This window comes from Agrobacterium sp. (genome assembly GCF_032092815.1).
GTDB lineage: Bacteria > Pseudomonadota > Alphaproteobacteria > Rhizobiales > Rhizobiaceae > Agrobacterium.
On sequence record NZ_DAMDBP010000003.1, the window covers coordinates 1 to 56,122 of the forward strand.

General features: G+C 55.9%; 60 protein-coding genes and 3 tRNA genes (1 of these 63 cut by a window edge). 33 read left to right on the forward strand and 30 right to left on the reverse strand.

The features are described 5' to 3' along the window. Positions 1-395 precede the first annotated feature (395 nt). The 4 genes from RT613_RS01865 to RT613_RS01880 all read left to right on the forward strand — a co-directional run bounded on the left by RT613_RS01865 (position 396) and on the right by RT613_RS01880 (position 2,534). Entirely contained in the window at positions 396-1,028 is a 633-nt protein-coding gene (locus RT613_RS01865) for a TerC family protein (protein ID WP_313612538.1), read from the forward strand. A 630-nt stretch (positions 1,029-1,658) separates the two neighbouring features. After that, entirely contained in the window at positions 1,659-1,862 is a 204-nt protein-coding gene (locus tag RT613_RS01870) for a hypothetical protein (protein ID WP_313612539.1), read from the forward strand. 105 nt (positions 1,863-1,967) lie between these two features. Then, entirely contained in the window at positions 1,968-2,273 is a 306-nt protein-coding gene (locus tag RT613_RS01875; RefSeq protein WP_313612540.1) for a hypothetical protein, read from the forward strand. Between the two features lie 21 nt (positions 2,274-2,294). Next, entirely contained in the window at positions 2,295-2,534 is a 240-nt protein-coding gene (locus tag RT613_RS01880; RefSeq protein ID WP_313612775.1) for a hypothetical protein, read from the forward strand. Between the two features lie 239 nt (positions 2,535-2,773). Here RT613_RS01880 and RT613_RS01885 read toward each other — a convergent pair. Both RT613_RS01885 and RT613_RS01890 read right to left on the reverse strand, forming a co-directional pair. Next, positions 2,774-2,847 (reverse strand) — tRNA-Gly (locus tag RT613_RS01885). Positions 2,848-2,871: 24 nt separating this feature from the next. Next, a tRNA-Tyr gene (locus tag RT613_RS01890) sits at positions 2,872-2,956 on the reverse strand. 214 nt (positions 2,957-3,170) lie between these two features. Here RT613_RS01890 and rlmB point away from each other — a divergent pair. The 3 genes from rlmB (at position 3,171) to RT613_RS01905 (ending at position 5,458) form a co-directional block, all read left to right on the forward strand. After that, complete coding sequence (gene rlmB, locus RT613_RS01895; protein WP_313612541.1) at positions 3,171-4,064, forward strand: 23S rRNA (guanosine(2251)-2'-O)-methyltransferase RlmB; 894 nt, start codon at positions 3,171-3,173, stop codon at positions 4,062-4,064. Between the two features lie 76 nt (positions 4,065-4,140). Then, positions 4,141-5,001: an AraC family transcriptional regulator gene (locus RT613_RS01900; protein ID WP_313612542.1), complete on the forward strand. Its 861-nt coding sequence runs from the start codon at positions 4,141-4,143 to the stop codon at positions 4,999-5,001. 85 nt (positions 5,002-5,086) lie between these two features. Continuing rightward, a complete protein-coding gene (locus tag RT613_RS01905) occupies positions 5,087-5,458 on the forward strand; it encodes a cupin domain-containing protein (RefSeq protein ID WP_313612543.1) in 372 nt (123 codons plus the stop codon). 90 nt (positions 5,459-5,548) lie between these two features. Here the strand turns inward: RT613_RS01905 and RT613_RS01910 are convergent, their stop codons facing one another. Next, positions 5,549-5,761, reverse strand: coding sequence for an alkylphosphonate utilization protein (locus RT613_RS01910; protein ID WP_312945993.1), 213 nt, complete (start codon positions 5,759-5,761; stop codon positions 5,549-5,551). Positions 5,762-5,924: 163 nt separating this feature from the next. Between RT613_RS01910 and RT613_RS01915 the strand changes: the two genes are divergently transcribed. Continuing rightward, on the forward strand, positions 5,925-6,314 hold the full coding sequence (locus RT613_RS01915; protein WP_250981789.1) for an acyl-CoA thioesterase: 390 nt from the start codon (positions 5,925-5,927) through the stop codon (positions 6,312-6,314). Positions 6,315-6,407: 93 nt separating this feature from the next. Here the strand turns inward: RT613_RS01915 and RT613_RS01920 are convergent, their stop codons facing one another. From RT613_RS01920 to RT613_RS01935, 4 genes are all read right to left on the reverse strand, one after another. After that, positions 6,408-7,082, reverse strand: coding sequence for a hypothetical protein (locus tag RT613_RS01920; RefSeq protein WP_313612545.1), 675 nt, complete (start codon positions 7,080-7,082; stop codon positions 6,408-6,410). Between the two features lie 12 nt (positions 7,083-7,094). Continuing rightward, positions 7,095-7,229, reverse strand: coding sequence for a hypothetical protein (locus tag RT613_RS01925; protein WP_313612547.1), 135 nt, complete (start codon positions 7,227-7,229; stop codon positions 7,095-7,097). 210 nt (positions 7,230-7,439) lie between these two features. After that, complete coding sequence (locus RT613_RS01930; protein WP_313612549.1) at positions 7,440-8,621, reverse strand: DUF1501 domain-containing protein; 1,182 nt, start codon at positions 8,619-8,621, stop codon at positions 7,440-7,442. A 3-nt stretch (positions 8,622-8,624) separates the two neighbouring features. Then, entirely contained in the window at positions 8,625-10,220 is a 1,596-nt protein-coding gene (locus tag RT613_RS01935) for a DUF1800 domain-containing protein (protein WP_313612551.1), read from the reverse strand. Positions 10,221-10,512: 292 nt separating this feature from the next. Here RT613_RS01935 and RT613_RS01940 point away from each other — a divergent pair, with 292 nt between their 5' ends. The 3 genes from RT613_RS01940 to RT613_RS01950 all read left to right on the forward strand — a co-directional run bounded on the left by RT613_RS01940 (position 10,513) and on the right by RT613_RS01950 (position 12,983). Then, positions 10,513-10,962 (forward strand): GNAT family N-acetyltransferase, encoded by a 450-nt coding sequence (locus tag RT613_RS01940; RefSeq protein WP_313612552.1) that lies wholly within the window; start codon positions 10,513-10,515, stop codon positions 10,960-10,962. Positions 10,963-11,029: 67 nt separating this feature from the next. Then, a complete protein-coding gene (locus RT613_RS01945; RefSeq protein WP_313612554.1) occupies positions 11,030-11,479 on the forward strand; it encodes a DUF2946 family protein in 450 nt (149 codons plus the stop codon). Between the two features lie 52 nt (positions 11,480-11,531). Continuing rightward, positions 11,532-12,983 (forward strand): PepSY domain-containing protein, encoded by a 1,452-nt coding sequence (locus tag RT613_RS01950; RefSeq protein ID WP_313612555.1) that lies wholly within the window; start codon positions 11,532-11,534, stop codon positions 12,981-12,983. Between the two features lie 51 nt (positions 12,984-13,034). Here RT613_RS01950 and RT613_RS01955 read toward each other — a convergent pair whose 3' ends face one another. After that, on the reverse strand, positions 13,035-13,493 hold the full coding sequence (locus RT613_RS01955; protein WP_313612556.1) for a GNAT family N-acetyltransferase: 459 nt from the start codon (positions 13,491-13,493) through the stop codon (positions 13,035-13,037). A 217-nt stretch (positions 13,494-13,710) separates the two neighbouring features. Here RT613_RS01955 and RT613_RS01960 point away from each other — a divergent pair, with 217 nt between their 5' ends. Beyond that, a complete protein-coding gene (locus RT613_RS01960; RefSeq protein ID WP_313612557.1) occupies positions 13,711-14,160 on the forward strand; it encodes a hypothetical protein in 450 nt (149 codons plus the stop codon). A gap of 91 nt (positions 14,161-14,251) precedes the next feature. On the opposite strand, the gene RT613_RS01965 is transcribed toward RT613_RS01960, so the two are convergent. Beyond that, complete coding sequence (locus RT613_RS01965; RefSeq protein ID WP_313612558.1) at positions 14,252-14,605, reverse strand: DMT family protein; 354 nt, start codon at positions 14,603-14,605, stop codon at positions 14,252-14,254. Between the two features lie 293 nt (positions 14,606-14,898). Here RT613_RS01965 and uvrB point away from each other — a divergent pair, with 293 nt between their 5' ends. Together uvrB and RT613_RS01975 are read left to right on the forward strand one after the other, a co-directional pair. Further along, entirely contained in the window at positions 14,899-17,814 is a 2,916-nt protein-coding gene (gene uvrB, locus RT613_RS01970) for an excinuclease ABC subunit UvrB (protein ID WP_313612559.1), read from the forward strand. Between the two features lie 309 nt (positions 17,815-18,123). After that, on the forward strand, positions 18,124-18,330 hold the full coding sequence (locus RT613_RS01975; protein WP_313612560.1) for a hypothetical protein: 207 nt from the start codon (positions 18,124-18,126) through the stop codon (positions 18,328-18,330). Positions 18,331-18,345: 15 nt separating this feature from the next. Here the strand turns inward: RT613_RS01975 and RT613_RS01980 are convergent, their stop codons facing one another. Then, the gene (locus RT613_RS01980) at positions 18,346-18,786 is read right to left on the reverse strand and encodes a DUF1801 domain-containing protein (RefSeq protein WP_409558743.1); all 441 of its coding nucleotides are present in this window, start codon (positions 18,784-18,786) and stop codon (positions 18,346-18,348) included. A gap of 164 nt (positions 18,787-18,950) precedes the next feature. Here RT613_RS01980 and RT613_RS01985 point away from each other — a divergent pair, with 164 nt between their 5' ends. The 3 genes from RT613_RS01985 (at position 18,951) to RT613_RS01995 (ending at position 20,710) form a co-directional block, all read left to right on the forward strand. Continuing rightward, positions 18,951-19,430 carry a PRC-barrel domain-containing protein gene (locus RT613_RS01985; protein WP_313612561.1) on the forward strand — a complete coding sequence of 160 codons (480 nt, stop codon included), beginning with the start codon at positions 18,951-18,953 and terminating at the stop codon, positions 19,428-19,430. Positions 19,431-19,595: 165 nt separating this feature from the next. Then, positions 19,596-20,030: an ACT domain-containing protein gene (locus RT613_RS01990; RefSeq protein ID WP_313612563.1), complete on the forward strand. Its 435-nt coding sequence runs from the start codon at positions 19,596-19,598 to the stop codon at positions 20,028-20,030. An 83-nt stretch (positions 20,031-20,113) separates the two neighbouring features. Then, the gene (locus RT613_RS01995; protein ID WP_313612779.1) at positions 20,114-20,710 is read left to right on the forward strand and encodes a DUF922 domain-containing protein; all 597 of its coding nucleotides are present in this window, start codon (positions 20,114-20,116) and stop codon (positions 20,708-20,710) included. A 68-nt stretch (positions 20,711-20,778) separates the two neighbouring features. On the opposite strand, the gene RT613_RS02000 is transcribed toward RT613_RS01995, so the two are convergent. Beyond that, on the reverse strand, positions 20,779-21,336 hold the full coding sequence (locus RT613_RS02000; RefSeq protein WP_313612565.1) for a J domain-containing protein: 558 nt from the start codon (positions 21,334-21,336) through the stop codon (positions 20,779-20,781). Between the two features lie 366 nt (positions 21,337-21,702). On the opposite strand from RT613_RS02000, the gene RT613_RS02005 reads away from it, so the two are divergent. The 3 genes from RT613_RS02005 (at position 21,703) to RT613_RS02015 (ending at position 22,815) form a co-directional block, all read left to right on the forward strand. Further along, positions 21,703-22,062, forward strand: a complete 360-nt coding sequence (locus RT613_RS02005; protein WP_313612567.1) for a nuclear transport factor 2 family protein — start codon at positions 21,703-21,705, stop codon at positions 22,060-22,062. Between the two features lie 126 nt (positions 22,063-22,188). Continuing rightward, a tRNA-Thr gene (locus tag RT613_RS02010) sits at positions 22,189-22,264 on the forward strand. 227 nt (positions 22,265-22,491) lie between these two features. Then, on the forward strand, positions 22,492-22,815 hold the full coding sequence (locus RT613_RS02015; RefSeq protein ID WP_313612569.1) for a hypothetical protein: 324 nt from the start codon (positions 22,492-22,494) through the stop codon (positions 22,813-22,815). 37 nt (positions 22,816-22,852) lie between these two features. Here RT613_RS02015 and RT613_RS02020 read toward each other — a convergent pair whose 3' ends face one another. Further along, positions 22,853-23,962 (reverse strand): endonuclease/exonuclease/phosphatase family protein, encoded by a 1,110-nt coding sequence (locus RT613_RS02020; protein WP_313612570.1) that lies wholly within the window; start codon positions 23,960-23,962, stop codon positions 22,853-22,855. 306 nt (positions 23,963-24,268) lie between these two features. On the opposite strand from RT613_RS02020, the gene RT613_RS02025 reads away from it, so the two are divergent. Continuing rightward, positions 24,269-24,937, forward strand: a complete 669-nt coding sequence (locus tag RT613_RS02025) for a GGDEF domain-containing protein (protein WP_313612571.1) — start codon at positions 24,269-24,271, stop codon at positions 24,935-24,937. A gap of 64 nt (positions 24,938-25,001) precedes the next feature. Here RT613_RS02025 and RT613_RS02030 read toward each other — a convergent pair whose 3' ends face one another. From RT613_RS02030 to RT613_RS02050, 5 genes are all read right to left on the reverse strand, one after another. Beyond that, complete coding sequence (locus RT613_RS02030; protein ID WP_313612573.1) at positions 25,002-26,030, reverse strand: ABC transporter ATP-binding protein; 1,029 nt, start codon at positions 26,028-26,030, stop codon at positions 25,002-25,004. Then, entirely contained in the window at positions 26,018-27,712 is a 1,695-nt protein-coding gene (locus tag RT613_RS02035) for an iron ABC transporter permease (RefSeq protein WP_313612575.1), read from the reverse strand. Before RT613_RS02035 ends, RT613_RS02030 begins: the two co-directional genes overlap by 13 nt. Positions 27,713-27,720: 8 nt before the next feature. Next, positions 27,721-28,704, reverse strand: a complete 984-nt coding sequence (locus tag RT613_RS02040; protein WP_313612576.1) for an ABC transporter substrate-binding protein — start codon at positions 28,702-28,704, stop codon at positions 27,721-27,723. A 90-nt stretch (positions 28,705-28,794) separates the two neighbouring features. After that, the gene (locus RT613_RS02045; protein ID WP_313612577.1) at positions 28,795-29,628 is read right to left on the reverse strand and encodes a PhzF family phenazine biosynthesis protein; all 834 of its coding nucleotides are present in this window, start codon (positions 29,626-29,628) and stop codon (positions 28,795-28,797) included. Between the two features lie 204 nt (positions 29,629-29,832). Continuing rightward, positions 29,833-31,077 carry a PLP-dependent aminotransferase family protein gene (locus RT613_RS02050; protein ID WP_313612578.1) on the reverse strand — a complete coding sequence of 415 codons (1,245 nt, stop codon included), beginning with the start codon at positions 31,075-31,077 and terminating at the stop codon, positions 29,833-29,835. A 311-nt stretch (positions 31,078-31,388) separates the two neighbouring features. Here RT613_RS02050 and RT613_RS02055 point away from each other — a divergent pair, with 311 nt between their 5' ends. After that, positions 31,389-31,841, forward strand: a complete 453-nt coding sequence (locus RT613_RS02055) for an RbsD/FucU family protein (RefSeq protein ID WP_250981810.1) — start codon at positions 31,389-31,391, stop codon at positions 31,839-31,841. A gap of 61 nt (positions 31,842-31,902) precedes the next feature. Here RT613_RS02055 and RT613_RS02060 read toward each other — a convergent pair whose 3' ends face one another. The 4 genes from RT613_RS02060 to RT613_RS02075 form a co-directional block, all read right to left on the reverse strand. Further along, the gene (locus tag RT613_RS02060; RefSeq protein WP_313612579.1) at positions 31,903-32,292 is read right to left on the reverse strand and encodes a DUF4440 domain-containing protein; all 390 of its coding nucleotides are present in this window, start codon (positions 32,290-32,292) and stop codon (positions 31,903-31,905) included. Between the two features lie 295 nt (positions 32,293-32,587). Further along, positions 32,588-33,607, reverse strand: a complete 1,020-nt coding sequence (ilvC, locus tag RT613_RS02065; RefSeq protein ID WP_313612580.1) for a ketol-acid reductoisomerase — start codon at positions 33,605-33,607, stop codon at positions 32,588-32,590. A 70-nt stretch (positions 33,608-33,677) separates the two neighbouring features. After that, positions 33,678-34,301, reverse strand: a complete 624-nt coding sequence (locus RT613_RS02070) for a TetR/AcrR family transcriptional regulator (protein WP_313612581.1) — start codon at positions 34,299-34,301, stop codon at positions 33,678-33,680. A 159-nt stretch (positions 34,302-34,460) separates the two neighbouring features. Next, positions 34,461-34,871: a helix-turn-helix domain-containing protein gene (locus RT613_RS02075; protein ID WP_313612583.1), complete on the reverse strand. Its 411-nt coding sequence runs from the start codon at positions 34,869-34,871 to the stop codon at positions 34,461-34,463. Positions 34,872-35,031: 160 nt separating this feature from the next. Between RT613_RS02075 and RT613_RS02080 the strand changes: the two genes are divergently transcribed. Beyond that, entirely contained in the window at positions 35,032-35,916 is an 885-nt protein-coding gene (locus RT613_RS02080) for an SDR family oxidoreductase (protein ID WP_313612585.1), read from the forward strand. Positions 35,917-36,071: 155 nt separating this feature from the next. Here the strand turns inward: RT613_RS02080 and RT613_RS02085 are convergent, their stop codons facing one another. Continuing rightward, on the reverse strand, positions 36,072-36,980 hold the full coding sequence (locus tag RT613_RS02085; RefSeq protein WP_313612587.1) for an AraC family transcriptional regulator: 909 nt from the start codon (positions 36,978-36,980) through the stop codon (positions 36,072-36,074). A gap of 189 nt (positions 36,981-37,169) precedes the next feature. Here RT613_RS02085 and RT613_RS02090 point away from each other — a divergent pair, with 189 nt between their 5' ends. Then, complete coding sequence (locus RT613_RS02090; protein ID WP_313612589.1) at positions 37,170-38,216, forward strand: NAD(P)-dependent alcohol dehydrogenase; 1,047 nt, start codon at positions 37,170-37,172, stop codon at positions 38,214-38,216. A 63-nt stretch (positions 38,217-38,279) separates the two neighbouring features. On the opposite strand, the gene RT613_RS02095 is transcribed toward RT613_RS02090, so the two are convergent. Together RT613_RS02095 and RT613_RS02100 are read right to left on the reverse strand one after the other, a co-directional pair. After that, entirely contained in the window at positions 38,280-39,545 is a 1,266-nt protein-coding gene (locus RT613_RS02095; RefSeq protein ID WP_313612591.1) for an NAD(P)/FAD-dependent oxidoreductase, read from the reverse strand. Between the two features lie 81 nt (positions 39,546-39,626). Then, on the reverse strand, positions 39,627-40,382 hold the full coding sequence (locus RT613_RS02100; RefSeq protein ID WP_313612592.1) for a pyridoxine 5'-phosphate synthase: 756 nt from the start codon (positions 40,380-40,382) through the stop codon (positions 39,627-39,629). A gap of 411 nt (positions 40,383-40,793) precedes the next feature. Here RT613_RS02100 and RT613_RS02105 point away from each other — a divergent pair, with 411 nt between their 5' ends. Beyond that, entirely contained in the window at positions 40,794-41,465 is a 672-nt protein-coding gene (locus RT613_RS02105; RefSeq protein ID WP_409558751.1) for a MerR family transcriptional regulator, read from the forward strand. An 18-nt stretch (positions 41,466-41,483) separates the two neighbouring features. On the opposite strand, the gene RT613_RS02110 is transcribed toward RT613_RS02105, so the two are convergent. After that, complete coding sequence (locus RT613_RS02110; protein ID WP_313612593.1) at positions 41,484-42,611, reverse strand: ATP-dependent RecD-like DNA helicase; 1,128 nt, start codon at positions 42,609-42,611, stop codon at positions 41,484-41,486. A 104-nt stretch (positions 42,612-42,715) separates the two neighbouring features. Between RT613_RS02110 and RT613_RS02115 the strand changes: the two genes are divergently transcribed. The 5 genes from RT613_RS02115 (at position 42,716) to RT613_RS02135 (ending at position 46,310) form a co-directional block, all read left to right on the forward strand. Beyond that, entirely contained in the window at positions 42,716-44,008 is a 1,293-nt protein-coding gene (locus RT613_RS02115) for an SDR family oxidoreductase (protein WP_313612594.1), read from the forward strand. A 4-nt stretch (positions 44,009-44,012) separates the two neighbouring features. Next, a complete protein-coding gene (locus RT613_RS02120; protein ID WP_313612596.1) occupies positions 44,013-44,492 on the forward strand; it encodes a DUF2269 domain-containing protein in 480 nt (159 codons plus the stop codon). Between the two features lie 117 nt (positions 44,493-44,609). Then, positions 44,610-44,984, forward strand: coding sequence for a hypothetical protein (locus RT613_RS02125; protein ID WP_313612598.1), 375 nt, complete (start codon positions 44,610-44,612; stop codon positions 44,982-44,984). Beyond that, positions 44,968-45,528 (forward strand): RNA polymerase sigma factor, encoded by a 561-nt coding sequence (locus RT613_RS02130; RefSeq protein WP_313612599.1) that lies wholly within the window; start codon positions 44,968-44,970, stop codon positions 45,526-45,528. Before RT613_RS02125 ends, RT613_RS02130 begins: the two co-directional genes overlap by 17 nt. Then, the gene (locus RT613_RS02135) at positions 45,525-46,310 is read left to right on the forward strand and encodes an anti-sigma factor (RefSeq protein ID WP_313612601.1); all 786 of its coding nucleotides are present in this window, start codon (positions 45,525-45,527) and stop codon (positions 46,308-46,310) included. Before RT613_RS02130 ends, RT613_RS02135 begins: the two co-directional genes overlap by 4 nt. Before the next feature lie 6 nt (positions 46,311-46,316). On the opposite strand, the gene RT613_RS02140 is transcribed toward RT613_RS02135, so the two are convergent. Next, positions 46,317-46,910, reverse strand: coding sequence for a LysE family translocator (locus RT613_RS02140; protein WP_313612603.1), 594 nt, complete (start codon positions 46,908-46,910; stop codon positions 46,317-46,319). 192 nt (positions 46,911-47,102) lie between these two features. Here RT613_RS02140 and RT613_RS02145 point away from each other — a divergent pair, with 192 nt between their 5' ends. Then, positions 47,103-47,948: an aldo/keto reductase gene (locus RT613_RS02145; protein WP_313612604.1), complete on the forward strand. Its 846-nt coding sequence runs from the start codon at positions 47,103-47,105 to the stop codon at positions 47,946-47,948. Positions 47,949-48,337: 389 nt separating this feature from the next. Continuing rightward, positions 48,338-50,218, forward strand: coding sequence for a HAMP domain-containing methyl-accepting chemotaxis protein (locus RT613_RS02150; protein ID WP_313612605.1), 1,881 nt, complete (start codon positions 48,338-48,340; stop codon positions 50,216-50,218). 122 nt (positions 50,219-50,340) lie between these two features. On the opposite strand, the gene RT613_RS02155 is transcribed toward RT613_RS02150, so the two are convergent. The 4 genes from RT613_RS02155 to RT613_RS02170 all read right to left on the reverse strand — a co-directional run bounded on the left by RT613_RS02155 (position 50,341) and on the right by RT613_RS02170 (position 55,488). After that, positions 50,341-51,957, reverse strand: coding sequence for a cisplatin damage response ATP-dependent DNA ligase (locus RT613_RS02155; protein ID WP_313612606.1), 1,617 nt, complete (start codon positions 51,955-51,957; stop codon positions 50,341-50,343). A 6-nt stretch (positions 51,958-51,963) separates the two neighbouring features. Then, complete coding sequence (locus RT613_RS02160) at positions 51,964-52,974, reverse strand: ligase-associated DNA damage response exonuclease (protein ID WP_313612783.1); 1,011 nt, start codon at positions 52,972-52,974, stop codon at positions 51,964-51,966. 127 nt (positions 52,975-53,101) lie between these two features. Then, positions 53,102-53,674, reverse strand: a complete 573-nt coding sequence (ilvN, locus tag RT613_RS02165; RefSeq protein WP_313612608.1) for an acetolactate synthase small subunit — start codon at positions 53,672-53,674, stop codon at positions 53,102-53,104. Positions 53,675-53,694: 20 nt separating this feature from the next. Further along, positions 53,695-55,488, reverse strand: coding sequence for an acetolactate synthase 3 large subunit (locus RT613_RS02170; protein ID WP_313612610.1), 1,794 nt, complete (start codon positions 55,486-55,488; stop codon positions 53,695-53,697). A gap of 365 nt (positions 55,489-55,853) precedes the next feature. Here RT613_RS02170 and RT613_RS02175 point away from each other — a divergent pair, with 365 nt between their 5' ends. Then, on the forward strand, positions 55,854-56,122 hold the 5' end (the start) of the coding sequence (locus RT613_RS02175) for an ATP-binding protein (protein ID WP_313612611.1). Its footprint extends 1,705 nt past the window's final position; only the first 269 of its 1,974 coding nucleotides appear in the window; its start codon is at positions 55,854-55,856; its stop codon lies off the right edge, out of view.

A 56,122-nucleotide genomic window follows, 5' to 3' on the forward strand; every position in this document is an offset into this window, starting at 1 on the left:
CCGGTTTGGTGTCGCCGTTTAAGGCTTTGTAAGCGAATGCGCAAGACTTAATTGTCAAACAGAAATGCCGTTTGCCATTCCTTATGCGCTATTCCAGGACTTACTTGCCATTAAGGCCCTTATGTAGGCACCTCTGCGCGAGGCGCAAGCGCATGGATTCGCACCATCGTCAATCACTAGCCGCAGATATGATTCCCCCGCTGTCAAAATGACTTTATTGTGATTTGTGGCGTCGCTTATGGTTTACGGGAAGTTTCCGATGACATATGACGCCATGTAATCGCCTTTGGGAGGAAGGTGACGCGGGCCAAAGACGCCCCGATCAGTATTTCCTGCTTTCATTACCGATAGACGCACTCCCCGCGCCGCCACCTCATCCGTCTCAGGATATATCCATGGAAATTTTTACCGCCGCCGGCTTCACGGCATTCCTGCAGGTTATAGCAATCGACCTTGTGCTCGCTGGCGATAACGCTGTTGTCATCGGCCTAGCTGCTGCTGGCCTTCCCGCCCATCTGCGCCGCAAGGCAATTTTGATCGGCATCATCGCCGCAACGGTTCTGCGCATCGGTTTTGCCGCTGTCACCGTCCAGCTGCTGGAAATGGTTGGCCTTCGCCTTTTCGGCGGCCTGCTTTTGGGCTGGGTGTGCTGGAAGATGTGGGTTGAACTGCGCGAGCAGAACGGCTCCATGGATGATGAAGTCACCGATGAAGAAGCCGACCTGACCAAGGGTCACAAGACCTTCTTCCAGGCGGCCATGCAAATCGTCATCGCTGACGTGTCGATGTCACTGGATAACGTGCTGGCTGTGGCCGGTGCTGCCCAGGAACATCTAACCGTCCTGGTCATCGGGCTGATCGTGTCCATCGGCCTGATGGGGCTTGCCGCAAACTTCGTTGCCAAGTTGCTGCACCGCTACCGCTGGATTTCCTATCTCGGCCTAATGGTCATCATCTATGTTACACTGAACATGCTCTATCACGGCAGCATTGAAGTCTTGCCTTATATCCAGGCCTATCTCGGCTGACAAACCGCTCAGACAGAGCAATTTTCCGGCAAATCATGTAGTAAACAAATGGTTTGCCGGAACACACCCCTGAACATGCGCATCCAAATCCTGTCGAAACAATTCGGGACACTTATTGCGTTTTGATCATTTCTGCGCGGCATTTTAACGATAAAAGAATAAATCGTTAACCGCCTTCATTCAGTAAGCCTCAACATCTCAAAGACAATATGCCCTTAGACCACCTCATGATGAGGTGTCTTACATGGGATGTACCATATGTTTATCGACGCTATCGTTACCCTTACCTTGATTATTGCGCCTCTTTATCTCTTCTTCCGCTGGGTTCAGGCGGACTCGGAGAGACAGGACAAGCCCTCATCAAATGGCTCAGCCTCCTTTCGCTGAACGCAACGATACTGACAGCACACGGCGATAAACCATAACGCCATTCCCGGCTTACAGCTTTTCTCTTTCATGGCTTGTGAAAACATCCGATCCTTCGCCGTCCAGTGACAGGATTAAGCGGAAACTCACCCAAATGGGGCATGACACCGTCCCAGGGTGAATTAACGTCTCGTTCATCATAAGCCTTGTGTTACCGCGCCGGCCTATTGGCTGACGCGACAACAGAAACCCGTGAAAGAGACGATGCATACGCCCGTTCTGGTCGCCGCCTACCTCTCCGTATCCGTTCTTTTCGTCGCTTATACCTGCGTCGAAATCCAGCGTGACAATACGAGGCTGCGTTTTACCCACTGGCTTGGCATTGCTTTTTGTACTGTCTGGCCAGCACTGGTTGCCATGGCGCTCGTTTCAGCCTTAGCAGGCCGGTTGCGTCTCAAGCAGAGTTGAGCGACGCAATCATTCGCCCTCAAAGGCCCCTGCCATCAGCCACAGCTTCATTTCAACAAGACGACTGGCAAATGCACGCTTGCCAGCCGTTAGGACCCCATTGTCATGAATGCGGTGCTGACCAAGCAAGGGTCACGCGCAGGTTTCGGACGCCTGTGCGTTGAAACCCATCCCCTCAAATTTCCGCACGACCTCACCACGCAACACATCAGCCTTCTCGTTGCTCTTGAAGAAGGTAAATCCAATCGCGCCAAACGGATGGCAACGTTTGTCATCTTTATATTGGCATACTCAATTGCATTCCGGGTCAGCCTCATAAGCTCGACGGCGACGTACCGCTCAATGCCGACCAATTATGCTTCGCTTGATAGAAACGGCAGATTGACTCTTGCGCAAAACAAGAACATTTAGAGAACAAATATGAGGGACATTATGGCGCAGGCTGAAAAAATCATTGTAATGACGTTCAAGAAAAACCGCGGCGGCATTGTGCCCGGCGAAATGCGAACCGCATCCAACCCGGTTGCAGCCGAAAAGATTGCAGCTGCAATGGCACCCCGTCACGTTGGCGTAGCGGCCTACAAGGTGATGGTTGACGATGAAAGCGGCGACATGGCGTCACCGATCCTCATCGTCTCTCACGGTGAAATTGCCGATCTCGACGGCGACTGATTTTCGACGTGAAAAGCGGAAAATATCAGCCCCTTACCGTCACGTGCCGTCGTCAACAAAACGTACAGTTTCTCCTGTCGAGAGAATGCCTGCACCGTACTGATTTTTTACGGACTACGAATCGCGTCGCATCTGATGCGTGAAAGAATCACGAAAGAAACCGACCAACGGTTCAACAGCGCAAACTGACACACAGTGACACGATCAAAACAATACAAGATGTAAGTGGTTGAATTTATTGGAGCGGGTAGCGGGAATCGAACCCGCGTATTCAGCTTGGAAGGCTGCTGCTCTACCATTGAGCTATACCCGCGGTGGTGATTCGATCCGTGCAGAATGGTGGAGGAAGTTGGATTTGAACCAACGTAGGCTGAGCCAACGGATTTACAGTCCGTCCCCTTTAACCACTCGGGCATTCCTCCAGTATTCTGCGAGGATCAAGCGACCAAGCTTTAGTCCAGATTTCCGTGTCCGGCGCGTCGCCGTTCGTCGTCTGTGGCCGGGTATATGACTGCCCGATCTTCATCTGTCAACACGCCCTGTCACGAATTTTTCGAAAAAAATTCAATTAGCTTACACAGCCTGTGGATAGCAGCGGGGGCTGGTGTGACGAGATCGCCGGAGATATAAGGCGCTATGAGCAAAGATGATCCCAACGACAAATCCACCCGCGATACGCACTACGCCAACCTGCGCCGTGCCGTGCGCGATGCAAAACGCGAGCGGGGCGAGATTCCGACCCCGGCCTTCCAGAAACGCAAGCGCCAGGGCGCTGATGAATGGAAGCCGCCGCAGCTCGGCGCCGACCAGGTCTATCTCTATGGCCTGCACACCGTGCGCGCTGCCCTTTCCAATCCGGAACGACAGATCATCAAGCTGTCGGTGACGCAGAACGCGCTGGCACGTCTGGAAATCGGCACCGCCGAAGAACAGAAGTTCCCGGTGGAAATGGTGTCGCCACAGGATATCGACAAGGTGCTCGGCCCCGAGGCCATTCATCAGGGCGTGATGCTGGAAACCCGGCCATTGCCGGTGCGCAAGCTCTCCGCCCTCAAGGACAGCCCGCTTATTCTGGTGCTCGATCAGGTCACAGACCCGCACAATGTCGGCGCGATCATGCGTTCGGCCGTGGCCTTCAAGGCTGGCGCCATCATCACCACCATGCGTCACAGCCCCACCGAATCGGGTGTCATGGCAAAATCGGCCTCCGGCGCGCTAGAAATGATCCCCTATATCCAGATCACCAATCTGGCCGATGCGCTGGGCGAATTGCATAAGCTGGGCTTTTTCTCCGTTGGTCTTGATTCGGAAGGCCCGGCCCCGATCGAGCAGACATTCAGCGGCGAAAAGATTGCGCTTGTTCTGGGTGCTGAAGGCAAGGGCCTTCGCCAGAAGACCCGCGAAACCGTCAGCGCGCTGGCACGGCTCGATATGCCGGGCGAAATCAAGTCGCTCAACGTCTCCAACGCAGCCGCGATCGCGCTTTACGCCACCCAGCAGTTCCTGGCTGGCGCAACGGCGCGGAAATAAGCGACGTTTCTAAAGCTGCCCAGATGACGACGACCTTTCCCGACCATCCGAAAACACAATCGGGAAAGGCCCTGCCATGAAAGATGTCGGCCACGGTTCTTTGCTGACGCAGGGATCGACCCGGAAAAACGGCTGGATCAACCATGCCAACGATCCGGTCGGCATGGAGCGCATCGAAGCCTTTTTCGCCGCACGCGCCTATGAAATGCACCGCCACGACACCTACGCCATAGGGCGAACGCTGTCGGGCGTGCAAAGCTTCAATTACCGCGGCGCCTTGCGCAACAATCAGCCCGGCGGCACCATGGTGCTGCATCCCGATGAAAAACACGATGGGCAGGCCGGGGCCGAAGGCGGTTTTCATTATCGCATCGCCTATATTGAACCCGCCGCCATTCAGGCGGTGCTGCGCGGCCGCGCCCTGCCCTATGTCAACGGCGGCATTTCCGACGATCCACGGCTGTTTGCTGCAACCGGCCGCATCCTGCGCAGCGTCGAGGACCGCATCGATACTTTCGAATATCAGGATGCCTTGTTTGAGCTGGCACATGCCCTTGAAGCGGCATCCGGTTCGGCACCGGTAAAGGCAAAAAAGCTGATCGATTATTCCTCTGTCGAAATGGCCAGACAATATCTGCAGGAACTGCCACACACGGTTACGCTGGATGATCTTGAAAAGCTGTGCGGGCGCGATCGCTGGAGCCTGTCGCGCGACTTTCGCACCCTGTTTGGTACAAGCCCCTATCGTTACCTGACCATGCGCCGCCTTGATGCGGTCAAAACTGCGCTGCGTAGCGGGCAAAGCCTTGCCGAGACCGCCTTTTCAGCCGGTTTTGCTGACCAGAGCCACATGACGCGGCAGTTCACCAAAGCCTTTGGTATCAGCCCTGCCCGTTGGCTTGGCCTTCTCAATCACCGACAGGTGACATCGGGATAATCAGCTTAAAAAACTGCACGATCGTTCAAGACGCATGTGGTACGCGCGATCTATTGCCAGAGGCTTTCCAACAGGATGCCTTCCCATGCAGAAAACCTACACGTCAGTCCGCTTTGCCGAAAAATTTCCGCTGCTTCCAGACCACTGGCAGCCTCGCGTCGTTGCTGAAATGAACGACTACCAGTTCAAGCTGGTGCGGATCCTTGGTGATTTCATCTGGCACGAACATGCCACCACCGATGAGAGCTTCATCGTGATGGAGGGGGAGTTACGCATCGATTTTCGTGACGGCGCAGTCACCGTGAAAGCCGGCGAGATGTTTGTGGTGCCGAAAGGTGTTGAGCACAAACCTTTTGCCGAAAAGGAAGTGAAGCTGATGCTGATTGAACCGCGCGGCGTTCTGAACACCGGTGAAAGTGGCGGAGAACGCACCGCGACCAACGACATCTGGATCTGACGCCTACCCTGTCACAACTTCGTCCATAAAAAAGTCGCGCAGCGGGTTTCGATGCGCGACGATAAATCCGGTTGGTGACCACCAGATTGATCAGGCCTTTTTCAGAAACTCGGCGCGCAGCACCAGGCCCTTGATCTTGGCGTGGCGGCAATTCACCTCGTCCGGATTGTCGGTCAGCTGGATACCCTTGATCATTGTGCCACGCTTCAGCGTCTCGGAGGTACCCTTGACCTTCAGGTCCTTGATCAGCGTAACATTGTCGCCGTCCTGCAGGATCGCGCCGTTCGAATCTCTCACATCCATCATCATTCCAATCGCGTAAATTGCTTTGTCCAGATGGACGCCTTAACGGTTGCAAATACGGATTGTCCAGTGCGGCATTGATTGCAGGTCGCCAACATATCCCATAAACTTTACAGACTTGCGGAATCGCAAAAATAACCAGCCGAATGGAGACAGCACAGCAATGACCGACACCCCCAAGCCAACCGGAGAGTTGACACTTCGCACTCTCGCCATGCCTGCGGATGCCAATCCGGCAGGAGATATTTTCGGTGGCTGGGTCATGTCCCAGATGGACTTGGCAAGCGGCATTCGCGCAGCCGAGCGTGCACGCTGTCGCGTGGTCACCGCATCGGTCAAGGAAATGGCCTTCGAATTGCCGGTCAAGATCGGTGATACGCTGAGTATCTACACCGATATCGTTCGGGTTGGCCGCACATCCATTACCCTCAGCATCGAGGCCTGGGCGCACCGTTCGCGCTACAACAAGCTGGAAAAGGTCACTGCAGCAACCTTCATCATGGTTGCACTGGATGATGACGGCCAGCCAACACCGGTGCCGGCAGAAGCATAACAGACCGCCTCAAAGGCCTTACGAAACGAAAAACCCCTCCGGTCCTGCATGAGACCGGAGGGGTTTTCTTTTTGAGTGCGACAGAGAAATCTCTCAGAGCAGTCGCATTGCTTCGCCCGACATGGCCTTGCCAAAAGGCGCAACCTTGTCAAAGGGCTCCCACAGGAACTCGCGCCACAGGCGTGCACAGCCGGAGCCATGGTCCAACCCGAAACTCTGCGGGAAGTTCAGCACGTAATTGGCGGTGAAGATGTCGCCGCTGAAAACCTTTTCAATCGGGTTGAGCGCATCATGCATCACGACAGCCGCCAGATTGCGGGGACGGTGCAGCGCCAGCAACTGGGAAATATCGATCTTGCGATGCGAATAGGCATCGTAATAGGCCTGCGGCAGCAGGATCGGGTCGGTGCCATAGGAATTCGGATTCCAGTTGTGCGTCGCGATCGACTGCTTGACCTTGTTCAGCAACTCTGGCCGGAAGCCGGTCTGCGGATTTACCGCAAACGAAACCAGCATGGCATTGTTACCAATCATGGCCAGGCGTTTGTCCAGTAAAATGCCGTAACGCAGTGATGCATAGGCACCGGCACCGCAACCAACGAACTTGACGTGGGTAATGCCGTTTTCGACAATATATTTGATCAGCCGTTCCACAATCTCGTCTTCGTGTTCGAGATACCAGGAGGTCTTTTCTTCCACGAACCAGATGAGATGCGCATGATACTGCGGAATGACCGCATAGCCGTCGAGATTGGTATCAAACGGCACGCCAGGATTGGACTAGGCCTTGTTGCCGTAATCGTTGAAACAGACAATCAGGTTGGTGGACCGCGACGGACGCACAACAGACAGAAGACGGCCCTTGGCCGGTGCGACCGGAATAGTCGCCAGGCGATCATGCACCTGTATATTCATGCCTATCAACGCTCCATCTGAATCGCTGCAACTGCAACTGCATTACGCAATCAAACTTGCGTCAGAGTGAATGACGGCATGTTCCCCGACAAGCGTTTCCCTCCTTGTGAAGACCAACAGCCACAAGACATAAGCGTGAAACAGGTTGCGGAACCGGGAAGAAACGCAACCTGCTTGAGGCACGTCTGATTTCTGGAAAACATCGGAGGCCTACATTTTCAGGTATGGAGACGCACGGTCGAAGGACAGGCCCGGGAAAATGCCAAGGGTAAGATCATTTGCATTGACACCGAACTGCCGCTGCAACATCGCAGCCGCCACCTCGCGCACATCACCGGTCGGCATAAGGTCGCGATCATCAAGTAAATCCCCGTCACCAAGTCCCGGCCATTTGCCCAGCACCTGCCCCCCGGCAATATCGCCACCCGCCACCAGCGCCACGCTGCCGGTGCCATGGTCGGTACCACCGGTGCCATTTTCACGCGCTGTGCGGCCAAATTCGGTCACGGCAAGGACAACAGTCTTTTTCCAGACGTCGTCACCCAACTCCTCTTTCAGTGTGGTGATGGCAATCATCAGATCCTTCACCGTTCGGGCAAACTGTCCTTTCTGCCCGGCATGGGTGTCCCAGCCATCGATAGAGAAGCTGGCAATGCGATAATCCTCGCGCAGCAGACCCGCCGTCAGATTGGCAACGTCGCGAATGCCCTGCCCGCGTTTTTCGTCCTCAAACAACATGTCTGCCGACATGTCGGTTTTTAGCGCTTCGCCGAGCACCCGAGAAAAATCGGGATCATTGGCATAAAGCCGTTTCAGGAAACCGATCTCATCTTCCGGCATGGTAATGTCGGATACCGAGGACCAGACATCCACCTCATTGGGACCGGACAGAATAAGCTCCATCGATGTGTTGATATCAATCGCTTTGCGGTCCGCAGAGCGCGGAATGGTGGCAAGCGCCCGGTTCAGCCAGCCGGTGCGCTCGTCATGTACAGCCTGGCCACCGCTTTCCAGCATGTCCTGCCCGTCAAAATGGCTGCGCGCATCCCGGTAAGGCGTCGATACCGCATGCACAAAGGCCAGTTCCTTGCCCTGCCACAAGGGCATCAGCGCTTCGGCGGCCGGGTTCAGACCAAAAAATCCATCAAGATCGATCAACCCGCTGTCGGGTGTCAGGGCAAGGGTCGGGCGCAGGGCCGCAAATAACGGATCACCAAAGGGCTGCACCATATCCAGCCCATCCATGGCGCCACGCAAAACGATGGTCACAAAACGATTGTCGCCGGGCATCGCTGCAAAACTGACCGGCGAAAAAGCCGGCACGGCAGCGGCACAGCAGGCCGTCGCCAAAAAACTGCGACGGCTCATGAGCATGTCTTCAGAGAAAGTCATAATCTATCTCCTGTTGAATTCTGGTGATGAAAGAACAAGCGTTATGCCACTGGCCCGGTTGGGGGCCTGCTGCACAACTTTAATCGTGTCGTCACGCGCCATATCCGCCAGCGCGTTTTGCAGAAGTGCTTTTGGCTCGATATTGCGGCCAAGACTGTTGGCAGCTTTTCGCGCCCATAAAATGCGTTCGCTGATCTGGCTGGGGGAAAGCCAGGTCATTACCCCTTCTTCAAATCCGGCCGGACTTGGCGGCTGCCACACCGGCTGGCCCATGCGTTTCAAGGCAGCAATTGTCATGCTGCGGGCAAGTCCGGGTTTGCGGACATTGCCATTATTCGCCGGCAACGCTTCGCCCTTTGCCAAGGCCTGCGGTTGCGGCTCAGGCTGTGCCATGTCGCCGTCCATATCCTTGCCGGGACCGGCACGAGAGCCGGAAACGGCGCCAGACATCATGGAACCGCCAGCACCTTCGCTAGAGCCTGATGGTCCAGCGTTACCTTTATCCGTCATATCGGAAGCGTCACCGTAGGGAGACATTATATCACGCCAGCTTTTTCGGTCTACGCCAAGCGCCCGCAAACCGGACACCACATAGTCGAATGGCAACTTCATCTTGCGACCGGGATCACTCCAGGCGCGCGGCTGAGACAGCATCACCTCATAGACCTTGGCCAGATTGCCGTCGCTCGCCCGCCATGCATCGACCATGACCTTGATCATGTCGGTGGGTGGCTCGTCGGCAATAAAATGCGTCACCAGCTTGCGGCAGATATGTTCAGCCGTCTCATGCCGCGCGGCCAGATCATCCAGCATCGACAGGCAGTCATCGACCGACCGTTTGCGTCCACCATAGGAAATCCCGAGAACATCGATCTGCCCCGGCTCTGCCAGACGCGGCCGAAACAGCATCTCATACTGGTCATTCACCGTCATGCCGGTCAATACAAGCGCGGCAGAGCGCACATCGGTCTGTGTGTAACCGCTTCCAGCACCCATCGTGTGCAGTTCCAGAAGTTCTCGACCGAGATTTTCATTGAGCCCGCGTCTGCGGTTCTGCGCCGCAACCGAATCCGGCCCGGCTGAGCGATCCTGATCGAGATAGATCAACATCGCCGGGTGGAGGATTGCCGCCTGCAACAGATCACGAAACGAACCGGCCAGATGCGGACGAATGGCTTCACTTTCATAAAGCGGCGTCAGCAACCGCATCGGCAGGGTTTTATAGGCATTGACGGAAAAATGATCGAACCAGAAGCCGGACAGGCGCTCATAAAATCCGTAGGGCGAAAACACCGCCTGCGTCACCCGTGCCACGGCATCGCGCTGAAAGGCCTGATTGGCCTTTTGCTGCAAGAGCTTTCGCCCTTCGCGATCCCGCTCACCACCATTGTTGATGGCACGGATTTCCCTTAGCCCTTCGGCAAGGTCGTCGGCACGTTGCCGCGCCTCATCGATACCACCTCTGGGAAACATCGGCTCAGACCGGCTGCCATCGGCCAACTGGCCAAGCAGATCATCCAGTCGCTCACCCTGCTTTTCGTGGGGAGACAGCCCGTAACCAAAACGGATCGCAGCCATCGTCGGAGAGTAGGAAACCATATCTGCCACTCCTGCCAACATGAAACACCAACATTCGGGAAGTGACAGGCTCTCAAGCAATTCTGGCCGCAATCGAGCGAAACTGCGGCCATTTTCCGACATGGATAATTTGTAATCCAACATTGCTGAGTGGTGGATGCGCTTGCCATCGACAGGTTGGCGCGGTAGTTTTGTGGCAATCTGTAGAAGGAGTTTTATGCGCAGACGCTAGATGAGCACCGCATTGGGCGGTTTCACGGCTGGTTCACATCTGGGCCGGCGTCTTTTTGCGTATTTTCACTACGGAACAATCATGTCCAACACAGACATTACCATCCGGGCCTATCGGCCTTCGGATCTGCACGTGCTTTCATCCCTCTGGTTCAACGCCTCACTGGCAGCCCATGCATTTCTGGGGGAACAGCGGCTGCGGCAGCAACAGCAGTTGGTCGAAACCATCTACTTGCCAAAAGCCGAAACATGGGTCGCCTGCATGGGTGAACACCCCGTGGGCTTTATCGGGCTTATCGATCACTTTATCGGCGGCCTGTTTGTCTCACCGTCCCAACAGGGCAAAGGCATAGGCAGGGCATTGCTGTCACATGCCCTGGCCTTAAAGGGCGAGCTTTCGCTGGATGTTTACGCCGACAATCACGGTGCACATCTGTTTTATCTGCGCGAAGGTTTCAGGGAAATCTCCCGCAATTCGGTCGATGATGAAGGACTGCCCTTCCCGACAATCAGGATGATCCGGAGCGCCTAAACAGAAGATAGCGGCGCGCAAAGTGCGCCGCTATCCGTCTTTCAGACCAGCATGGAAATTGCGGTCAATGCGTCACAGTGACAGCGCAGAAAAACTGTGTCAGTCAGGTGCCATGAAGCTCATTCGCAAAATCATGCAGGATCGCAGTTCGGCGGGCGCTGTCGCCATGCTGGCGCTCCTGCTGTTTTTGCTGCAAGGGCTGGCCAATGGCGTTGCCCATGGCAACATGGCCACCATGGCACTGGCCGCAGATGAGATTATCTGCTCCAGCCATTCCCCCGCTGGCGCGACTGAAAAACAGGATCCGGCCGGCAAAACCGCCAACAATTGCTGTGGCACGCTCTGTCGCCTGGCATCGGTGTCTGCCTCCGCCCTTCTGGTTACCCCAAACGAACTGACCACAACACTTCTGCCAAAGGTGGATATCGCCTTTGTGCGGCCGCAGGCCGACCAGCCAGCCACGCCACTAAACCGGGAATCGCAGCCACGCGGACCACCCGTCTTCACGCACATCTGAAAGACCAACACACCGGCCTGACCGGTAGACCTTTCATCTTGCGGAGACATCCATGTCCGTTACCACCTCTTTCGAGGGGCCGCGCGCGCCTGCGCAATCCTCATCGATCCATCTTTATCGCGCCGTCTGGCGCTGGCATTTTTATGCCGGTCTATTCATCCTGCCCTTCATGATCACGCTTGCCATCACCGGCGCGCTTTATCTGTTCAAAGACGAGATCGACAATGTCATTCATTCCGATCTCAAACGCATCGCCATGACTGAGAATGCGCATAAAACCACTCCGTCCGACATTGTCGCGGCAGCCCTGGCTGCAGTTCCCGGTACCGCGGTCAAATACACGACGCCTAACAATCCCGCTGCATCGACTGAGATCACCGTCAGCACGTCAGAGGGAAAACGTGCCGTTTACGTCAACACCTATACAGGCGAGGTGTTGGGTTCGCTGCCTGATCGCGGCACCGTCATGTGGACCGTGCGGTATCTGCACAGCCTGAAATATTTCGGCACCTACGCCCGTTATTTCATCGAGATCGCCGCTGGCTGGTCCATCCTGCTGGTCGCCACCGGCATCTATCTGTGGTGGCCACGCAACCAGACCGGTGGTGTGCTGACCATACGCGGCACGCCGAAAAAACGGGTATTCTGGCGTGACACCCATGCCGTCACCGGAATTTTCGTTGGCTTTTTCATTGTCTTTCTGGCCGCCACCGGCATGCCATGGTCGGGCGTCTGGGGCGGCAAGGTCAATGAATGGGCCAATGGCAGCAATTTCGGCTATCCATCCGGTGTGCGTGTTGATGTGCCGATGTCGATGCAGAAGCTTGATGACGTCTCAAAAACCTCGTGGTCACTGGAGCAGGCACAGATACCACTGTCGCAAGGTCAGGATCAGGGTCATGACCACGGTCAGGGTGACAGCGGCCATGAAGGTCATGGTGGCCACGCCACCATGCCTGCCACGCAACAGACGCCAACAATGAGCGATACGATTGGCATAAACAGCGCCATTGCCCGTTTCGAGCAGCTTGGCATGACACCGGGTTATGCTGTCACCCTGCCGACCAATCCATCCGGTGTCTATAGCGGCTCGATCTATCCCGACGACCTCTCCAAGCAGCGGGTCATTCACCTCGACCAATATAGCGGCGACGCGCTGATCGACATGAGCTATGCGGATTACGGTCCGATGGGCAAGGCTCTCGAATGGAGCATCAACACCCATATGGGCCAGCAATTTGGTCTGGCAAACCAGATCGTGCTGACCCTGGCCTGCCTCGCCATCGTGCTGCTGGCAGTCTCCGGTGGTGTCATGTGGTGGAAACGTCGCCCCAAGGGTTCGCTTGGCATTCCGCCGATGCCGCAGGAAAAACGGGTCATGCGTGGTCTCATCGCGATGCTGGCGATTGGCGGCATCTTTTACCCGCTGGTCGGATTAAGCCTGCTGGTCATGCTGGTGCTGGATTTTGCAGTTCAGAAAATCGGCAAAACCAAAGCTGCCTGAACAGAAGCGTAGGAAAACAGCGGCCGGGAGCAATCCCGGCCTCTTCCGCGCCTAGAGATGATATGCCTTGTAGACCAGACCAGCCGGCGTGCGATAGGTCTGAAAACCCATCGCCTCGTAATAGGCCTGCCCCAAAAAATTATCCGCGCCAATGCTGGCATCGATGCTGCGCAGGCCAAATTCTTGAGCGGCACGCAGCGTATCCCTGAACAAGTCGGAGCCTACCCCTCTGCGCGCGGCAAGTGGGCTGACATGTGTGCCGATGATGCCCCAACCTTCCGCCACGTCCCACGGGTTACCAGTCCTTGCAAGACGCAGCGATTGAAAGCCGAGAATACGCCCACCATCATCTTCCGCCACCACACACTGGATGCGATCCTCGTGGTTGATATAGGCAGCCACAATGGCAGCAACATCTGTCGGCGTCTTGCGCAAACCGGCCGCAAAAATCTCGTTTTGCAGGGCTGCCATGCCTTCGGCATCATCTGAAATTGCAGGTCTGGTTTTCATCATACCGCCTTCATAACTGGATGCCAGGATATGAGCAGCTATCGAACGGAAAGACCAGACACATTGCCTTACCGAGACAAATTACCTCTTTCTATCAAGGTGATATTTGGTTCAGCGGAATCAATATATCAATAACGGTTAGAGTGTCGGTGGATCGATTCTCGCAAGGAACAGACACTGCTGCAATGACTGACGCCGCCTGACCAGAGGAGTAAAAATGTCCGAAACAATTTTACGCTACGTGCCGCTTGATCCAAACTGGCAGCCATCGGAGGAACAGTCAGGGCAAGCCGTTTCACTGCTCAAATCCATGTCGCCGCTCGCCGACGATGTAACGGGCCACTTCGAGGATGATGTGCGCTTTTATGATCCTGGCGAGAACTGGTCGGGTGTAAAATGCCCCAACTGCAAGGCAGATGTCGAGGACTGGTGGGGCGAAGCCATGGAGACGGCCTTTGCCAGCGAGTTCAAAAATCTTTCCGCCAAAATTTCATGCTGTGGCACGACCGTATCGCTGAATACGCTGACCTATGTCTGGCCCGCCGCCTTTGGGCGTTTTGCGCTCGAAGCCCTCAATCCCAATATGGATGACACGACGTACGAGCAGGATCAGCAGCTTGCCGAAAGCCTCGGCGCGCCGCTTCGAAAAATCTGGGCCAGATATTAAATCGACCCAGATCCGTAAATGTACGGTGCGGCATCGCGGAACTCATGTCCCGCGATGCTGTGCTGATGAAAATCAGCGGAATGCCTGATTATCAGGACCGGAAGATAAACGATGCACCCAGCGCAATCAGCGCGAAACCGATGACGTGGTTGATCGTCAGGCTTTCCTTCAGCCAGAAGATTGAGAAACCGGCAAAAACGATCAGCGTGATCACTTCCTGCATCGTCTTCAACTGCGCGGTGGTGTAGACAGCCGAGCCGATACGGTTGGCTGGAACCGCCAGACAATATTCAAAAAACGCGATGCCCCAACTGGCCATGATCGCCAGAAACAGGGCGCTGCCCTTGTGCTTGAGATGCCCGTACCATGCAAAGGTCATGAAAACATTCGAGGCGACGAGCATCAGAACAGGCCAGATGTGGGCAGGGCTGAATGAAAAAGGCATGATTGACCTTTGGAAATTGTGATGAAACGGGAACCGAAGCAGAGAACCATTTTCGGCTTTTGGCCATTTGCTTACAGCATCTGGCCAAAAAGTGTACTGGGCTTATTGGCGAAGCAGATGCCCTGATATGAAAGGCATCTACTCCATCCTTCCGCCTGCCGCACAGCAACGAAAACGGAGGAGAAAACACGCCAGCTTTCATTCGGTTCCATGCGCGGCAACGTTTCCTTTTTGTACTCATTTTTTCATTGCCGCCCCTTCCTTTTTGACTGGACTCTCTCCATATTCCCGGCATGGCCAAATCTCCGAAAAAACCCACCGACCAGACCTTGCGCTCCGATGGCTTTGCCGAAATGCCACAGGCACCTTTTGAAGGTGCGCCGCTTTCCGGCAGCGTGGCCGATTGGGTAAAGCAGCTGGAGGCCGAGGCCGAGGCATCTTCGATTGAAACCCAGCGGGAGATTGCCTCCAAGGCCGGCAAGCACCGCAAGAAGATTGAGATTGAGGCCCGCAAGGCTGCCATGGATGAAGCAGCCAAGGCTGCCAAAGGCAATAAGAAGGCCACGGCGCAGAAAACATCGCGCGGCGTGTCGATTGGTGCCTCCAACGACCCCAAGACCCGTGCGGCTGCCGGCCTCAACCCGGTTGCTGGTCTGGATGTCAGCCTTGAGGAAGCAGAAAGCCTTGCCACTGGCGCGGTCACGGCCACGGTTGATGCGCTTTCCAAGCTGATTGAAAGCGGTAATCCGCTGTTCAAGAACGGCGAAATCTGGACACCACACCGCCCTGCCCGCCCGGAAAAATCCGAAGGCGGCATCAAGCTGGAAATGGTCACGGATTACAAACCCTCTGGCGACCAGCCAACCGCCATTGCCGATCTGGTCGAAGGCATCAGCTCCGGTGAGCGGTCGCAGGTTCTTCTCGGTGTCACCGGCTCCGGTAAAACCTTCACCATGGCCAAGGTCATCGAGGCAACCCAGCGTCCCGCCGTCATTCTGGCGCCCAACAAGACGCTGGCGGCCCAGCTCTATTCCGAGTTCAAGAACTTCTTCCCCAACAATGCCGTGGAATATTTCGTATCCTATTACGATTATTACCAGCCGGAAGCCTATGTACCGCGCTCGGATACCTTCATCGAGAAGGAATCCTCGATCAACGAGCAGATCGACCGTATGCGCCACGCCGCCACCCGCGCCATTCTGGAGCGTGATGACTGTATCATCGTCGCCTCCGTCTCCTGCATTTACGGTATCGGTTCGGTGGAAACCTACACCGCCATGACCTTCCAGATGCAGGTGGGCGACAAGCTGGACCAGCGCCAGCTGCTGGCCGACCTCGTGGCCCAGCAATATAAACGGCAGGACATCAACTTCGTGCGCGGTTCCTTCCGTGTACGTGGTGACACGATTGAAATCTTCCCGGCCCACTTGGAGGATGCCGCATGGCGTATCTCGATGTGGGGTGATGAAATCGAAACCATCACCGAATTCGACCCACTGACGGGCCAGAAGACCGGCGATCTGCAATCGGTAAAAATCTACGCCAACTCGCACTATGTCACGCCGCGCCCGACGCTGAACGGTGCCATCAAGTCGATCAAGGAAGAGCTGAAAGGCCGCCTTGCCGAACTGGAAAAGGCTGGCCGTCTGCTCGAAGCGCAGCGTCTGGAACAGCGCACGCGTTACGATATCGAAATGCTGGAAGCCACCGGCTCCTGCGCCGGTATCGAAAACTATTCCCGTTACCTCACCGGCCGCAATCCCGGTGAGCCACCACCGACCCTATTTGAATATATCCCCGACAACGCCCTGCTGTTCATCGACGAAAGCCACGTCTCGGTCAGCCAGATCGGCGGCATGTATCGCGGCGACTTCCGTCGTAAGGCAACGCTGGCCGAATACGGCTTCCGCCTGCCCTCCTGCATGGACAACCGTCCACTGCGCTTCGAGGAATGGGACGCCATGCGTCCGCCAACCATTGCCGTGTCGGCCACGCCCGGCTCCTGGGAAATGGAGGAATCCGGCGGTGTGTTTGCCGAACAGGTCATTCGCCCTACCGGCCTTATCGATCCGCCGGTCGAGGTGCGTTCTGCCCGGTCGCAGGTTGACGATGTCTTGGGTGAAATCCGCGAGACCGCACAGGCCGGTTACCGCACGCTGGTCACTGTTCTGACCAAACGTATGGCGGAAGACCTCACCGAATATCTGCATGAGCAAGGCGTACGCGTGCGTTACATGCACTCGGACATCGACACGCTGGAGCGTATTGAAATCATCCGTGACCTGCGCCTCGGCGCCTTTGACGTGCTGGTTGGCATCAACCTGCTGCGTGAAGGTCTCGATATTCCCGAATGCGGTTTCGTCGCCATTCTCGATGCCGACAAGGAAGGTTTCCTGCGTTCGGAAACCTCACTCATCCAGACGATCGGCCGTGCTGCCCGTAACGTCGATGGCAAGGTTATCCTCTATGCGGACAACGTCACCGGCTCGATGAAACGTGCGATGGAAGAAACCAGCCGTCGCCGTGAAAAGCAGATGGCCTACAATGCCGAACACGGCATTACGCCGGAATCGGTCAAGGCGCGCATCTCCGATATTCTTGATTCAGTTTATGAAAAAGATCACGTAAGGGCTGATATTTCTGGCGTTTCTGGCAAGGGCTTTGCCGATGGCGGTCATCTGGTCGGTGCCAATCTGCAGGCCCACCTCAACGCGCTCGAAAAACAGATGCGCGATGCCGCAGCCGATCTCGACTTCGAAAAGGCCGCCCGTCTGCGCGACGAGATCAAACGCCTCAAGGCGGTCGAACTCGCCGCCATGGACGACCCGATTGCCAAGGAGGAATCCAAGGCACAGGAAGGCATCAGACGCGCCGCCCAGGCCACACGCGAATCCCTGTTTCAGAAACCATCGCTGGATGACATGGGCCCAGGCACCGATGCCACCAAGCCGCTGTTCCGCAAGAACACGCTGGATGAAATGACCGTGGGTCGTACCGAAAAACCCGTGCGTGGTGACGTTCCGGAAAAACCGGCCACGGAACCGGGCAAACGGTTCTCACCGCTTCTCGAAGGCCAGCCGGAAAAACGCACTGACGATCCTCGTCCGATCATTCGTGCCAAACCCGGCGTCGGTTCCTATGAAGACGCCGTCGATGAAAAACAGCGCAAGGGTCGCACCAAAGGCAAAACAGGCAAACCGGGTCGATAACCACAAACGAAACGCGCAAGACCTCAACATCCCCATAAACGTTGACTTCGTTTATGGGTGATCCGAAGGGCAGTTACGTTTTTTGGTGGTAAGGCATTCGTTGCCGATCTTGCGCTCACCACGAGTCGACCAGATCACTTGCCGCCAGAAAACGGTTGGCCAGTCTTTTATCTGTTGCGCGGCCATGACGGCTTGGCAGGAATTGCACCGCCAAAAAAACCTGATGGTTGTATTTTACGATTATGCGTTAAACCTGCATCAACCCCTTGCTGGCATATCTCCACCCAAAGAAAAGGAGACATGCCTCATATGATGATCGGTTTTAAAAACACCCACAATCAAACCGTCTACGTCAATCCGGCACAGGTGCTGTACGTTGGCGCATTTGAGGAAGATGTTTCGATTATCGCCATGGCACTGGCAGTCTCCGGCGGCAAACCTCTGATGCTCCATGTGCGCGGCAGTGTTGATCTGGTGCAGCAGAAACTCTCCGGCACTTTCCCGCCGCGTTCCTAAGCTTTTTTATACACTTTAAGATGATCCCGCTTTTTTCGCAGAGCGGGATGATGTCGATTTATGAGAGATATTTCTCTCCGCCGCCGCGCGGATGAGTGCCTTGAAAGCACCCTCATCAATCTCATCACCTTCATGAATATCGATGGCGCGGCGCGTATTGCCCTCAAGACTGGCATTAAAAAGTCCGGCCGGGTCCGCAAGTGACGCACCATGGGCAAAGGTCAACTTAACCACGCTTTTATAGGTCTCGCCGGTGCAGATGATGCCGGCATGTTCCCAAACCGGCACACCACGCCATTTCCATTCTTCGACCACCTCAGGCAGCGCCTGTTTGATCAATCCTCTGACATGGCCAAGCACCGGCCCGCGCCAGTCCTCAAGCTGCGCTATTCTTTCATCGATCCGGGTCGAGGCAGAAACCTCATCCGCGGCATTTTTATCCTGTGTCTCTGGCATTCGCATCACTCACCTCACCTCGGTCGGCCTGATGGTCGTGACAGGATTATAGCCGATTTCAGATCGGACCGATGATTTATTCTGCATTTTGTGCCGGAACCAAAATCACCGCCGTCCGTTTCCTCTCCGAACATAGCGTTCGATACTGAAAGGGAAGAAACATCATGAAAAACAAGGTTTTCGCACTGGCTGCCGTTGCAGCCCTGGCCTCTTCTGTTGCCTTCGCACAGACAGCAGCAACACCTGCTGCGCCTGCAACAGAAGCCCCTCCAGCCGCCGGTGCTGACGCAACTATGGCTGGCCCTGGCATCACCATGGGCATGCAGCCAAACGGCCCCCTGAAGTTCGTCAACGTGCAGAAGACAGACCTGACCGCTTCCCAGCTTGAAGGCCTGGATATCTACAATGCCGCTGGTGATGACATCGGTGAAATCGAAGATGTCGTGATCGGCGATGGCAAATCCGTCATCGGCCTGGTTGCCAGCGTCGGCGGTTTCCTCGGCATCGACAAGAGCTATGTCGTTCTTGACCCGGCATCCGTGGCTGTTCACAACGACAATGGCACATGGAAGGCCTATGTCGACACCACAAAGGAAGCGCTCGAAGCCGCTCCGAAGCTTGATTACGACAAGCTGGACGACTGATCTCTCCCCTGATCATTCGCATATTCCAGTGAAAGCCTCTGCCAAACGGCAGGGGCTTTTTTGTGCCTCATGCTCATCCCTATCTGACGCTGCACAGATGTTCCTTGAAAATCAACGCCAGACAAGCCATCGTCCGATCATCTTGATGTGCTGGAGATCAAACATTTGCCGCCGGATATTTCGACAGTCCAGGTCGTTCAGGATCGCGCCGGAATGATTGCGGGTATGACCCCGACACTGGATACAGAGACCTATATTTTCTGCTCCCTGCCGCTATCCGGCGCAGATCAACAGATTATCGTCGACGCCCTTGCCACATTCCGCGAAGCCGAAGGCATCAGCCTGATTCTGCCGCTTGAAAGGGCAACATCGCTCTGCTTGCCAATGACCCAGCCACCCATGTCGCGCATTACCCTTGAGGTCTATTCGTCACTTGAAGGTGTCGGTTTGACCGCAGCCGTATCGAGCGCTTTGGCGGATAAAGGCATTGCCTGCAACATGGTGGCCGCTCTACATCATGACCATGTGTTCGTGCCGCACGACAGGGCCAATGAGGCCATGGATATTCTGCGCGCCTTGCAAACATCGGCCCTACGATAGGCCAGAGATCAATTTTTACGATAAAACCCGTGGTCGCTGAGCGGGTTGTTGATATGGAACCCCTAGTGATCAAGACCCGCGACATGAAAAAAGCCGCCATCCCTGCCCTCCTTGCCTTGCTGGTCTTGCCGGCTGCCGCTGACGCCAATAACTGGCGTCCAGCTGAGCAGATCAAACCCTATACCGTGCGCGGCTCCACCGGCATGGAACTCTACCAGTCAATCGGCGCACGCGGCCCGGAGGCTGGCGCAGGTCAGGCGATTGCCTACACCACCTTCAAGCTGACGTGGCGCCGGGATTATCGCCCGCTGCCCGATGGCGCCTGTGTGCTGGCCTCCGCCAGGCCAAACCTCACCATCATCTACAGCTGGCCAAAACCCGCCTCAAAGCTCTCAGGGGCATTGGCTGAGAGCTGGCAGATCTTTATCCGGGGCGTTGAGACCCATGAGCGAGTGCATGGCGAGCATATTCTCGACATGGTCAAACAGATCGAAGCTTACAGCGTCGGTCTGCGCGCCGAAAACGACCCGAAATGCCAGAGGGTCCGCGAGGTCCTGCAAAAACGCCTGGGGGAGCTTTCCAACGAACAGCGCAGGCGCAGCAGTGATTTCGACCGCGAGGAAATGTCCCCCGGTGGCCGGGTACATCAACTTATTCTGGCACTGGTCAACGGCCCGTAAGCAGAACGTGAGGAATCGATAGGCGGACTATTCCGCCGCCTCTGCCTTCAATACGACGGCGCGTTCCATCATCTCGATATCGTATAGGCCTGTTCGATGGCCTCGATCTGCGCTTCGGCATTGCGAATGGCCTCGGCAATGGACTGGCTGCGGGCGCGCAGCATCGAGCCCAGCACATCGGTCTCCGGCTTTTTACCCAACCGGTCCATATGTTTGCGCACGCGAGTCCGGTGACGCTCCAGCTCCAGAATATGGAAACGGCTCTTGAGAATGTCATCGGTCAGCTTGCGACGCATCGCCGCCACCGGATCGAAACTGCCGGGTTCGCGCTCATCCAGAATGAATTCATTGACCAGCGTTTCCAGCATCAGCAAACCCTTGAGATCCTTCGGATCTGCCAGCTGTGGATCATAACCGGTATCGTCAAACACCTTGCGACGTACCGGGTCTTTCAGGAGGTCATAGGCCTTTTGCAGGTTGGAGAATTGCTCCGCATCGCCACCGCTATCCGGGTGCGCGTTTTTGACAAGCTTGCGATAGGCAGCCTTGACCGCCGCCTCATCCGCATCACGCGCCACACCAAGCAAGACATAGGGATCGATCAACACAGCACCTGTTTTACGCATTCACACCAAGGGCGAAGATCCACCCGCTTGAAGCGGATCATACGCAATTTTCACGCCTGACGGCAGTCCTTGATCTCAGTTTTCACGACAATCCTGCCATGCCTGTGGCGATAATCACACCGTAGGGCATGGCAATTCAAAACGGAAAACACGCTTTAACCGCAATTTTGTCAGCGCCATGTCCATATTGCCAACAATGCCGACAAAACTGTGGAAAGCGCACAGCGATAGGCACGCCGTTCGCGAAAAGCCTTGGAATCAGCGGGTTATGGCGAAACCGCCGTTTCGGGTGTATGGTGCACAACAGGTCATAGGGATTGGCCAAGACACATAAATGGAAGAACACGCAATAGCGAGGCCAGAACGATGCCCGGTTCCATTTCTGAAACTATCGTTGAATACGTACATGCGATGACTTTTGCGGATGAAGAAAAGCTGCGAGAGCTTTTCGATCCACGCGCTGCGATCGTCGGCAACTATCAAGGCGGCATCGAGTGGTTGTCGCTCAGTGACTTCATCGACCAGATCCAATCAGCAGAACTCCCCGCGCCTTCCTCTGACCATGAGCTGGATTACGAAATTCTGGGAATCGACACGTCAGGCGAAGCAGCATCCGTAAAGGTACGGGACAGTTTTGCAGGTGCCAATTTCACCAACTACCTCTCATTGTTGCTCATCGAGGGTAACTGGCTGATTGTTCACAAGCTTTATTACCTGCACGATTAGCTCGGATTTACGGCTTCAAAACTCATCCGACGTGTCTGCGCACAAAAAAATGCGCTCTGAGCATGCTTATTTTCAATTTTCGCTTTACACAGAAAAAGAATCTGGTAATTCCACACGCACTGGATTGCCCTTGTAGCTCAGTTGGTAGAGCACCTGATTTGTAATCAGGGGGTCACGAGTTCGAACCTTGTCGGGGGCACCAGTTTTTCCTTTTACAATTCAATAGATTGCAACGCGCCTCAAGCGCGTTTTCGTCGTTTGGCGCATCTTTGATCGCGTGAACGGCTGAGCTTTTATGCGGCTATAACCACGCATTCTGCTCCCTCATTTGGGTGACGCCGTCGGCAGTGTCCGGTGTTACGCCAGTGGCGCCAGCGGCCAAGAACAAGCGGCTGGTTTGATCAACCACTCCACACCGTGAGGCATTCGATGATATCTCGCCGTATTCTTGTGACCGCCCTTCTCTCCGCCCTTGTTGCCCTGCCGGTTTCTGCTGCCGAAAACAGCTGGGACGGCACCTGGTCTGGCAAATGGGGCGGCAAATCCTCCGGCACCGTGCGCATCAAGAACAACAAGGTTGTCGGTTATTATTTTCAGGGCAACGCGCAACGTACCGGCAGCACGACCATCTCCGGCAACAAGCTCAGCTTTGGCTCCGGATACAACATCACCATGATCATGAACGGCAAGAACTCGGCGCAGGCCAATTACAAGGGCAATGGCACAGCGTCTGCAACACTGGTGCGCAAATAAGCCGGTTTGACAGTCCCCTCGTCTGGCGTGACACGCCTTACGCCAGATCCAGGCTCATCACCACGGGGCAATGATCCGACGCCTTTGGCCGGTCCCAACCGGTGCGAGGATATCGCTCGACCTCCTGCCCCGGCGGAAATATGGTGCGGAAGGGCTGGCCATTGCGGATAATGTCCGGAACCTGGTGTGCATTGAAGCTGGCAAGGCGTGGTGACAGCCAGATGTAATCGAGCTGGCACAGATGCTGTTCCTGCGGGCCGCGAGAATGATACAGGGTCCAGCGGTCCATCACATCCCGTCGCAGCATCGGATTGACGGCAAAACCATCATCGCTGAACACATTGAGTGCGCTCTCCTCTTCCGTGACTGGCGTGAATGTGTAGCCGTTGCGACGGTCACCACCAATCAGCACCTTTTCCTGATAGTCATTCATGTCGCCGCAAATGGCAAAATTCATGTCCCTTGCTTTGCTTGCGCCGAAACGGCGTTCAATAATGTGGCGCACCGCTTTCGCCTCGGCCTGGCGAATGGCCATGGTGCCAAGCCGCGCATCGGTTGACTCGCGAGCATTGCTCATCGATTTCAGGTGCACGACATAGAGTGTGAACGGCTTGCCACCGATTCGCAGATCCAGTTCCAGGCAATCACGCTTGAAGATCTTGTCATCCGGCTGGTTGGTCACGGCAATATCCGCATTGAACAGATGCAGGTCACGATAGGTCAGCGCGGCATGGCTTTTGATATCGACCAGTTCGATGGGCTGACCGTGACGGGTTTCCTCCCGCATGATGACAGCAACGTCGATACCGCGGCTGTCATTGCCTTCCACCAGATACTTCTGGCGATAACCGTTGCCGACCATGCGAAACAGATAGCCATATTCGAAGGCCTGCAAGGCGGCCATGTTATCCACCTCCTGCAGGCATAGAATATCGGCATCCGCATCAGCAATGGCCAAAGCCGAAAGCTGGCGGGTATCGTCGGTGGAAGACACCATACGCGCGCTTTCCAGAGCCTGATAGGTCGCCTCATCCCTGATGTCGAAAAGCTGCATGGCCCGGTCGCGGCGGGTCTGATTGCGAAATCCGGTAAAGTCGAAACGCGTAAGCAGGTTCTCGATATTGAAGGTAGCAAGCCTGAGCGACATGAATCATTCCCGTGTATGCAACATCACCAGCTTAGTGCCTTTGTCGTTTGGCGGGCAAGTGCAGGTCACGCTTTGGCAGGTGCGGAATCCCACCCATAATCACGACCATTCACACCAGCGTGGATAATGCGCCAAATAAATACGGGAAGTTCGAATTTTATCGTTTCCGTTCAGACAATTTAAAATCGCCGCGTGGTTATTCGCACATCGAATGGACCAATAAGATCAATGATTGATTTTCGGATTATCGCTTTTAAGGCTCTGGCCACGGGAATATTCGCATTAGGCGTGACCCTGCTGATATCCATGACATTCGTTCCCATGATGGGAGGCAAGCTTGCGGGCGCGGGATTGATCATGACGATCGTCTGCCCGCTTGCAAGCGCAATTCCCATGTCGGCCCTGCATTACTGGAACAATGCCAGATTGCGCCTCGCCCGTGCCGAAGCGACCGATGCCCGCGACAAACTTGCCTTTGCCTATGAACAGTTGCGCATGTCATCACGGCTTGATGCCCTGACCGGCATTCTCAACCGCGCCACCTTCATGGACGAGTTGGACAAGGCAAGCCTTGAAAACCAGAGCGGCGGCCTGGTGTTTTTCGATCTCGACCATTTCAAGACCCTCAATGACACCTATGGTCATGCCACCGGCGATGCAGCGCTACGCCGGGTCGGCCAGCTCATCTCACGCATCACCAGAGATGGTGACATAGCAGGGCGTATTGGCGGTGAGGAGTTTGCGATTTTCCTGCCGTCTGCCACACGACAGGATCTCGCCGAAGGCGCTGAAAAAATTCGCCTCGCCATATCAGACCTGACGGTCACGACAACAGATGGCGACAAGGTGGGCCTCAGCGCCAGCCTAGGTGTGGCCTATTGCGATACGGGCTTTGATCCCTCGCACATGCTGCAGATTGCCGATGGCAACATGTACAGCGCCAAACGTCAGGGTCGCAATCTCGCCGTCATTTGAAAGCCTGACACAATACGCGCTCCCGTCGTTGTGCCAGGTTTGTCCTGTTCTCAAATGCACGCAGTCAAAGTCGCCATGCGGCGCGGATGGACACGGGAATGAAATCCCCGACATTTGCCGCGTCTCGGCTATAGGCTCGCAGGCTCTGGCCATCAGGCAGTTTCAGGCGCAGTGCATAACGTTCGCCTTCATAGAGAGACGAGGTGACGCGGCAACGAATACCGTCTGCATCCTGCACCACATCCTGCGGTCGAACCAGAATGTCACCATTTGGAGACACGCTTTTCGGCTTGGCAAATGCGGGCGCAAGCACCGTCCAGTCCAGCTCTCTGGAATCATGGTCTGGCAGCGCCAGAGAGACGATCGCGCCCTGCCCCACCAGTGAGCCAACGAGACGACCTTCCGGACGGGCATAAAGCTCGGCAGGCGGTGCCATCTGCAACAGCTTGCCCTGCGACATCACGGCAACGTCGGTTGCCAGTGCCATCGCTTCGGACTGGTCATGGGTCACATAGATCATGGTTGCGCCGGAGCTGACGTGAAACTCGCGGAAGGTCTCTTCCATCTCCTGGCGCAAATGCCGGTCAAGATTGGCCAGCGGCTCATCCAGCAGCACCACGTCAGGTTCGGTTACCAGGCACCGTGCCAGCGCTACACGCTGGCGCTGACCACCGGACAGTTCCGAGGGGCGACGGTTGGCATAGTTTTCCAGTCGCACCGCTGCCAGGGCGGCAGCCACCTTGCTGCGATACCGCTCACCTGAAATGCCGCGCACCTTCAGGGGATAACCGGCATTGTCTGCCACCGTCATATGTGGCCACAGCGCGTAGGACTGAAACACCATCGCCATGTTGCGGCGTTCCGGCGGCACCATGCTGCCAGCATCGGCCAGCACACGTTCACCCAGAAGAATGGAACCATCGCTTGGCTGCTCAAAACCGGCAATCATGCGCAGCACCGTTGTCTTGCCGCAGCCGGAAGGTCCCAGCAGCGCCAGAAATCCACCGTCACGAATGGTGAGCGAGACGTCGTCTACCGCGGGTTTGCCCGTGCCAAAATCCTTGGACAGGCGGTTGAGGATCAGTTTTGCCACGGTACAACTCCCTTCGGCAACTTGCGCCCAAGCAGTTCCAAGAGCAGCATGAGAATGATCACCATGGCCACCACCAGAACGGACAGTGCAGAGGCCAGATCAAAACTGCCGCTATCATCAAGATTGTAGATAACCACCCCAAGTGTCTGGGTGCCGGCTGACCATAGCAGCGCCGATACCGTCAACTCGTTGCAGGCAATCAGAAAGACAAGAATAATCGAGGCACCCGCTGCCGGTGCAACCAGCGGCAAGATGATATCCTTCAACCGCCGCCAAAACCCTGCGCCAGCCAGCCGTGCCGCCTCTTCAAGAGCCGGATCGAATTGCGAGAAGGCACCCACCATCGGCTTGAGGCTGACAGCAAAGAAGGATGAGAAATAGGCGAGCAGAATAATCCAGATCGTGCCGTAAAGCGTCACCCCGACAAAGGGCAGCGGCGCGGCCAGAAGCAGGATGAAGGCCACAGCAATGACGATGCCCGGCAAGGCATAGGGAATGTCCACCAGCGCCGACAGGATGAACAGAAACCGACTTTTTGCGCGAACCAGAAAGTAAGCTGTCAGCAATGTCACCACGAGGAGACCCGCAGCCGTAACACTCGCCAGGAACATCGAATTCAGGAAGGCCGTGCGGGTCGAGGCCTGCCGGAAAAGGATTTCCTCATAGGCATGCAAGGTTGCGGTCTTGAGGCTGAGCGGCACGCCGTAAGCCGGTGCGAGCGAACTGGCCACGAGGGCGGCAAGCGGCGCCACCAGCATGAAGAAGATCGAAAGCCACAGCACAAATTCCAGCGAGAAACGCCATCCAAGCAGTCGGAATGTCGCGACCTTGCCGGAAAGGCCGATGATGCGGTAATCGCGGCCTTTCATGGCTCGCTCTTGCACGGCAAGACCGGCCACGGAAATGATCGCAATCATACCAGACAACATGGCGATGTCGCCAAATGTGCTGGTGCCGAAGCTGGCAAAGCGGCTGTAGATCAGTGTTGGCAGCGTAAAGATCGAGGCCGGAATGCCAAGGATCGCCGGAATGCCAAAATTGCCGACACCGGAGACAAAGGCAATCGCCGCACCGGCAATCAAGCCTGGTGTCGACAAGGGAAGGATAACATCTTTCAGCACCCGCCATGAGGTGGCACCGGAAAGGCGGGCCGCCTCGATACCATCCTGCGGCAGCGCCAGCAGACCGGCGCGCAAGGACAGGTACACAAGCGGGGCATGCTGCACACCAAGCAGCAAGGCAATGCCGCCAATCGAATAAAGTGGCTGTGGCGACCCCAAAGCCGGCGCGAGGCCAATGGCCTTCAGCAGCGTGCTCGATGGGCCGGTCATGCCAATCCAAGACAGCGCCGTGACCTGTGGCGGGATCATCATGGGCAACATGAACAGGAAGCTCATCGCCGCCTTGCCGCGCACATTGCACAGCGTCAGCGCCAGCGCAAAACCGCCTCCGATCACCACTGATATGACCATGCCGAGAAATGAGGTGACCAGACTGTTCCAAACCGCCTTCCACAAGGCGGGATCAGTCAACAACGGCCACAAGTCACCATTCAGTGACGAGACTATTCCGGTATAGGCGAGACGCCCCAGCGGCAAGGCGCTGAGGACAAAAACCACCAACACCACAAAGGGAAACAGCCAGCGCGGCTGGCTGTTTCCTGATGCATTCAAAACGGACATAATGTGAATTAGCCGTTCGAACCGAAGATGTCAGAGAAGGTCTTGAGGTCTTTCTCGGAACTCTTGAGAGCTTCCGGCGCATTGATCGGCAGAACCTTGATCTTGTCACGGGCCGGGAAACCTTCTGGCAGGTCAACGTCGTTGCGAGCCGGAATGTAACCAAGTTTCAGGAAGCCTTCCTGCCCGTCCTTGGACAGAACGTAATCAACGAACTTCTTGGCAGCGTCAGCATGTTTGGTGGTGGACAGAATGCCAACCGGCTCGGTCACGGCAGAAACGCCTTCTTCCGGGAACACGAACTCAACCGGTGCACCCTTGGCCTTTTCACGGATCGGCATGTAATCGACAACAACGCCGTACGCCTTTTCGCCCGAAGCAACAGACTTCAGCACGCCACCGTTACCGCCAGCGGCAACTGCACCATTTTCCTTGAGCGCCTTGTAATAGTCCCAGCCAAGGCTATCGACGCCAGCCAGCGTCTGCGCGTGAATGAGTGCCGCACCCGAAGTCAATGGGCTTGGCATGGTCACCATGCCCATGGCTTCCGGCTTTTGCAGATCCTTCCAGCTGGTTGGTTTCATGGCAGCGGCTGTGTTGTACATGATGCCGGTGGTGATCAGCTTGGTGGAGTAGTAATAACCGTCAGCGTCATACAGCGATGCATCGAGGTTTGCTGCTTCCGGCGACTTGTAGGCCAGCAACTGGCCAGCCTGCTTCATGCGCTCCAGCGTCACCGTATCGGCAATCAGCAGCACGTCGGCAACCGGATTGCCGGCTTCGATTTCCGCCATCAGCTTGGCCATGATCTTTGGCGTTCCGTCACGAACCCATTCAACGTCGAGGCCAGGATTGGCAGCCTTGAAGCCATCGACGGTAGCCTGCGCATCTTCATTTGGCTGGCTGGTGTAGAGCACCAGATCAGCGGCATTGGCGCTGCCCATCAGCACGCCGAAGGAAACCAGAGCGGTGAAAGCGGAAAGAAGGGTTTTCATGGGTCCATTCCTGTTGTGAGGTGGCCCCGCTAAAACACATATCTATAACATGTATGTGACAGCCCATTTTTGAGGACTGTCAATATCCACTCAGATGATGACGTTGCCTTCAATGAAGGTCGTCACTTCGCCGCCAATCCAGATATCATCACCAAGCTTTTCCACATGCACACGCCCTGCCCGACCCATTGCCGTGCCCTGGCTTGCCACATAGCGTTCCGGTGCCATGCCCTTGCCCATCAACCACTGGGCAACACCGGCATTGAGGCTGCCAGTCACCGGGTCTTCGCAATTATCGCCAAAAGCCCGCAGCTCGAAATCGGTGTCAACACCGTCCTCCGGCGTACATGGTGCCACGACACCAACCTGAAAACGTCCAAGTGCAGCATAATCCGGCCGAATATTCAAAACATCCGCTCTGGCTTTCAACAGCAATGACAACCAGCCGGGACCATTATCGGTCCAGTTCGCGTCGACAATGCCGCTCGATGCCACGCCAAGGGCCGCCGCCACAGTGGTTAGTGTCTCGGTATCGACAGAGCCTGATTTTCGCAAAGGTGGCGCGGCAAAGGCCAGCGTTCCATCACTCACACGAACGCGAACCAGCCCTGCCCCACATTGCTGCACCACCTCCTGCTGCCCCGGCTTGCCATGGCGGGAAAGCCAGACATGGCATGAGCCAAGCGTTGGATGACCGGCAAAGGGCAACTCGCCAACCGGAGTAAAAATCCGCACCCGGTAATCAGCACCCTCAACGGTTGGCTTCAGCAGAAATGTCGTTTCGCTGAGGTTGGTCCAGTTGGCGAAAGCCTCCATCTGCGCATCAGACACATCATCGGCATCACACACCACCGCCAGCGGATTGCCTTTGAACGACTGCGAAGAAAAGACATCAACTTGCTGAAACGCATGTTTCTGGGTCATCGGAAAACCGCCATCTGGAAAACAAGGGGTGTCACTCCGGGTCTACACCGAGAATCACAACACATCACAAATTACATCGATAGAAAAAGGTGCGGCCAGTTCGCAACAACGAACGCTTATCGCGCGCAGTATTCAACACGGCGCACGACGGAGCCGGTTGAGAGGCGTTGGCGGCAGCACAAACATGCTGCCGCCAGAACAATATCAGATAATCGGCATTGTCGCGTTGGGTGTCGCTTCCGCACCGGAAACCAGACGACCAAGGCGCTTGATGCCTTCGTCGATCATCTGCTCGTTGGCGCAGGAGAAACTGATACGCAGCGTGTTGCTGCCCGAACCATCGGCAAAAAATGCCTTGCCCGGCACGAAGGCAACCCGTTCGGTCGACAGCGATTTGGCCAGCAGTTCTGCGCCATCGATGCCTTCCGGCAGCGTCACCCAGATGAACATGCCGCCTTCGGGCTTTGTCCAGCGGGCCGTCTTTGGCATGTATTTTTCAAGAGCTGCCAACATGGCGTCACGGCGGGCGCTATAGGTTGCCTTGATCTTGGCGACCTGCTTGTCGAAACCGCGCGACGCAACATGTTCGATCGCCATCTGGTTGATGGTCGAGGAATGCAGATCAGCGGCCTGCTTCATCAGAACCAGCTTGCGGATAACAGGCATGGAAGCAACCACGAAACCAACGCGCAGGCCTGGTGCCAGCGTCTTGGAGAAGCTGCCGCTGTAGATGGTGCGGGTGTTTTCAATGCCGCCGCTACGCTCGATGTCTAGCGCCAGGATCGGTGCAATTGCGTCGCCATCAAACCGCAGGTTCTGATAGGCCGCATCTTCCAGAACGGCGATATCCAGCTCGTCGGCCAGTTCCAGCAGCTTCTTGCGGTCGGCAAGACTGACGGTTTCACCGGTCGGGTTGGAGAAGTCGGCCGAGAGATAAGCGAACTTGACCGAACCGCCAGCCTTGGTGGCGTTTTCGCGGTAGGTTTCCGGTGTGCGGTTGCCGCCCGGGTTCAGCTGGTCATAGGTCGGCTCATAGGCGTTGAAGGCCGAAAGAGCGCCGAGATAGGTCGGCCATGTCACCAGAGCGGTATCCTTCGGAGACAGGAACAGCTTGCCGAGATAGTCGAGCGCCTGCTGCGAACCGGAGGTGATAAATACGTTGTCCACCGAGCAGTCGATGCCGATCTTCGCCATGTCGGCAACGATCCATTCGCGCAGCGGCTTGTAGCCTTCGCTGACGGAATATTGGAGGGCAGAATTTACCTGCGCACCGGAAAAAATATCGGAATAGGCCTGTTTGAATTCCTGATCGGGAAACAGTGCAGGATCAGGAATACCGCCTGCAAACGAAATGATATCCGGCTGCTCAAGCAGTTTCAGCAGTTCGCGGATTTCCGACGCTTTCATGCGCGAAGAGCGCGTGGCGAAAATATGTTCCCAATCAAGCATGGGTACGTTTCCTCTTGTTTCGTTTTTTGTGCTTGCATCTTTATAGAAAAACCGAAAGGTCAGCAATGCTGACTTATCGCTTTTCGGTACTATTTTTTGTCGCGACGCACTCCCAAATGCGGCCGCACACTCCATTACAACTCCCGTTCAAACTTAACAATTCCCAGGCATCTTCAAACTACGACCCGCCGCGCCCGCACAGCACTGTCGATACTTGACGCAAGCCACTGTCAAATTCAAAGGATTGACGAAACAGCAATTTGCCTGTCGATTGCACAACGATTGATTTGGCACTTTCGAGGAGGAATAGAATGCTCAAGAATATCGACCCGGCGCTCAATGCAGATGTTCTGCATGCGCTGCGCGCCATGGGACATGGCGATACGCTGGTCATCTCCGACACCAACTTCCCATCCGACAGCGTCGCGCAACACACTGTTGTCGGTCAGGTCTTGCGCATGGAAAACATTTCCGCTGCTCGCGCCATGAAGGCAATCCTGTCAGTCCTGCCACTGGACACGCCGTTGCAGCCATCCGTCGGTCGAATGGAAGTGATGGGCGCACCGGATCAGCTGGAGCCTGTGCAGGCTGAGGTGCAAAAGGAAGTTGATGCCGCCGAAGGCAAATCTGCCCCGATGTATGGCATTGAGCGTTTCAAGTTCTACGAAGAAGCCAAGGATGCTTACTGCGTGATTACCACGGGCGAAACCCGTTTTTACGGCTGCTTCATCCTGACAAAGGGTGTGATTCCACCATCAGCCTGAAGGCGGTTTTCTGCAGTTGAAGAAAAACTGAATGAGCGGATCAGCCGATACGCTCGTTCACTCAAGCCGCGATTGGCGTGCCCTGATGAAAGCGCAACTGCCAACCGGCGCCCTCCCGGCTCCAGATCGACGATCGGTTGGCGCGTTCGATTTTTCCACCATACCTGACTTCGCTGACATAGGTCACTTGCACAACATCCGCAGACAGATGACGCGCATGGAATTCTGGTAGCGGAATGGTCGCATCAATAGCCTCGGCAGACTGCGGATCAAAAAATAGCTCCGCACGCGCATAGGTTCTGCCTGAGCGACCGAATTCAAAAAAGTCGGCAGCGAACAGCTTTTCCATCAGCACATTGTCAAAACGGCTTGCGCCGATCCACAGGGATTCTTCCAGCCGGCGGATGGTCGCCAAATCTTCGCCTGCTAGAGACACATCTGCGTCGTGCATAAGTTGCCCTGTCTGTTCTATTGGGGTTTATCAGACCAGTTTTTACCGTGTTTCACAACTGAGTAAGCAGCAACCGGCAGCTGGCGACTGGCCACTACCGCCCTCACCCATGTGCCCCCCGCGCCCCCCGTGACCGTCATCCTCGGGCTTGTCCCGAGGATCTAAGCCCTTCACCCATATTTCGAGATCAGCAGATCCTCGGGACAAGCCCGAGGATGACGCAAGAGTTAAGACGAACAACAAAAAGGGCCAGCGCTTTCGCGCTGACCCTATTAGTTCAACCTAAGCAAAGTGCTTAGTTAACAGCCTTGTCGACCAGCTGGTTCTTGGCAATCCACGGCATCATGCCGCGCAGCTTGGCGCCGACTTCTTCGATCTGGTGGGCGTCGTTCATGCGGCGGATCCCCTTGAAGCGGGCAGCACCGGCACGGTATTCCTGCATCCAGTCCGAGGTGAACTTGCCGGTCTGAATGTCCTTCAGAACGCGCTTCATTTCAGCCTTTGTTTCGGCAGTGATGATGCGAGGACCGGTCACGTATTCGCCCCACTCAGCAGTGTTGGAGATGGAGTAGTTCATGTTGGCAATGCCGCCTTCGTAGATCAGGTCTACGATGAGCTTCACTTCGTGCAAGCACTCGAAGTAAGCCATTTCAGGTGCGTAACCGGCTTCGGTCAGCGTTTCGAAACCAGCGCGGATCAGTTCAACGAGACCGCCGCACAGAACAACCTGCTCGCCGAACAGGTCGGTTTCGCACTCTTCACGGAAGTTGGTTTCGATGATGCCCGAACGGCCGCCACCAACGCCACAAGCGTAGGACAGAGCAACTTCAAGAGCGTTGCCGGAAGCGTTCTGGTGAACAGCAACGAGGCAAGGCACGCCGCCGCCCTTCTGGTATTCGCCGCGAACCGTGTGACCTGGGCCCTTCGGTGCGATCATGACAACGTCAAGCGTGTCCTTTGGCTCGATGAGGCCGAAGTGAACATTGAGGCCGTGTGCGAAAGCAATTGCTGCGCCGTCACGGATGTTGCCAGCAATGTCTGCCTTGTAGATGTCGGCCTGCAGTTCGTCAGGCGTTGCCATCATCAAAAGGTCTGCCCACTTTGCAGCTTCTGCAACGGTCATGACCTTGAAGCCGTCAGCTTCAGCCTTCTTGATGGTGCCGGAACCGGCCTTCAGCGCGATAACAACGTTCTTTGCGCCGCTGTCCTTGAGGTTGAGCGCATGGGCGCGGCCCTGCGAGCCGTAACCGACGATGGCGACATTCTTCGCCTTGATGAGGTTGAGATCGGCATCACGATCGTAATAAACGCGCATATCAGTTCCTTCTCTATGCTAATCCGGTTGAGACGGTGCGGGAAGGCAGCCCTGCCCCGCAACCGCGTGATTATTTCTGCACACCGTAAAGCGTCAAAAATGCCGTAACGGCCTTTCTTGCCCGCGGTGCGAAATCCTTCTCAGGCGCTTCGCCCAGCAGCATGCGAACATGCAGATCCGAAACGATAAGGCCGTAAAACATGCGATAAGCCTCTTCGACGTCATCGATACGAAGAAGTCCAGAGCGACGCCCTGTTTCAAGCAGTGCCTTGGCGCGACGGTCGATCTGCCGACGGCCGCGCTCCAGAAGCAGCGTGCCGAGCTTGGAGCCGTCACGGCTGCTCTGACCAACCGCGAGACGGTTCAGCGCCAGCGAGACATCGCCCGCCAGAACGTCCAGCAGGTCATGCGCAAAAACGTCGAGATGTTCTTTCAACTGCTCAACGCTCAGGCGCTCACCGGTCCGCTCAAAGGTGCGCACCTTGCTCTGCTGAAAGGTGATCATGGCAGCCAGCAGGCCGTCGCGGTCGCCAAACCACTTGTAGAGGCTTTCCTTCGAACAGTTGGCAGCGCGCGCAAGACCTGATGTGGTCAAGGCTTTATCCCCACCCTCGACAAGCAGTTTCAAAGCCTGTTCCAGAACGGCGTTCTGGCGCGGCGAGAATTCCTGTGCTGTCATCGGATCGGTGGTCACTGCATTCACTCCAGAAGTACGGACTAGTACCGTACAGTACGGTTCTGGTGATGGATAAGAGAATGCCCGCCTCTGGTCAAGATTTTTTTTAAAGGAACGTTACGATTTGACGCAGCGCAGCAAAAAGCTGCAATGCAAACACCTGGGCCTTGATAGCGCTCAGGCCGCCTTGTCAAATTCGACGCGTGCCGCTCGCACCGCCTGCTGGTTGTCCAACGCCCACAAGATCACCTTGGACAGCGGCTCATAAAGTGAACGACCAAGCGGCGTCATGCGATATTCCACACTTGGTGGCTTGGTGGGAAACACCTCACGTTCAAGGTAACCGTCGCGTTGCAGATCGCGCAGCGTCTGTGTCAGCATGCGTTGGGAAATATCAGGCACCATGCGCTTCAGCTGGCCGAACCGGTATGGTTTTTCGGCAAGCGCCTCCAGCAGCAAGGTTGCCCACTTGCCACCGATCTGGCTGAGAAGATCGCGCACCGGGCAATTGTCGAAATCGAGCCCCGAAAAATCTTTTGCCGTGGCATTGGCGGCTTTCGGTTTGAAGCCCGAGGTTGGCGCGTCCATGGTGGTTCCCTTTTGGTAACGATCTACCGCGAAAGTGCCTTCTTTACAGCACAGGGTCAATTCCTATTTTAGCCCTGGTCTCTTTTTGAGAGTGGTAAATCACCTGCCGCTCACACTGCTTGAAACCGAAGACACTCGACACGATCAAAGGAAATACGCCATGAGCAAAATTCTGGTTACCGGAGCAGCAGGCCAGCTTGGCAAGGCGGTCATCCAGCATCTCCTCGACACCTACAAGGTCCCGGCCGCTGACATCGTTGCCGCCAGCCGCGACACCTCCAAGCTTGCCGATCTGGCAGCCAAAGGCGTAGAAACCCGCAAGGCCGATTTTGATGATGAAGCCTCGCTGGCTACCGCCTTTTCCGGCATCGACAAGCTGCTGATCATCTCCACCGACGCCCTTGCCGTTCCCGGCCAGCGCCTCAAGCAGCACACATCAGCCGTTAATACCGCCGCAAAGGCTGGCGTCAAACATGTGCTTTACACCTCCATGCCAAACCCGGACAAATCACTGGTGACCTTTGCGCCTGACCATCTCGGCACAGAACAGGCCATCAAGGCCAGCGGCCTGCCCTACACCATCATCCGTAACGCCTGGTATACTGACAATTATCTGCATGCCATGCCGCACAACCTGCAGACCGGACAGTGGTTCACCTCCAGCGGCAACGGCAAGGTTCCCAACATTTCGCGTGACGATTGCGCCCGTGCAGCCGCCGCAGCCCTTGCCAAGGGCAAGGCAGAAAACAAGACCTACACCATCACCGGCCCTCAGTCGCTGTCCGCAGATGAAGTGGCAGCACTGATTTCTCAAACCACAGGCAAGCCGCTGGCCGTTGTCCAGATCAATGACCAGCAGTTGAAGCAGGGTATTGAAGGCGCAGGTCTTCCAGGTTTCGTCGCCGACATGCTGGTTTCCGCCGATGCCAATATCCGCGCTGGCAATTTTGATGGCGTCACCAATGATTACGAAACATTGACTGGCGAAAAGCCGCAGTCTCCGGCCGATTATTTCAAGGCCAACAAGGCAGCCCTTATCGGCTGATCCCTTCGGCTGCTGAAACAAAAAAGGAGGCGGACCAACACCCGCCTCCTTTTTGCATGTCAGTTTTGCAGCAATGTTTTACGCGAAGAAACCGCAGCAACAGATTCTAAACACGCCTGAATCGCCACATCTTCACCTTGCGGCATTCATTCTCGTTATTCCGCCGCCATGCTTTCGCGTGACGCCTCGACATCGCGCGCCGGCGACATGCCGTAGACGCGGCTATATTCGCGGCTGAACTGCGAGGGGCTTTGATAACCGACGCGATGACCGGCGGTGCCGGCATCCAGCCGCTCCAGCAACATCAGGCGGCGGGCCTCCTGCAATCGAAGCTGCTTCTGATACTGCACCGGCGTCATTGCCGTGATCGCCTTGAAATGGTGATGGAACGACGAAACGCTCATGCCGACATGGTCTGCCAGATCTTCGATGCGCAACTGGCGTGCAAAATTCTCGCGCAGCCAGGCGATGGCACGGGCAATACGATTGCCATGGGTATCGGCAGAAACGATGCCCATCAACTGCTCCCCCGCCGGGCCGGTCAGGATGCGATAAAGGATTTCCTGCTCGATCAGCGGCGCCATGGCTGCAATGTCGGATGGACGATCAAGCAAACGCAACAACCGTGTGGTTGCATCGAGAAGTTCTGGTGTGGCAGCATTGACGACAATGCCGCGCTGGTCGACAGTCGGACCCGGACGGCGGCGAATATTACCACGCGCCATCAGATCCAGCACCTTTTCACCGCTGATCGCAAGCGTGATGCAGAAATGCGGAACCTGCTCGCTGGCCTCGACCACACGCCACGCAACTGGCAGGTCAAGCGAGCTGAGAAGATAGTCTCCCGCGGCGTAATTGATGGTATCTGTGCCCAATTGCAGGCTTTTTGCACCCTGAACGACCATGGCGAGACATGGCCGGTAACTGCCGTTGCATGGCGCACTGGGCGACGAGCGTTTGCTGATGCCCAAGGCATCGATGGCCGTCTGCACCTCGCCATCAACCGGCGCATAACGCGAGGCAATCGAAGCGATTTCCTGATAGGGGCTGAAAGGCAGTGTCATGGATCAAATCCCCTCGAGTAAACAGCAACTCCGGTAGCCGATATTTATAATATCGCCGTCCTTTCGCAAAGAGGACAGTGCAGCGATTTGCAGGATCGTGCAAAAAGCTCGTAGGATCGCTCTAACACTGCCGCATTCTTTCATTGCAGTATCCGCCATCTCTTCCCAGAACCTGAAAGGAAACTTCAGATGGCTATTGCAAGAGGCTATGCTGCAACCGACGCGTCGAAGCCACTCACCCCGTTCACCTTTGAACGCCGTGAGCCAAACGACGATGACGTTGTCATCGAAATCAAATATGCCGGTATCTGCCACTCGGATATTCACACCGTGCGCAACGAATGGAAAAACGCCGTTTATCCAATCGTTCCGGGCCACGAGATTGCCGGTGTTGTCACCGCTGTCGGCTCCAAGGTCACCCAGTTCAAGGTTGGCGATCATGTCGGCGTTGGCTGTTTTGTCGACAGCTGCGTAGGCTGCGCAACGCGCGACCTCGACAACGAGCACTATATGCCAGGCTTGGTTCAGACCTATAACGACAACGGTGCTGATGGCCAGTCCAGAACGCAGGGCGGTTATTCCGACCATATCGTTGTTAAGGAAGGTTATGTCCTGTCGATCCCGGACAATCTGCCGCTCGACGCATCCGCTCCGCTGCTGTGCGCCGGTATCACCCTTTACTCCCCGCTTCGCCGCTGGGAAGCCGGTCCAGGCAAGAAGGTTGCCATCGTTGGCATGGGTGGTCTTGGCCACATGGGTGTCAAGCTCGGTGCTGCCATGGGTGCAGATATTACCGTATTGTCGCAGACACTTTCCAAGCGCGAAGATGGCCTGAAGCTGGGTGCCAAGGAATATTACGCCACCAGCGACGCATCGACCTTTGAAAAGCTGGCAGGTACCTTCGACCTGATCATCTGCACCGCCGGTGTGGCAATCGACTGGAATGCTTATCTCGGCCTGTTGAAGCCTAAGGGCAGCATGGTTGTGGTCGGTGCACCTGAGCATGCCATTCCGGTTCACGCCTTCTCGCTGATCGTCGGCGCAAGAAGCCTGTCCGGTTCGATGATCGGTTCGATCAAGGAAACCCAGGAAATGCTTGACTTCTGCGGCAAGCACAACATCGTTTCGGAAATCGAAAAGATCGACATCAAGGATGTCAACGAAGCCTATGAGCGCGTTCTGAAGAGCGACGTTCGTTACCGCTTCGTCATCGACATGGCGACACTGGCCGCCTGATAAGCGCACTACGGACCGAAAAAGGGCAGGATGTGAAAACATCCTGCCCTTGTTTTTTAAAGATTACGCCTCGTCTTTCAGCGTTTCTTTCTGGGTAATCAGACGCGCACTGTGCTGACCGCTGAGATAGATCCACAACCAGCTCCACGCCACGGCAAGACGCGAGCGTGTGCCGATCAGGAAGTAGATATGGGCAAGGCCCCAGATCCACCAGGCCAGACCGCCCTTGAGGCTGAACTTCCCGAAATCGATCACCGCCGCGCGTTTGCCGATGGTCGCCAGATTGCCCTGATGGCTGTAGTGGAACGGTGCCGTGGCAGGTTTGCCAGCCAGTCGTGAAGCCAGAAGTTTTGCCACATAGGCACCCTGCTGTTTTGCTGCCGGCGCAATGCCGGGAACCGGCTTGCCATTGGCCTGGTTCACCGCCGCGGTATCACCAATTACAAAAATGTTGGGATCACCCTCAATCGCCAGATCCTGTCCAACGATGGCACGCCCTGCCCGGTCCGCCGGAATACCAAGCCACTGCGCCGCAGGCGATGCCTGCACACCGGCCGCCCACATGACCGTGCGGCACGCCACGAAGCGATCGCCAATCGTCACGCCTTCATCCGTGCAGGATGTCACCGGCGTGCCGAGAGAAACCTGAACGCCGAGTTTCTCCAGCGCATTCTTGGCATAGGCTGAAAGTTCTTCGGTAAACACCGGCAAGACGCGTGGCCCGGCCTCGACCAGAATAACCTTCGCCTGGGTGGTGTCAACGCGGCGGAATTCCGGCGGCAGGATCTTGTGCGCCAACTCGGCAATCATGCCGGCCATTTCCACGCCGGTCGGTCCTGCGCCAATAATGACGAAGGTCAAAAGCGCTTCACGCTCCGCCGGATCGCTGCTAAGTTCCGCCTTTTCAAAAGCCAGCAGCAGACGACGACGCAGGGTCGTGGCATCCTCAAGCGTCTTCAGACCTGGCGCCACGCTTTCCCACTGGTCATTGCCGAAATAGGCATGGCGCGCGCCGGTTGCCAGCACCAGCGTGTCATAGGAGATGTTTTCACCGCTTTTCAGCTGTACGGTCTTGGCAGCACGGTCGACACCGGTCACCTCGGTCAACAGCGTCGTGACTTCCTTGCGGTCCTTGTAAAGCAGACGGATTGGCCAGGCAATTTCAGACGTTGCCAGAACCGTGGAGGCGACCTGATAGAGCAGTGGCTGGAACAGGTGGTGATTGCGCCGGTCAATCAGCGTTATGCGGACAGGTGCCCCCTTCAACCCATGTACAAGCTGAAGCCCGCCAAAACCGCCTCCGACAACCACGACATGATGTTCCTGCATAAAACTGCCCCTTGGTATAAAATAAAAAGCCTGCGCATGGTGATGCGCAGGCCGGTTATAAAATCAAAAACTTGACGATAGTTATGAAATATCCTGACCGCAGGCGCGGCAAAAACGCCGCACCGTTTCCACCATGCCATATTCCAGCGCGTCCGCTGTCAGGCCGTGGCCGATCGAAACCTCGGCAAGGTACGGTATACGCTTCACGAGGGCCGGCAGGTTGGCAACCGTCAGATCGTGACCGGCATTAACGGCAAGACCGAGCGCCTTGGCATGATCGGCCGTCTGGCCTAAAGCCTCAAGCAGAACGGCCTCTTTTTCCGGGTCGTCAAAACAACCACCATATGGGCCGGTATAAAGCTCGATACGGGCGGCACCGGTTTCGGCGGCCAGTTCAACGGCGGCTCGATCACCGTCACCATCGGCAAACAGCGAAACGCGCATGCCACCGGCCTTCAAACGGGCAACGGTTTCCTTGAGAAAGCCTGCATGTTTGCGGAAATCCCAGCCGTGATCGGAGGTCGCCTGGGAGGGATCGTCAGGCACCAATGTTACCTGTTCAGGCTGCGCCTGTTCGCACAGCACCAGAAACTCTTCCGTCGGATAACCTTCAATATTGAATTCCGCCTGCGGAAATTCGTCATCAATCAGGGCGCGCAAAACAGGCAAATCGGAAAAACGGATATGGCGTTGGTCCGGACGTGGGTGCACAGTCAGGCCACTTGCACCGGCCTGCAGCGCCAGACGACCGAAATGTGCGACATCAGGCCAAGGCAGATCGCGCCTGTTGCGAAGCATGGCTATAGCATTGAGATTAACGGATAAAGTGGTTGGCATGACGGCAGCCCTTGGTAATGCAGATAAGGAGTGAGTACTCTCTTTTATCAAGGATGCAGTAACAGAAGCGCAACAACCAGAAAAAAATGCATTCCGCTTGGAACAGAATCAGGGTTACACTCATTAAGCGAACTTCGTGCAATCCGTTAAAGGGAATGCCGCCCGTGAAAGACGTTGCCGACGCCACCGAAGAAGACGCTGCGGATGCGCAATGCAAAGAGTGCGCGCTGATTGTTCGCGCCGGACAACGACCTCTTTTCGACGTTGAATGATGACAGAGGATAAATGCGGGAAAGAAATCTCCGCATTGCTCATTCATGACATGCAATTACTGATCAGAAGGAATGGAAAGAATTTTCAAGCATGGAGGGGGGAGACCTTATGCAAAAAGAAAATACGCCCAGTGATCAAATACATCAAAAATCAAGATCATCGTCACTTTATCACAACCATATATTCCTGCCGGAACTGAAGCTTTCGTTGCGCCTGCCGCCGGAGCCGGTAGGAATAGCTGATATGGCCAATCTATTTGGCGTCACCCATCGTACATTGCACTTCTACGAGGAAAAAGGACTGCTGTCGTCTCGCCGGTCTGGCCTGATGCGCATCTATACGCATCGCGACGTCAATGTGATGGCGCTTGTCAACACCTGCCGCGAAGTGGGCATCCCCGTCGCCGTTATCCAGGAATTCATGGAAAAACTGGCCGATGCGGATTCTCAAGGTGAAGCCACCGCGCTGTTTGAAGAATTGCTCAACAACCGAAAACGCGAACTGACCTCCGATCTGTCGACCATGCGACGGCAGATGCAGCAGATCAGCAATCTTCTAAATCCCTATGACGAAGACGACCCGGTGCAGACAGGCACATCAGCGGAAGATTCGATCATGTTGACGGACATCGAACGCAAATGCCTGGAACTGATGGCGGAGGGTTACGCCTCTGTCCGCCTTGCACGCGCGGTTGGTCTGCGGATTGAGGAACTGCAGAAACTCGAAAAGGCCATCATACAGAAATTCGGCGCCAACAACCGCTTTCAGGCGGTTGCCAAGGCCGTTCTGTTGGGCATCATTCCGGCCTGATGCCCGGAATGGATTGCCCTATCGCACGATTGTCAGGGTTTCAGCCGCACGGGTGATGGCGGTATATAGCCAACGCTCGCGGCTGTCACGAAAAGCAAAGCTCTCGTCAAACAGCACCACATTGTTCCACTGCGAACCCTGCGCCTTGTGAACCGTCAGTGCGTAGCCGAAATCGAACTCGTCGTAACGTTTGCGCGTTGACCATGGAATTTCGGTCTCGGTCTCCTCAAACGCTGCTTTCAGCAATTTGATCTTGGCGGCACCGCGATCCATATCGTCATCTTCAGGACGGATCATCAGATTGATGCCGGGCTTGACCGTCTCACGCGATGAACTCATCACCTGCCATAAAGAACCGTTCAACAGGCCCTTGGCAGGGTCGTTGCGCAGGCACACCAGCTTGTCACCCGATTGCGGATAATCGGCTGAAAAACCTTTCAGCTCACGAAGGCGCTGATTGTAACGACGGCGGGTGCGGTTGGTACCAACCAAAACCTGATCGGCATCCAGTACCAGTGACTGCGTCACCTCGGATTTGGAAATCACCTGCGCAGAGCCGTAATCACCGCGCATGATCTCACGACCCTCACGCACATCCATGGCCAGCTGAATGATCGGATTGTCTTTTGCCTGACGATGGATTTCGCTCAGCAGATAATCCGGCTCCTGCTCGGTAAAGAAACCACCACCGGTGACCGGCGGAAGCTGGCCGGGATCGCCGAGAACCAGAATCGGCGTGCCGAAGCTCATCAAATCCTTGCCCAGTTGCTCATCGACCATCGAGCACTCGTCGATGATGATCAGCGCCGCCTTTGCGAGAGGGCTTTGTCGGTTGATGGAAAACATCGGCGCAATGGATGTCTTGCCGGTTTCCTCATCCTCGATGGCTTCTTCGCCACGTGGCCGGTAAATCAGCGAGTGAATGGTGCGGGCATTGGAGGCACCACGCGAACGCAGAACCTGGGCTGCCTTGCCGGTGAAGGCTGCAAACAGCACCTCGCCATCAACATTTTCAGCAAAATGTTTGGCGAGTGTCGTCTTGCCGGTTCCGGCATAGCCAAACAGCCTGAAGACCTGCGAACGGCCTTCCTTGAGCCAGCGCGAAACGGCTTTGAGAGCCTCATCCTGTTGCGGTGAAAATTGCATGCGCTCTCTTCGCAGGATTCGGGGCAACAGCGCAACCGCAAACTCTCCGTGGAAGTTTTCCTTCCATGCGTGCCAGCGAGGGCAATAGCGCCTAAAATGCCCCCATGAAGATACTGATTCTCGGCGCAACAGGTTTCATCGGCTCTGAAATCGCAAGGAAACTCGCATCGGAAGGCCACAACGTGACGGGCCTTGGGCGCAGTGTGCAGCAGGCGCAGCGTAAATGGCCGGAACTGAAATGGCAGTCTGCCGACCTTGTCCACATGGGCGAAGCCAATGCGTGGAAAGAGTTGGTCGAAACCCACGATGCCATCGTCAATTGTGCAGGCGCATTGCAGGATGGCCTATCGGACAATCTCTCCGCCACACAAGAAAGCGCCATGCTGGCGCTTTATCAGGCGGCACAATCCGCCGGTGGCAAGGCAATTATCCAGATTTCGGCCAGAACCACAGGTGCCGCCTCCGCCCTACCCTTTCTGGCCACCAAACGAAATGCCGACGAAGCCCTTGCCAAAAGCGGCCTGCCCTATGTCATTCTGCGTCCGGCGCTGGTGATTGGCCGCAATGCCCATGGCGGCACCGCATTGTTGCGGGCACTGGCCAGCATGCCTCGCATCCTGCCGCTCACCCATGCGCGAAGCCCCGTTCAAACGGTCGCCATCGGCAATGTCGCCCAAATGGTGCTTCTGGCACTCAGCGGATCTATCCCGTCCGGCAGCGACATTGATCTCGCCGCCGATGAGCGCCACACACTTGGCTCCCTTGTGTTGCTGCACCGGCAGTGGCTGGGTCTGCCAGCGGCAGATGTTCTAGAACTACCTGACTATGTGGCGCGGCCAGTTAGCTGGATTGCCGATCTCGCCGGGCGGCTTGGCTGGCGTTCGCCGCTGCGTTCTACCGCCATGGCTGTGATGTCAGAAGGTGTGATAAGCACATCCAAAACCGATGCCCGTCACTACGGCGTGCTTCTGAAAACCGCACAGCAGACTTTGCAGGCCACACCGTCTGCCGTTCAGGACCTGTGGTTTGCGCGGCTCTATCTGCTGAAACCGATAATCATTCTGTGCCTGTCGTTATTCTGGCTGCTGTCGGGATTGATCCCGCTATTTGATATCCAGAACGCATCCAGCCACTTCCTGCCCTTCATGCCGCAACCGGCCGCGATCACCGTAACACTTGCCACCTGCCTCATGGACCTGGCGCTTGGGCTTGGCGTTCTGGTGCGCCCTTTCGCAAAAAAGGCGATGGTCGGCATGTTATTGGTCACCGCCTCCTATCTTGCTGGCGGTACGCTGCTTGAACCACAGCTCTGGCTTGATCCACTTGGGCCGCTGGTCAAGGTACTGCCCTCCATTCTGCTCACGCTGGTCGCCCTGGCCATTTCAGACGAACGATAGATCCATGCTTGAAGAGTTCATTCGCCTTGCACACGTCATCGGCGCAACCGTTCTGCTGGGAACCGGTGCAGGCATCGCGTTTTTTATGGTCATGGCACGGCGAACCGAAAACCCGGCTCTGATTGCCCATGTCAGCGGGACGGTGGTCATTGCCGATACGGTGTTTACGGCAACGGCCGCCATTGTTCAGCCGGTAACCGGATACATGCTGGCCAGCATCATCGGCTGGCCACTCACGGAAGGCTGGGTATTTCTGTCATTGCTGCTTTATGTCTTTACAGGCCTGTTCTGGCTACCTGTGGTGTGGATACAGATCAGGCTGCGCAACATTGCCCGTCAGGCGGCGACAGATAACACGCCGCTCCCGGAGCAGTGGTTTTTCCTTTACCGCATCTGGTTTGCCTGCGGTTTCCCGGCCTTCTTCGCAGTGATCGGCATCTTCTGGCTGATGTTGATGAAGCCGGACATTCCACTGTGGAATTGACCACAACGATTTTCCACATTCGAAAGATTTATCACGTCCGACGGAATAAATCCGCATACTGAGGTGTCTTAAGGTCCGTGAACGGCTTTTCTGCCGCACGAACCGAGGAGGATCTCCATGAAAACGCTCGCTCTCATCCCTGTTGTCCTGCTGGCTGTAGCTGGCACGGCCTATGCCGCCCCCATGCTGAAAACCGTCGAGACCGACAAGGGTGAGGTTCTGGCTGGCGACAAGGGCATGACGCTCTACACCTTCCAGAACGACACAACAGACGTTTCGAATTGCTATGACAAATGCGCAACCAACTGGCCACCACTGCTGGCAAAGGCAGATGACAAGGCCGGTGACGGTTACACCGTCATTGATCGCAAGGACGGAACAAAACAGTGGGCCAAGGATGGCAAACCGTTGTATTATTGGGTCAAGGACATGAAGGAAGGCGACGCCACGGGAGATGGCGTTGGTGGAGTTTGGCATGTCGCAAAACCATGACGGCGTGAACAACAACGAAAGGCGGGAGCAACACGTTCCCGCCGACAGTTCGTTTGAGGGTCAGATGCTGGCCCTCATGCCGTTGCTACGCCGTTATTCCCGCAGCCTTTCGCGCTCCGACAGTGATGGAGAAGATTTGCTGCAGGATTGCGTGGAACACGCTTTGTCCAAAAAACAGCAATGGCGCGGCTCGCAGCTCAAGGCATGGGCCTATGCCATCATGACCAATATTTCCCGCAACCGATACCGGACGGAAAAACGCCATCCGTCGGAAAACATCGATGCTTGCGAAAACGAGCTTTTGACGGAACCGACAGGCGACACGCTGGAAAACCGGCGGCTGCATGATGCGCTTGCCCAGTTGAACCCCGACCTGCGTGCGGTTTTGATGCTGGTGACTGTGGAAGGCTACAGCTATCAGGAGGTTGCCAGCCTGATGAACATACCGCTCGGCACCGTCATGTCGCGCCTTTCCAGGGCCCGCGAAACATTGCGCATTCACCTGAGCGAAGACAATATCATACCGCTGCGGAGACCGAAATGACGAGAGACAGTGCCATTACGGAAAGCGATCTTCATGCCTATGCAGACGGGCTGCTGGGCACGCAGGAATGCGCCCGCGTGGAACAGTGGCTCGAATTGAACCCGCAAGCACGGGAAAAGGTGCAGGACTGGCAAGCCCATGCCAAAGCACTGCGCCAGGCTTTTGCCCCCTATCACACTGCAAAATACGACGACCAAACATTGCTGAACACACTGCAAAACAGCAAGCGTCGCACTGTGCCGATTCTCATGCGCACCGCTGCCGCCTGCCTGATGTTCGTAGCCGGTGCCGTTGCCGGGCAATTCATCCCCCTGTTTTCAAAACAGAGCGATATTGCCACCGGCCTACAACTGAGCTCGGACATTTCAACGCAGGCCGGTTCGGCCTATCTCATCTATGCCAGTGAAGTGCGCCACCCGGTCGAGGTCGGAGCAGACCAGCAGGCCCATCTCGCCACCTGGCTTGGCAAACGTCTGGGATATCCCTTTGCCATACCTGATCTCACCTCGATTGGTTATGAACTGGTCGGCGGCAGGCTGTTGCCGGTCAGCGGCAAACCGGGCGCCATGCTGATGTACCAGAGCGGCAGCGGCGAACGTGTGACCGTTCTCGTTGGGCGTAACCCGCAAAACCGCACCACCAGTTTCCGGCTGGCCGATGCCAACGGTGTCGCCACCTTCTACTGGATCGACAATGATATTGGTTATGCCGTGTCGGGTGAGATTTCACATGTCGCGCTGCGCCGTATCGCCGAGGAATGTTATCGTCAGTTCCCGACTTGAGACACGTTATTTGAGCATCGGCCAGAGACTGAGAACAAGAAGCACCGCCATGGTGATGTTGAACCATTTCAACCTCACTGGAACCGATAACCACTCCCGCAGGGCAGAGCCGAATCCTGCCCATGTCGAAACACTTGGCAGATTGACCGCAGCAAAGGCAACGCCCACCAGCATGACAGTGGTGAAATATTGCATCTCATCCGTATAGGTCGCCATGGCCGTCACGGCCATAACCCATGCCTTGGGATTGACCCATTGGAACGCGGCAGCCCCCAGAAAGGTCATCGGTTTTGATCCGGCCTTGCCTTCAGAAAGGCTGCGCGACGTGCCGATTTTCCACGCGATCCATACCAGATAAAGACCGCCCGCAAATTTCAGCACGGTGTAAAGCATCGGTACGGAATGCAGCAACGCACCAAGACCGAGGCCGACACCAATCAGCAGCGACAGAAAACCCGCACCAATTCCCAACATGTGCGGAACCGTTCGGCGGAAACCGAAGTTCACCCCGGAAGAAAACAGCATCATGTTGTTGGGTCCAGGTGTGATGGACGTGGTAAAAGCAAAAACCACAAGTGCCAGGAATGTTTCGATTGTCATGCTGCCTCCGAAGGAGCGACAGATTATCGATCGCCAGCAACAAGAGCCAGCCGCAATCCGTCATAACAAGCGTCACTTTTTTTGATAGGTTGCATCAAAGGCTTTGTCGCACGGTTTGCGTTTGGTAGGCCGGGTCACGTTTGGTAGGCATTGTGGTGAGGCACTTTGCCAAGGCAATAAAGGGGGTTCACCATGCAAGACGACATTCCAACAGTCAGCCTGCCCTCCGGCGTGGATGTGTCCGCACTCGGCCTTGGCACATGGATGATGGGCGAAGAAGCCCACAATGAAGCCGATGAAATTGCCAGCATCCGCAAAGCCATTGATGTCGGCATGACACTGATCGACACCGCCGAAATGTATGCAGATGGCAAATCCGAACAGGTGGTTGGCAAGGCCATTGCAGGTCGTCGTGACGATGTATTTCTGGTCAGCAAGGTCTATCCCTGGAATGCCGATGCCAAGGGCACGATCAGTGCCTGTGACCGCAGCCTTGAAAGGCTCGGTACCGATTATATCGACCTGTATCTCTTGCATTGGCGTGGACCACATGCCCTGCGCGAAACCGTGGCCGCTTTCGAGACCTTGAAACAGCAGGGCAAGATCGGCGCATGGGGTGTTTCCAATTTTGACACCGCCGACATGGAAGAACTGTTTTCCGTCCCGAATGGCGAACTTTGTGCGGCCAACCAGGTGCTTTACAATCTCTCCCGCCGTGGTCCCGAATTTGATCTTCTGCCATGGTGTCAGAAACACCACGTGCCCTTGATGGCCTATTCGCCGATCGAACAAGGCCGGATTTTGCGCAACCACGAACTGATCCGTATCGCCAAGGCCTATCAGGCCACCCCTGCCCAGATCGCCCTTGCCTTTCTGCTGGAACGTGACGGCGTTATTGCCATTCCCAAAAGCAGCCACCCGCATCGTGTGGAGGAAAATCGTGGCGCTGCTGATCTTGATATCAGCGAAGAGGACTGGACCGCTTTGGACGCCGCATTTCCACCGCCCTCGCGCAAAGTGCCTTTGGAGATGCTCTGAAGGCACCACCTCTGACATCTGTCACTCACGACTTTGCCGTTATAAAAATTCACCGGATTGTGAAGTGGTGCAATTTGTCGTGCCCCCAATTCATAACCCTTCAAATTCATGTCAGCAACGCAAAGAGATCAACCAAAAGATGCATTTTCGAGCATTTCAGGGCAATTTTCCATGCAATTTCCACTGGCGGATTTCACATGAGCTTCACTTTTAACCAAATGAAAAAACATTAGAAATCATTACACAATAAAGCACTGAAACATCATGCGAAATTTGCAGCCTCACTCTTAACCATTTTTTACACAACCAGCGCGCTAAAAGCACAGCAAGCACGGAGTTGAAGGTCAACTCGCCTGCGTTGCACAGTGGTATTAACGATGCTGACAAACATGAAAATCAAGACACTCCTCCCCAGCCTGTTCGGCGTCCTCGTCGTGCTTGGTGTCGCGCAGGGCGCTATCGCCCTTAATTCAATTTCAAACCTTAGGGATGCAACGGAAGGCGTTAATCACCGCCTTGCCCGCTCCGAAAGGTTGTCAAAGATCAACATGCTGTTTGGCGACGTCAGGCGTGCCTATGTGCAGGGCATGAGTGCCGGTACGATTGAAGAAGTCGATGCGGCCATCGCATCCATTCACAAGGCGCAGGCAGAGCGCAAAAAGGCTGCTGATGAATTTGGCGCAACCATCGCCTCTTCCGCCCTGCAGGAAAAATTCGCGATCGCTGAAAAATCCGTGACCGAATATGAAGCAGCGGGCGCGGCCTTCATTGACTATATCAACAATGGCCAGCTCTACGAGGCCAAGGGTTACATTCAGCAGACCCTGACCCCAATGGGGCAGCAAGCCGTTGCCAAGATGAACGACACCCTCGATCTGAACAGCAGCCTCGGTCGCGAAGCAGCAGCCGGCGCCCACTCGACGGCTAGCTTTGCCAACACGGTCACCCTTCTGTCGATCATCGTTTCAGCCCTGATCGCAATCGCCGCAGCAGTGCTGAGCCATATCCGCATTTCCCGTCCGATCACCGAGATCACCGATGCCATGAACAAACTGGCCGCAGGTGATAACGCCAGCGCCATTCCGCATGGCGGCCGCAAGGATGAAATCGGCGACATGTCGTCCGCTGTGACCGTGTTCCGCCAGAACGCCATCGAGCGTGAACGTCTGGAACGTGAAACCGAAGCCAATCGCAGCCTCAGCGAAAAAGAGCGTATTGCCAACGAAGAACAGAAAGCCCGCGAAGCTGCGGAAGTGCTGTTTGCCGTAGACAATCTCGGCACGGCGCTCGACCGTCTCGCCGCAGGCGACATGGTTTACCGCATTGAAGAGAAGTTTGCCGGTCAGCTCGACAAACTGCGCACCAGCTTCAACGAGTCAGTTGCCAAGCTGCATGGCGTTTTGAGCTCGATTGGCGACAATGCCCGCATGATCGATGCTGGTGCCAATGAAATCCGCTCGGCTGCCGAAGACCTCTCCAGACGCACGGAACAGCAGGCCGCTTCGGTGGAAGAAACTGCAGCCGCATTGGAACAGGTCACCACAGCCGTCAAGGATTCGGCCGTTCGCGCTGGTGAGGCCGGTGAACTGGTGTCTCAGACCCGTATCGGTGCAGAACAGTCAGGCGAAGTGGTTCGCAAGGCGGTTGTCGCCATGCAAGGCATTGAAAACTCTTCCAACGAGATCAGCAACATCATCGGCGTCATTGATGATATCGCCTTCCAGACCAACCTTTTAGCGCTCAATGCCGGCGTCGAAGCAGCTCGTGCCGGTGAAGCCGGCAAGGGTTTTGCGGTCGTTGCACAGGAAGTGCGCGAACTGGCACAACGCTCTGCCAATGCCGCCAAGGAAATCAAGGCGCTGATCACCACATCGAGCGAACAGGTCCGCCAAGGCGTTCAGCTGGTTGGTGAAACCGGCCGCACATTGGAAGCCATCGTATCGGAGGTTCAGGAGATCAACCGCCACGTCAATTCGATTGTCACCTCCGCCAAGGAACAGTCGACTGGCCTTTCGGAAATCAACACCTCCGTCAACCAGATGGATCAGGGCACACAGCAGAACGCCGCCATGGTCGAACAGTCGACAGCGGCCAGCAACAGCCTCGCAACACAGGCTGCTGCGCTGACCTCGCTCTTGTCGCAGTTCAAGCTGCACACCGGTCATAGTTATGGCGTTGCCTCAGCCACCGAATATTCCAGACCGGTGCAGTCGCCGGCCCGGGCGCTTGGCCAGAAACTGGCAAGCAGTTTCACCCGCAAGTTCGGCTGATCTCAAAAAACCAGCGACAAAACAAAGCCTCCCGCAACGGATATTGCGGGAGGCTTTTCAATATCTTGCACCTGTTTTCTGAATCAAAATGCCAAAAAGCTGAATCAGATTAGCAACTTGGTTCAGCCATCAATCATGGCGACCAGGGTTTCCAATCGGTCGGCCTCACGCGGCAGCTTGTCAGCCCGCAAACGCGAGATACGTGGAAAGCGCATCGCGACACCCGACTTGTGGCGACCGGAGCGATTGATACCCTCAAAGGCCACCTCAACGACAAATCCGAAATCCGGTTCGGCACGGATGGAACGCACCGGTCCAAACCGTTCAACCGTGTTGTCGCGCACGAACTTATCCAACACGTCCAGTTCCGCATCGGTAAAACCGAAATAGGCCTTGCCGACCGGCACCAGTTGATCGCCGCCCTCGCCCTTGGTCCAGACACCGAAGGTAAAATCGGAATAATAGCTGGAGCGTTTGCCATGGCCGCGCTGCGCATACATCAACACCGCATCGACATTGTACGGATCACGTTTCCATTTGAACCATGGCCCCTTGGCGCGCCCGGCCTGGTAGGTGCTGTCCAACCGCTTGAGCATGATGCCTTCGATTACCGCATCGGGCGGATTGCTGCGCAATCGCTCCAGTTCGCCCCAAGAGGAAAATGGCACCAGTGGAGACAGATCGAACCTGTCCGGTCTTACCGTGCCGATCAGCTGTTCCAGCCGCTTGCGACGTTCGACAAAAATCTCGCCACGAACATCCTTGTCACCTTCAAACAGCAGATCATAGGCACGAATGAAGGCCGGATAATCCTGTAACATGCGGCCCGACACCGTCTTGCGATTGAGCCGCTGCTGCAGATCGGAAAAACTTGATGTGGGCCGGTTTGAGGTGAACGTACCGCCAACCAGCAACTCGCCGTCGATCACACCGGTAAAATCAGCCGCATCAACAATATCGGGAAAGGCGGTGGAGATATCATCGCCGGAACGCGAATAAAGGCGGCAGGTTCCAGATGACCGCGACAGCTGCACACGAATGCCGTCCCATTTCCATTCTGCGGCATAATCGCTGGGATCAAGCCCATCCAGATCATTGTCGCCAACCGGGGTGGATAACATCACGGAATGAAAGATCGCCGGCGTTGCCAGAACCGGCTTGTCGCTCTTGCCCTCAAGCCAGGCAAACAGCCCCTGATAGGGTGGCTTGAGGCCATGCCACAGGGTTTCGATGTCGGTGATGTCTTTTGAGCCGAGTTCCGCCAGTGCCTGTTTGGCAAGGCGGGCTGAAACGCCAATACGCAATCCACCTGTGACCAGCTTGAGAAAGGCAAATCGACCTGATGCATCCAGCCTGTCCAAGAGGTCGCGCACCGCACTTCGAATTTCAGTTTTGCCAAGTGTCTGCATCTGTTGCACCACCTCACCCAGAGATGGCGCGTGATCGCTATCCGCTGACCTTACATCGCCCTGATCCCAGACAAGAGCAACGGTTTCGGCAAGGTCGCCAACATAATCATAGGAATAACGAAACAGCACCTCATCCATGCGCTCCAGCACCAGCTCACGGATAAGCGCCGGTTTGACACCTTTCAGATCAAGCGTTCCGGCAAGGGCTGCCAGCGCAAAACCGCGGTCCGGGTCCGGTGTTGTGCGAAAATAATCGCTCAGCAAGGTCAGCTTGGCATTGCGGGATGGCGTCAGAACCAGACGGTCAAGAAGCTGTGAGAAGGCGTGCATGGGTTCTCAATCCCCCTCGTCTTCATAACCGACAAGATGCAGAGGTTTGGCGGCAATACCCTGCAACTCGCACCAGCGCACCAATGCCTCTTCACGCCCATGGGTGACCCAGACATTGCCGGCACCGGTCTCTTCAATTGTCTGCGTCAATTCCGGCCAGTCGCAGTGATCGGAAATCACCAAAGGCAGTTCCACGCCGCGTTGCCGCGCCCGCTGGCGCACCATCATCCAGCCAGAAGCGAAGGCCGGCACCGGATCGGAAAACCGCCGTGCCCACCGATCGGCAAAGGCCGATGGCGGCCCGATGACCACCGCGCCCTTGAAGACCTGGGCATCCTGTTTTTCAAGCGTCGCCGGCCGCAGGTCGCCCAAAGGGATGCCCTGCGACAGGTAATAATCACACAGCCTGGCAAGAGCACCGTGAATATAGATCGGCGCGTCATAACCGGAATTTCGCAGCAACATGATCACGCGCTGCGCCTTGCCCAGCGCATAAGCACCAATGATATGGGTGCGCTCTGGAAACTGTCTGAGGGACCGCAGCAGTTTTGCCATCTCATCCAGCGGTGGCGGGTGATGAAACACCGGCAAACCAAAGGTCGCCTCGGTAATGAACACATCGCAGGTAACAGGCACAAAGTGGTCACATGTCGGGTCGGGACTGCGTTTGTAATCACCTGAAGCCACGATCCGCGTGCCTGATTTTTCGACCGCGATCTGCGCTGACCCAAGCACGTGACCGGCCGGATAAAAACGGATACCGACACCGTTGACGTCAATGGTCTCATCGTAACCGATGGCCTGCTCGCTGCCGCAGAAATCCTCGCCGTATCGGATACGCATGATGTCGAGCGTCTGGCGGGTGGCAAGCACATGCATATGACCCGCGCGGGCATGATCAGAATGGCCATGGGTAATCAGCGCCCGCTGCACTGGCCGCACAGGGTCGATATGGAAATCCCCTTGCGGGCAATAAAGACCATCCGGTGTGGGATAAAGCAGGGCTTCCGGTTTCATCATGGAAGAAAGACGATGTCCTTAATCTGATATTGCGTACCGCGTATCCAGAGCATTCTTTCAAACAAAAAAGCCGCCCGCAACGGTCTGTTGCGAACGGCCCTGAGGTCATTTTGTTCCGATAGAATTACATGCCCTGCGAACCACGGTTCATGGCAGCAATACCGGTGCGGCACACTTCAATCAGGCCAAGCGGCTTGATGATGGCGACGAACTGGTCGATCTTCGAGGACTTGCCGGTGATCTCGAAAATGAAGTGTTCAACGGTCGCGTCAACAACCTTGGCATGGAAAGCATCGGCAAGGCGAAGCGCCTCTGCACGATCCTCGCCGCTGCCGACCACCTTGAGCAACGCCACTTCACGCTCGATCGGACGTTCCTGTCCCAGTTCACGGGCACGCACGGTCAGGTCAACCACGCGGTAGACTGGCACGATACGCTCAAGCTGCGCCTTGATCTGCTCGAGAACACCCGGCGTACCGCGCGTCACGATGGTGATGCGCGACAGATGTGCCTCATGTTCGGTTTCGGAAACCGTCAGGCTTTCAATGTTGTAACCACGACCGGAAAACAGGCCGATAACGCGGGCCAGAACACCCGGCTCGTTGCTGACGAGAACCGAAAGCGTGTGGTTTTCAATGGCAGCGGTTTCCTTCGAAATGAAGTAAGCGGAGCCGGTTGGTTGTAGGTGTGCGTTCATATCTCTATTCCTCCCGATCCTTAAACGAGCTGACGGCCCTTGGCATCGATAGCGTTGGCAACGGCTTCGTCGGTCGCTTCGTCCGGCAGAAGCATTTCATTGTGGGCCTTGCCCGACGGGATCATCGGGAAGCAATTGGCGAGGTTAGCAACGCGGCAATCGAAGATAACCGGCTTGTTGACTGCGATCATCTCGGCAATCTTGTCGTCCAGTTCCTTCGGATCGTCGCAATACATGCCAACCGCACCATAGGCTTCTGCCAGCTTGACGAAGTCAGGCATCGCTTCGGTGTAGGAGTTGGACAGGCGGTTGCCGTGCAGCAACTGCTGCCACTGGCGCACCATGCCCATGTACTGGTTGTTCAGAATGAAGATCTTGACCGGCAGATTATACTGGATGGCGCAAGACATTTCCTGAATGCACATCTGGATCGAGGCATCACCGGCAATATCGATAACCAGTGCCTCCGGATGCGCAACCTGAACACCGATGGCAGCCGGCAGGCCGTAACCCATGGTGCCGAGACCGCCCGATGTCATCCAGTGGTTCGGCTTTTCAAAACCGAAGAACTGGGCAGCCCACATCTGGTGCTGGCCAACTTCCGTGGTGATGAAGGTGTCACGACCCTTGGATGCTTCATACAGGCGCTGCAGCGCATATTGCGGCATGATGACATCGTTGGAATTCTTGTAGGCAAAGGAATTGCGGGCACGCCAGCGATCGATCTGGGTGTTCCAATCCTGTGTCTGTGCAGCTTCCGGCTTCTTCGGCAGCGCACGCCACAAACGAACCATGTCTTCCAGGACGTGACCGACATCACCGATGATCGGCAGATCAACGCGAACATTCTTGTTGATCGACGACGGATCGATATCAATGTGGATCTTCTTGGAGTTTGGCGAGAACGCGTTGAGACGGCCGGTAATACGGTCATCGAAACGTGCGCCAACGCAAATCATGACGTCGCAATCATGCATCGCCATATTGGCTTCGTAGGAACCGTGCATGCCCAGCATGCCCAGCCACTTGTCGCCAGATGCCGGATAGGCACCCAGGCCCATCAGCGTCGACGTGATCGGGAAACCGGTCAGTTCAACCAGTTCGCGCAGCAAGCGGGTGGCTTCCGGGCCGGAATTGATAACGCCGCCGCCGGTGTAGAATACCGGACGCTTGGCCTGCGACATCAGCTCCACGGCAGCCTTGGCTGCATTCAGGTCGCCCTGAACCTTCGGCTTGTAATTGTTCTTGGAAACGGCAGCAGACGGCGGCGTGTATGTGCCGGTCGCAAACTGGATATCCTTTGGAATATCAACAACAACCGGGCCCGGACGACCAGCCTGCGCAATGCGGAACGCTTCGTGGATGATGCCAGCCAGTTCGTTGACGTCCTTTACCAGCCAGTTGTGCTTGGTGCATGGGCGCGTGATACCAACTGTATCACACTCCTGAAACGCATCGGAACCAATGAGCGTGGTGGGAACCTGACCGGAAATGCAGACCAGCGGAATGCTGTCCATCAGAGCGTCCTGCAGCGGGGTCACGGCATTGGTGGCACCCGGACCAGACGTCACAAGCATCACGCCGACCTTGCCGGTAGAGCGGGCATAACCTTCGGCCGCGTGGCCTGCACCCTGCTCATGGCGCACGAGAATGTGCTGAATATCGTCCTGCTGGAAAATCTCGTCATAGATCGGCAGCACCGCACCACCGGGATAACCGAAAATGTGCTCCACGCCGTTGTCCTTCAACGCCTGGAGAACGATTTCCGCTCCGGTCATACGGTTGCTGTTGTCTGGTGTTTCCTTATCCGTCATTGCCTTTTCCATCCCGCTTCTGGCTTTGGAATATCGTTGGGCCAGCTGGCCCGTTTCGAGACATAAAAAAAGGCCCCTTGAGGAGCCTGTTTTAGCGCATGGGAGCTTTCGCCGGATGGTTACACCATCCTGCCCATGCGCCGTCCCACCACGATAAGTACGTTAAGATTTTTCATGGGCCGGAGTGTTAGACAGAAATGCCTCATCCGTCAACGTATGTTGCTAAAAAAATCGCCTTCTATTTCATTTCGTTCCAGAAACTGCCTTTTTTCGTAACAAAGTTTCGCAAAATCCTTACGAGTTATTAAAGTCGAACCTTTAGTTTTTTTGCCAACAATAAAGATAGAACAACTCGCAGGAAAAACATGTTCAACGACGAGCTTCGCAAATCGGCATCCGCCGGAGAGCAGGACAGACGTGATGAACATGGCGCCGCCAACCGCATGCTTGGCCGTGTCGTGTCCTGTACGGGTTCACGCGCCACACTCTCCAGCGTTGCAACCGCCGGACAAACGGACCTGACCGAACTGTGGTCGGTCGGACGCCTCATCACCATTGCCGTTGGTGCAAACCGCGTCATCGCACTAACCTACGCCATGAACACCGAGCATAATCAGTGGCGGGAAAACGAAAA

Coding starts and splice junctions, on each gene's coding strand:
- RT613_RS01865 (WP_313612538.1), top strand. CDS start 396: ATGGAAATTTTTACCGCCGCCGGCTTCACGGCATTCCTGCAGGTTATA.
- RT613_RS01870 (WP_313612539.1), top strand. CDS start 1,659: ATGCATACGCCCGTTCTGGTCGCCGCCTACCTCTCCGTATCCGTTCTT.
- RT613_RS01875 (WP_313612540.1), top strand. CDS start 1,968: ATGAATGCGGTGCTGACCAAGCAAGGGTCACGCGCAGGTTTCGGACGC.
- RT613_RS01880 (WP_313612775.1), top strand. CDS start 2,295: ATGGCGCAGGCTGAAAAAATCATTGTAATGACGTTCAAGAAAAACCGC.
- rlmB (WP_313612541.1), top strand. CDS start 3,171: ATGAGCAAAGATGATCCCAACGACAAATCCACCCGCGATACGCACTAC.
- RT613_RS01900 (WP_313612542.1), top strand. CDS start 4,141: ATGAAAGATGTCGGCCACGGTTCTTTGCTGACGCAGGGATCGACCCGG.
- RT613_RS01905 (WP_313612543.1), top strand. CDS start 5,087: ATGCAGAAAACCTACACGTCAGTCCGCTTTGCCGAAAAATTTCCGCTG.
- RT613_RS01910 (WP_312945993.1), bottom strand. CDS start 5,761: ATGGATGTGAGAGATTCGAACGGCGCGATCCTGCAGGACGGCGACAAT.
- RT613_RS01915 (WP_250981789.1), top strand. CDS start 5,925: ATGACCGACACCCCCAAGCCAACCGGAGAGTTGACACTTCGCACTCTC.
- RT613_RS01925 (WP_313612547.1), bottom strand. CDS start 7,229: ATGAATATACAGGTGCATGATCGCCTGGCGACTATTCCGGTCGCACCG.
- RT613_RS01930 (WP_313612549.1), bottom strand. CDS start 8,621: ATGACTTTCTCTGAAGACATGCTCATGAGCCGTCGCAGTTTTTTGGCG.
- RT613_RS01935 (WP_313612551.1), bottom strand. CDS start 10,220: ATGGTTTCCTACTCTCCGACGATGGCTGCGATCCGTTTTGGTTACGGG.
- RT613_RS01940 (WP_313612552.1), top strand. CDS start 10,513: ATGTCCAACACAGACATTACCATCCGGGCCTATCGGCCTTCGGATCTG.
- RT613_RS01945 (WP_313612554.1), top strand. CDS start 11,030: ATGCGTCACAGTGACAGCGCAGAAAAACTGTGTCAGTCAGGTGCCATG.
- RT613_RS01950 (WP_313612555.1), top strand. CDS start 11,532: ATGTCCGTTACCACCTCTTTCGAGGGGCCGCGCGCGCCTGCGCAATCC.
- RT613_RS01955 (WP_313612556.1), bottom strand. CDS start 13,493: ATGAAAACCAGACCTGCAATTTCAGATGATGCCGAAGGCATGGCAGCC.
- RT613_RS01960 (WP_313612557.1), top strand. CDS start 13,711: ATGTCCGAAACAATTTTACGCTACGTGCCGCTTGATCCAAACTGGCAG.
- RT613_RS01965 (WP_313612558.1), bottom strand. CDS start 14,605: ATGCCTTTTTCATTCAGCCCTGCCCACATCTGGCCTGTTCTGATGCTC.
- uvrB (WP_313612559.1), top strand. CDS start 14,899: ATGGCCAAATCTCCGAAAAAACCCACCGACCAGACCTTGCGCTCCGAT.
- RT613_RS01975 (WP_313612560.1), top strand. CDS start 18,124: ATGATGATCGGTTTTAAAAACACCCACAATCAAACCGTCTACGTCAAT.
- RT613_RS01980 (WP_409558743.1), bottom strand. CDS start 18,786: ATGCCAGAGACACAGGATAAAAATGCCGCGGATGAGGTTTCTGCCTCG.
- RT613_RS01985 (WP_313612561.1), top strand. CDS start 18,951: ATGAAAAACAAGGTTTTCGCACTGGCTGCCGTTGCAGCCCTGGCCTCT.
- RT613_RS01995 (WP_313612779.1), top strand. CDS start 20,114: ATGAAAAAAGCCGCCATCCCTGCCCTCCTTGCCTTGCTGGTCTTGCCG.
- RT613_RS02000 (WP_313612565.1), bottom strand. CDS start 21,336: ATGCGTAAAACAGGTGCTGTGTTGATCGATCCCTATGTCTTGCTTGGT.
- RT613_RS02005 (WP_313612567.1), top strand. CDS start 21,703: ATGCCCGGTTCCATTTCTGAAACTATCGTTGAATACGTACATGCGATG.
- RT613_RS02015 (WP_313612569.1), top strand. CDS start 22,492: ATGATATCTCGCCGTATTCTTGTGACCGCCCTTCTCTCCGCCCTTGTT.
- RT613_RS02020 (WP_313612570.1), bottom strand. CDS start 23,962: ATGTCGCTCAGGCTTGCTACCTTCAATATCGAGAACCTGCTTACGCGT.
- RT613_RS02025 (WP_313612571.1), top strand. CDS start 24,269: ATGACATTCGTTCCCATGATGGGAGGCAAGCTTGCGGGCGCGGGATTG.
- RT613_RS02035 (WP_313612575.1), bottom strand. CDS start 27,712: ATGTCCGTTTTGAATGCATCAGGAAACAGCCAGCCGCGCTGGCTGTTT.
- RT613_RS02040 (WP_313612576.1), bottom strand. CDS start 28,704: ATGAAAACCCTTCTTTCCGCTTTCACCGCTCTGGTTTCCTTCGGCGTG.
- RT613_RS02045 (WP_313612577.1), bottom strand. CDS start 29,628: ATGACCCAGAAACATGCGTTTCAGCAAGTTGATGTCTTTTCTTCGCAG.
- RT613_RS02050 (WP_313612578.1), bottom strand. CDS start 31,077: ATGCTTGATTGGGAACATATTTTCGCCACGCGCTCTTCGCGCATGAAA.
- RT613_RS02055 (WP_250981810.1), top strand. CDS start 31,389: ATGCTCAAGAATATCGACCCGGCGCTCAATGCAGATGTTCTGCATGCG.
- RT613_RS02060 (WP_313612579.1), bottom strand. CDS start 32,292: ATGCACGACGCAGATGTGTCTCTAGCAGGCGAAGATTTGGCGACCATC.
- ilvC (WP_313612580.1), bottom strand. CDS start 33,607: ATGCGCGTTTATTACGATCGTGATGCCGATCTCAACCTCATCAAGGCG.
- RT613_RS02075 (WP_313612583.1), bottom strand. CDS start 34,871: ATGGACGCGCCAACCTCGGGCTTCAAACCGAAAGCCGCCAATGCCACG.
- RT613_RS02080 (WP_313612585.1), top strand. CDS start 35,032: ATGAGCAAAATTCTGGTTACCGGAGCAGCAGGCCAGCTTGGCAAGGCG.
- RT613_RS02085 (WP_313612587.1), bottom strand. CDS start 36,980: ATGACACTGCCTTTCAGCCCCTATCAGGAAATCGCTTCGATTGCCTCG.
- RT613_RS02090 (WP_313612589.1), top strand. CDS start 37,170: ATGGCTATTGCAAGAGGCTATGCTGCAACCGACGCGTCGAAGCCACTC.
- RT613_RS02095 (WP_313612591.1), bottom strand. CDS start 39,545: ATGCAGGAACATCATGTCGTGGTTGTCGGAGGCGGTTTTGGCGGGCTT.
- RT613_RS02100 (WP_313612592.1), bottom strand. CDS start 40,382: ATGCCAACCACTTTATCCGTTAATCTCAATGCTATAGCCATGCTTCGC.
- RT613_RS02110 (WP_313612593.1), bottom strand. CDS start 42,611: ATGCAATTTTCACCGCAACAGGATGAGGCTCTCAAAGCCGTTTCGCGC.
- RT613_RS02115 (WP_313612594.1), top strand. CDS start 42,716: ATGAAGATACTGATTCTCGGCGCAACAGGTTTCATCGGCTCTGAAATC.
- RT613_RS02120 (WP_313612596.1), top strand. CDS start 44,013: ATGCTTGAAGAGTTCATTCGCCTTGCACACGTCATCGGCGCAACCGTT.
- RT613_RS02125 (WP_313612598.1), top strand. CDS start 44,610: ATGAAAACGCTCGCTCTCATCCCTGTTGTCCTGCTGGCTGTAGCTGGC.
- RT613_RS02130 (WP_313612599.1), top strand. CDS start 44,968: ATGTCGCAAAACCATGACGGCGTGAACAACAACGAAAGGCGGGAGCAA.
- RT613_RS02135 (WP_313612601.1), top strand. CDS start 45,525: ATGACGAGAGACAGTGCCATTACGGAAAGCGATCTTCATGCCTATGCA.
- RT613_RS02140 (WP_313612603.1), bottom strand. CDS start 46,910: ATGACAATCGAAACATTCCTGGCACTTGTGGTTTTTGCTTTTACCACG.
- RT613_RS02145 (WP_313612604.1), top strand. CDS start 47,103: ATGCAAGACGACATTCCAACAGTCAGCCTGCCCTCCGGCGTGGATGTG.
- RT613_RS02150 (WP_313612605.1), top strand. CDS start 48,338: ATGAAAATCAAGACACTCCTCCCCAGCCTGTTCGGCGTCCTCGTCGTG.
- RT613_RS02155 (WP_313612606.1), bottom strand. CDS start 51,957: ATGCACGCCTTCTCACAGCTTCTTGACCGTCTGGTTCTGACGCCATCC.
- RT613_RS02160 (WP_313612783.1), bottom strand. CDS start 52,974: ATGAAACCGGAAGCCCTGCTTTATCCCACACCGGATGGTCTTTATTGC.
- ilvN (WP_313612608.1), bottom strand. CDS start 53,674: ATGAACGCACACCTACAACCAACCGGCTCCGCTTACTTCATTTCGAAG.
- RT613_RS02170 (WP_313612610.1), bottom strand. CDS start 55,488: ATGACGGATAAGGAAACACCAGACAACAGCAACCGTATGACCGGAGCG.